This is a genomic window from Ruegeria sp. CDSB022 (assembly GCF_059611145.1).
In genome coordinates this window covers 1-55,940 of sequence record NZ_JBXWOZ010000013.1, presented here as the reverse complement: position 1 = coordinate 55,940, position 55,940 = coordinate 1, and the positions used below count along the sequence as shown (strand labels likewise).

Annotated in this window: 56 protein-coding genes, 1 tRNA gene and 1 riboswitch (1 of these 58 running past the window's edge); of the genes, 32 read left to right on the top strand and 25 right to left on the bottom strand. The window is 56.8% G+C overall.

Annotated features, from left to right (window positions below; translation table 11 throughout):
• On the top strand, window positions 1-540 hold the 3' portion of the coding sequence (locus AC2FIZ_RS16395) for a hypothetical protein (protein ID WP_142639393.1). Its footprint begins 183 nt before the window's first position; only the last 540 of its 723 coding nucleotides appear in the window; its start codon lies off the left edge, out of view; its stop codon occupies window positions 538-540.
• Window positions 541-560: 20 nt separating this feature from the next.
• Here AC2FIZ_RS16395 and AC2FIZ_RS16390 read toward each other — a convergent pair whose 3' ends face one another.
• Window positions 561-950: a DUF3307 domain-containing protein gene (locus AC2FIZ_RS16390; protein ID WP_416383939.1), complete on the bottom strand. Its 390-nt coding sequence runs from the start codon at window positions 948-950 to the stop codon at window positions 561-563.
• Between the two features lie 214 nt (window positions 951-1,164).
• On the opposite strand from AC2FIZ_RS16390, the gene AC2FIZ_RS16385 reads away from it, so the two are divergent.
• The gene (locus tag AC2FIZ_RS16385; protein WP_425595922.1) at window positions 1,165-4,161 is read left to right on the top strand and encodes an ABC transporter transmembrane domain-containing protein; all 2,997 of its coding nucleotides are present in this window, start codon (window positions 1,165-1,167) and stop codon (window positions 4,159-4,161) included.
• Here the strand turns inward: AC2FIZ_RS16385 and AC2FIZ_RS16380 are convergent.
• The 9 genes from AC2FIZ_RS16380 to AC2FIZ_RS16340 form a co-directional block, all read right to left on the bottom strand.
• A complete protein-coding gene (locus AC2FIZ_RS16380; protein WP_142639497.1) occupies window positions 4,158-4,451 on the bottom strand; it encodes an ArsR/SmtB family transcription factor in 294 nt (97 codons plus the stop codon). The genes AC2FIZ_RS16385 and AC2FIZ_RS16380 overlap by 4 nt on opposite strands.
• Before the next feature lie 109 nt (window positions 4,452-4,560).
• Window positions 4,561-5,793, bottom strand: coding sequence for a mandelate racemase/muconate lactonizing enzyme family protein (locus tag AC2FIZ_RS16375; protein ID WP_142639397.1), 1,233 nt, complete (start codon window positions 5,791-5,793; stop codon window positions 4,561-4,563).
• 24 nt (window positions 5,794-5,817) lie between these two features.
• Window positions 5,818-6,912, bottom strand: coding sequence for a zinc-binding dehydrogenase (locus AC2FIZ_RS16370; RefSeq protein WP_281995926.1), 1,095 nt, complete (start codon window positions 6,910-6,912; stop codon window positions 5,818-5,820).
• 82 nt (window positions 6,913-6,994) lie between these two features.
• Complete coding sequence (locus AC2FIZ_RS16365) at window positions 6,995-8,194, bottom strand: TCR/Tet family MFS transporter (RefSeq protein ID WP_142639399.1); 1,200 nt, start codon at window positions 8,192-8,194, stop codon at window positions 6,995-6,997.
• A 73-nt stretch (window positions 8,195-8,267) separates the two neighbouring features.
• On the bottom strand, window positions 8,268-8,993 hold the full coding sequence (locus AC2FIZ_RS16360; RefSeq protein ID WP_281973453.1) for an alpha/beta fold hydrolase: 726 nt from the start codon (window positions 8,991-8,993) through the stop codon (window positions 8,268-8,270).
• Between the two features lie 12 nt (window positions 8,994-9,005).
• Window positions 9,006-9,794 carry a 3-oxoadipate enol-lactonase gene (gene pcaD / locus AC2FIZ_RS16355; RefSeq protein WP_281973454.1) on the bottom strand — a complete coding sequence of 263 codons (789 nt, stop codon included), beginning with the start codon at window positions 9,792-9,794 and terminating at the stop codon, window positions 9,006-9,008.
• A 57-nt stretch (window positions 9,795-9,851) separates the two neighbouring features.
• Window positions 9,852-10,826, bottom strand: coding sequence for a threonine ammonia-lyase (locus AC2FIZ_RS16350; protein WP_281973455.1), 975 nt, complete (start codon window positions 10,824-10,826; stop codon window positions 9,852-9,854).
• Complete coding sequence (locus AC2FIZ_RS16345) at window positions 10,823-11,650, bottom strand: alpha/beta fold hydrolase (RefSeq protein WP_496791344.1); 828 nt, start codon at window positions 11,648-11,650, stop codon at window positions 10,823-10,825. The genes AC2FIZ_RS16350 and AC2FIZ_RS16345 overlap by 4 nt, the downstream gene beginning before the upstream one ends.
• Complete coding sequence (locus tag AC2FIZ_RS16340; protein ID WP_496791342.1) at window positions 11,650-12,336, bottom strand: haloacid dehalogenase type II; 687 nt, start codon at window positions 12,334-12,336, stop codon at window positions 11,650-11,652. The genes AC2FIZ_RS16345 and AC2FIZ_RS16340 overlap by 1 nt, the downstream gene beginning before the upstream one ends.
• Before the next feature lie 109 nt (window positions 12,337-12,445).
• On the opposite strand from AC2FIZ_RS16340, the gene AC2FIZ_RS16335 reads away from it, so the two are divergent.
• Window positions 12,446-12,874: an FKBP-type peptidyl-prolyl cis-trans isomerase gene (locus AC2FIZ_RS16335; protein WP_142639411.1), complete on the top strand. Its 429-nt coding sequence runs from the start codon at window positions 12,446-12,448 to the stop codon at window positions 12,872-12,874.
• 15 nt (window positions 12,875-12,889) lie between these two features.
• Here AC2FIZ_RS16335 and AC2FIZ_RS16330 read toward each other — a convergent pair whose 3' ends face one another.
• Genes AC2FIZ_RS16330 through fabA form a run of 4 tightly spaced genes read right to left on the bottom strand, consistent with a single transcriptional unit; the run spans window position 12,890 to window position 15,702 of the window.
• The gene (locus tag AC2FIZ_RS16330; protein WP_142639413.1) at window positions 12,890-13,075 is read right to left on the bottom strand and encodes a hypothetical protein; all 186 of its coding nucleotides are present in this window, start codon (window positions 13,073-13,075) and stop codon (window positions 12,890-12,892) included.
• 59 nt (window positions 13,076-13,134) lie between these two features.
• Window positions 13,135-13,926 (bottom strand): enoyl-ACP reductase FabI, encoded by a 792-nt coding sequence (locus AC2FIZ_RS16325; RefSeq protein WP_142639415.1) that lies wholly within the window; start codon window positions 13,924-13,926, stop codon window positions 13,135-13,137.
• Between the two features lie 5 nt (window positions 13,927-13,931).
• The gene (gene fabB, locus AC2FIZ_RS16320) at window positions 13,932-15,161 is read right to left on the bottom strand and encodes a beta-ketoacyl-ACP synthase I (RefSeq protein ID WP_281973459.1); all 1,230 of its coding nucleotides are present in this window, start codon (window positions 15,159-15,161) and stop codon (window positions 13,932-13,934) included.
• Window positions 15,162-15,192: 31 nt separating this feature from the next.
• Window positions 15,193-15,702 (bottom strand): bifunctional 3-hydroxydecanoyl-ACP dehydratase/trans-2-decenoyl-ACP isomerase, encoded by a 510-nt coding sequence (gene fabA / locus AC2FIZ_RS16315; RefSeq protein WP_142639419.1) that lies wholly within the window; start codon window positions 15,700-15,702, stop codon window positions 15,193-15,195.
• Window positions 15,703-15,889: 187 nt separating this feature from the next.
• Here fabA and irrA point away from each other — a divergent pair, with 187 nt between their 5' ends.
• Window positions 15,890-16,306, top strand: a complete 417-nt coding sequence (gene irrA / locus AC2FIZ_RS16310) for an iron response transcriptional regulator IrrA (RefSeq protein WP_142639421.1) — start codon at window positions 15,890-15,892, stop codon at window positions 16,304-16,306.
• Between the two features lie 2 nt (window positions 16,307-16,308).
• On the opposite strand, the gene AC2FIZ_RS16305 is transcribed toward irrA, so the two are convergent.
• A complete protein-coding gene (locus tag AC2FIZ_RS16305) occupies window positions 16,309-17,199 on the bottom strand; it encodes a LysR family transcriptional regulator (protein ID WP_496791341.1) in 891 nt (296 codons plus the stop codon).
• A gap of 86 nt (window positions 17,200-17,285) precedes the next feature.
• On the opposite strand from AC2FIZ_RS16305, the gene AC2FIZ_RS16300 reads away from it, so the two are divergent.
• Entirely contained in the window at window positions 17,286-18,083 is a 798-nt protein-coding gene (locus tag AC2FIZ_RS16300) for a phytanoyl-CoA dioxygenase family protein (protein ID WP_496791340.1), read from the top strand.
• A gap of 5 nt (window positions 18,084-18,088) precedes the next feature.
• Here the strand turns inward: AC2FIZ_RS16300 and AC2FIZ_RS16295 are convergent, their stop codons facing one another.
• Window positions 18,089-18,952, bottom strand: a complete 864-nt coding sequence (locus tag AC2FIZ_RS16295; RefSeq protein WP_282027610.1) for a hypothetical protein — start codon at window positions 18,950-18,952, stop codon at window positions 18,089-18,091.
• A 121-nt stretch (window positions 18,953-19,073) separates the two neighbouring features.
• On the opposite strand from AC2FIZ_RS16295, the gene miaB reads away from it, so the two are divergent.
• From miaB to AC2FIZ_RS16200, 19 genes are all read left to right on the top strand, one after another.
• Window positions 19,074-20,393, top strand: a complete 1,320-nt coding sequence (gene miaB / locus AC2FIZ_RS16290) for a tRNA (N6-isopentenyl adenosine(37)-C2)-methylthiotransferase MiaB (protein WP_281973461.1) — start codon at window positions 19,074-19,076, stop codon at window positions 20,391-20,393.
• 236 nt (window positions 20,394-20,629) lie between these two features.
• The gene (locus AC2FIZ_RS16285; RefSeq protein WP_496791339.1) at window positions 20,630-21,340 is read left to right on the top strand and encodes an outer membrane protein; all 711 of its coding nucleotides are present in this window, start codon (window positions 20,630-20,632) and stop codon (window positions 21,338-21,340) included.
• A 142-nt stretch (window positions 21,341-21,482) separates the two neighbouring features.
• Window positions 21,483-22,505, top strand: a complete 1,023-nt coding sequence (locus AC2FIZ_RS16280) for a PhoH family protein (RefSeq protein WP_142639428.1) — start codon at window positions 21,483-21,485, stop codon at window positions 22,503-22,505.
• A gap of 39 nt (window positions 22,506-22,544) precedes the next feature.
• The gene (gene ybeY, locus AC2FIZ_RS16275; protein ID WP_496791337.1) at window positions 22,545-23,039 is read left to right on the top strand and encodes an rRNA maturation RNase YbeY; all 495 of its coding nucleotides are present in this window, start codon (window positions 22,545-22,547) and stop codon (window positions 23,037-23,039) included.
• A gap of 35 nt (window positions 23,040-23,074) precedes the next feature.
• The gene (locus AC2FIZ_RS16270) at window positions 23,075-23,962 is read left to right on the top strand and encodes a hemolysin family protein (RefSeq protein ID WP_142639432.1); all 888 of its coding nucleotides are present in this window, start codon (window positions 23,075-23,077) and stop codon (window positions 23,960-23,962) included.
• Window positions 23,959-25,455, top strand: a complete 1,497-nt coding sequence (lnt, locus tag AC2FIZ_RS16265) for an apolipoprotein N-acyltransferase (RefSeq protein WP_281973464.1) — start codon at window positions 23,959-23,961, stop codon at window positions 25,453-25,455. The genes AC2FIZ_RS16270 and lnt overlap by 4 nt, the downstream gene beginning before the upstream one ends.
• Window positions 25,456-25,497: 42 nt before the next feature.
• A riboswitch (SAM-SAH riboswitch) is annotated at window positions 25,498-25,546 on the top strand.
• A 5-nt stretch (window positions 25,547-25,551) separates the two neighbouring features.
• Window positions 25,552-26,733 carry a methionine adenosyltransferase gene (gene metK, locus AC2FIZ_RS16260; protein ID WP_271951582.1) on the top strand — a complete coding sequence of 394 codons (1,182 nt, stop codon included), beginning with the start codon at window positions 25,552-25,554 and terminating at the stop codon, window positions 26,731-26,733.
• A gap of 129 nt (window positions 26,734-26,862) precedes the next feature.
• Complete coding sequence (gene trmB / locus AC2FIZ_RS16255) at window positions 26,863-27,573, top strand: tRNA (guanine(46)-N(7))-methyltransferase TrmB (RefSeq protein ID WP_185956732.1); 711 nt, start codon at window positions 26,863-26,865, stop codon at window positions 27,571-27,573.
• 69 nt (window positions 27,574-27,642) lie between these two features.
• On the top strand, window positions 27,643-28,995 hold the full coding sequence (gene aroA / locus AC2FIZ_RS16250) for a 3-phosphoshikimate 1-carboxyvinyltransferase (protein ID WP_142639441.1): 1,353 nt from the start codon (window positions 27,643-27,645) through the stop codon (window positions 28,993-28,995).
• A gap of 5 nt (window positions 28,996-29,000) precedes the next feature.
• On the top strand, window positions 29,001-29,618 hold the full coding sequence (locus tag AC2FIZ_RS16245; protein WP_142639443.1) for a (d)CMP kinase: 618 nt from the start codon (window positions 29,001-29,003) through the stop codon (window positions 29,616-29,618).
• Between the two features lie 101 nt (window positions 29,619-29,719).
• On the top strand, window positions 29,720-30,235 hold the full coding sequence (locus tag AC2FIZ_RS16240) for a hypothetical protein (RefSeq protein ID WP_271951586.1): 516 nt from the start codon (window positions 29,720-29,722) through the stop codon (window positions 30,233-30,235).
• A gap of 254 nt (window positions 30,236-30,489) precedes the next feature.
• Window positions 30,490-32,175, top strand: coding sequence for a tryptophan halogenase family protein (locus AC2FIZ_RS16235; protein WP_142639447.1), 1,686 nt, complete (start codon window positions 30,490-30,492; stop codon window positions 32,173-32,175).
• A 299-nt stretch (window positions 32,176-32,474) separates the two neighbouring features.
• On the top strand, window positions 32,475-34,151 hold the full coding sequence (gene rpsA, locus AC2FIZ_RS16230) for a 30S ribosomal protein S1 (RefSeq protein WP_142639449.1): 1,677 nt from the start codon (window positions 32,475-32,477) through the stop codon (window positions 34,149-34,151).
• A gap of 270 nt (window positions 34,152-34,421) precedes the next feature.
• Entirely contained in the window at window positions 34,422-34,706 is a 285-nt protein-coding gene (ihfB, locus tag AC2FIZ_RS16225) for an integration host factor subunit beta (RefSeq protein ID WP_271951590.1), read from the top strand.
• Window positions 34,707-34,712: 6 nt separating this feature from the next.
• Complete coding sequence (locus AC2FIZ_RS16220) at window positions 34,713-35,063, top strand: lipopolysaccharide assembly protein LapA domain-containing protein (RefSeq protein ID WP_271951622.1); 351 nt, start codon at window positions 34,713-34,715, stop codon at window positions 35,061-35,063.
• 8 nt (window positions 35,064-35,071) lie between these two features.
• Entirely contained in the window at window positions 35,072-35,722 is a 651-nt protein-coding gene (locus AC2FIZ_RS16215; RefSeq protein ID WP_281973468.1) for a phosphoribosylanthranilate isomerase, read from the top strand.
• Between the two features lie 92 nt (window positions 35,723-35,814).
• A complete protein-coding gene (gene trpB, locus AC2FIZ_RS16210) occupies window positions 35,815-37,062 on the top strand; it encodes a tryptophan synthase subunit beta (RefSeq protein ID WP_496791336.1) in 1,248 nt (415 codons plus the stop codon).
• Window positions 37,063-37,428: 366 nt separating this feature from the next.
• Window positions 37,429-37,503 (top strand) — tRNA-Asn (locus tag AC2FIZ_RS16205).
• Between the two features lie 401 nt (window positions 37,504-37,904).
• On the top strand, window positions 37,905-39,050 hold the full coding sequence (locus AC2FIZ_RS16200) for a slipin family protein (protein WP_496791335.1): 1,146 nt from the start codon (window positions 37,905-37,907) through the stop codon (window positions 39,048-39,050).
• A gap of 42 nt (window positions 39,051-39,092) precedes the next feature.
• Here the strand turns inward: AC2FIZ_RS16200 and AC2FIZ_RS16195 are convergent, their stop codons facing one another.
• From AC2FIZ_RS16195 to AC2FIZ_RS16165, 7 genes are all read right to left on the bottom strand, one after another.
• Complete coding sequence (locus tag AC2FIZ_RS16195; RefSeq protein ID WP_496791334.1) at window positions 39,093-39,467, bottom strand: DUF2237 family protein; 375 nt, start codon at window positions 39,465-39,467, stop codon at window positions 39,093-39,095.
• A 9-nt stretch (window positions 39,468-39,476) separates the two neighbouring features.
• Window positions 39,477-40,640, bottom strand: coding sequence for a serine hydrolase domain-containing protein (locus AC2FIZ_RS16190; RefSeq protein ID WP_496692952.1), 1,164 nt, complete (start codon window positions 40,638-40,640; stop codon window positions 39,477-39,479).
• Window positions 40,641-40,722: 82 nt separating this feature from the next.
• Window positions 40,723-41,403, bottom strand: a complete 681-nt coding sequence (gene pth / locus AC2FIZ_RS16185) for an aminoacyl-tRNA hydrolase (RefSeq protein WP_281973473.1) — start codon at window positions 41,401-41,403, stop codon at window positions 40,723-40,725.
• Between the two features lie 137 nt (window positions 41,404-41,540).
• Window positions 41,541-42,194, bottom strand: a complete 654-nt coding sequence (locus AC2FIZ_RS16180) for a 50S ribosomal protein L25/general stress protein Ctc (RefSeq protein ID WP_142639464.1) — start codon at window positions 42,192-42,194, stop codon at window positions 41,541-41,543.
• A 242-nt stretch (window positions 42,195-42,436) separates the two neighbouring features.
• Window positions 42,437-43,603 carry an alpha-hydroxy acid oxidase gene (locus tag AC2FIZ_RS16175; RefSeq protein WP_271951599.1) on the bottom strand — a complete coding sequence of 389 codons (1,167 nt, stop codon included), beginning with the start codon at window positions 43,601-43,603 and terminating at the stop codon, window positions 42,437-42,439.
• A 152-nt stretch (window positions 43,604-43,755) separates the two neighbouring features.
• A complete protein-coding gene (gene trpA, locus AC2FIZ_RS16170) occupies window positions 43,756-44,547 on the bottom strand; it encodes a tryptophan synthase subunit alpha (RefSeq protein WP_281995895.1) in 792 nt (263 codons plus the stop codon).
• Window positions 44,548-44,625: 78 nt separating this feature from the next.
• Window positions 44,626-45,111 (bottom strand): acyloxyacyl hydrolase, encoded by a 486-nt coding sequence (locus AC2FIZ_RS16165; protein ID WP_142639471.1) that lies wholly within the window; start codon window positions 45,109-45,111, stop codon window positions 44,626-44,628.
• A 194-nt stretch (window positions 45,112-45,305) separates the two neighbouring features.
• Here AC2FIZ_RS16165 and ychF point away from each other — a divergent pair, with 194 nt between their 5' ends.
• Window positions 45,306-46,403, top strand: coding sequence for a redox-regulated ATPase YchF (gene ychF / locus AC2FIZ_RS16160; RefSeq protein ID WP_281973475.1), 1,098 nt, complete (start codon window positions 45,306-45,308; stop codon window positions 46,401-46,403).
• Between the two features lie 11 nt (window positions 46,404-46,414).
• Window positions 46,415-46,918, top strand: coding sequence for a GNAT family N-acetyltransferase (locus AC2FIZ_RS16155; RefSeq protein WP_496791332.1), 504 nt, complete (start codon window positions 46,415-46,417; stop codon window positions 46,916-46,918).
• A 62-nt stretch (window positions 46,919-46,980) separates the two neighbouring features.
• On the opposite strand, the gene AC2FIZ_RS16150 is transcribed toward AC2FIZ_RS16155, so the two are convergent.
• Window positions 46,981-48,606 carry a GMC family oxidoreductase gene (locus AC2FIZ_RS16150; protein WP_496791353.1) on the bottom strand — a complete coding sequence of 542 codons (1,626 nt, stop codon included), beginning with the start codon at window positions 48,604-48,606 and terminating at the stop codon, window positions 46,981-46,983.
• Between the two features lie 103 nt (window positions 48,607-48,709).
• Between AC2FIZ_RS16150 and AC2FIZ_RS16145 the strand changes: the two genes are divergently transcribed.
• Window positions 48,710-49,588: a LysR substrate-binding domain-containing protein gene (locus AC2FIZ_RS16145; RefSeq protein ID WP_271951607.1), complete on the top strand. Its 879-nt coding sequence runs from the start codon at window positions 48,710-48,712 to the stop codon at window positions 49,586-49,588.
• Between the two features lie 4 nt (window positions 49,589-49,592).
• Here the strand turns inward: AC2FIZ_RS16145 and AC2FIZ_RS16140 are convergent, their stop codons facing one another.
• Window positions 49,593-50,162 (bottom strand): helix-turn-helix domain-containing protein, encoded by a 570-nt coding sequence (locus AC2FIZ_RS16140; RefSeq protein ID WP_185956736.1) that lies wholly within the window; start codon window positions 50,160-50,162, stop codon window positions 49,593-49,595.
• 180 nt (window positions 50,163-50,342) lie between these two features.
• Between AC2FIZ_RS16140 and glyA the strand changes: the two genes are divergently transcribed.
• The 5 genes from glyA to AC2FIZ_RS16115 all read left to right on the top strand — a co-directional run bounded on the left by glyA (window position 50,343) and on the right by AC2FIZ_RS16115 (window position 55,847).
• Window positions 50,343-51,596, top strand: coding sequence for a serine hydroxymethyltransferase (glyA, locus tag AC2FIZ_RS16135; RefSeq protein ID WP_496791331.1), 1,254 nt, complete (start codon window positions 50,343-50,345; stop codon window positions 51,594-51,596).
• 9 nt (window positions 51,597-51,605) lie between these two features.
• A complete protein-coding gene (gene lpdA / locus AC2FIZ_RS16130) occupies window positions 51,606-52,988 on the top strand; it encodes a dihydrolipoyl dehydrogenase (protein ID WP_282027609.1) in 1,383 nt (460 codons plus the stop codon).
• A 14-nt stretch (window positions 52,989-53,002) separates the two neighbouring features.
• A complete protein-coding gene (gene lipA / locus AC2FIZ_RS16125) occupies window positions 53,003-53,947 on the top strand; it encodes a lipoyl synthase (RefSeq protein WP_496791330.1) in 945 nt (314 codons plus the stop codon).
• 25 nt (window positions 53,948-53,972) lie between these two features.
• Entirely contained in the window at window positions 53,973-55,346 is a 1,374-nt protein-coding gene (locus tag AC2FIZ_RS16120) for an alanine/glycine:cation symporter family protein (protein ID WP_496690355.1), read from the top strand.
• A gap of 78 nt (window positions 55,347-55,424) precedes the next feature.
• Window positions 55,425-55,847 carry a universal stress protein gene (locus tag AC2FIZ_RS16115; RefSeq protein ID WP_142639489.1) on the top strand — a complete coding sequence of 141 codons (423 nt, stop codon included), beginning with the start codon at window positions 55,425-55,427 and terminating at the stop codon, window positions 55,845-55,847.
• Window positions 55,848-55,940: the final 93 nt, after the last annotated feature.

The window sequence follows — 55,940 nt, the reverse complement described above, 5'->3', positions numbered from 1 at the left end:
GTCAGTGACATCCAGCGTATAGTCACTGCAAATGAATACGTTCCGATACAGAATGGTTTCGGTGGGTTTGTCTATGCCGGGGGAACGATGGCCTTTACCGCCGGATACTGGGCTTTGTCTGCATTACAGCCCTCGGTTCTGGCTTATTGCGGTTGCGATATGATCTATTCCGGACAGGGTCGGACGCATTTCTACGGCAACGGAGCCGCAGATCCGTTGCGATCCGATGTGACCTTGCGACTGCTTGAGGCGAAGTCGGCGCGACTAGGATTGTTTGCTGCGGCGCAGGGCTGTCGCACAGTGCGATTGTTCGAAGGGCCAAGCCGACTGGTTTACCCCTCGGTCGACAGCGAAGATTTGTCTTCGGTCGAGATGCCTTCTACATCGGGGATGGCTGAGATCATACGGTCGGAGTCGGATCTTGGATATTTCGTGGAGTCTGGCCGGTACTGGGAAGTTGAGACCGAGTTCGACCCGCAGAAAATCGATGCCATAGACCAGCGGTGGCTATCGCTCTATCCATCGGCCACTCAGCTCTGAATTGCTGTGGTAATTCTGGTTCAGGCCGCGAATGTCGCCCAGGCCCAGACCATTGCCACATAGGTCAGATTATGCATGCACTGATCCAGCCCGGCTGCCCGCCAAAAGGCTGCCTGGGTTGGCATAAGCTGTTTTTTGTCGGAATAGCTGGCTTTGGCAAAGTCGATGTTGAAATGAACGATCCACTCTAGCCCGGCAATGATTACGATAAACGGCAGCGGGGTGCCGAATACCAAGAAAACCAACACCGACCCAATAACATGCACAGCGGCATGTTGGGCGCGTCCCCAGTGAAAATATTCGCCTCGGCCGGACAGCATCTTAGGCGTCTGGAGGTAAAAATCTGCAAACATATGTTTGATCTGCAATAAGCAGAGCATCAATAACACAGTGCCTAGAGTGGCAGGCAAATGAATCCTCCCGATATCGTCCTGAAGCAAACAGTAGGGGCTAATGTGAGGTTGCGCAAATGAACTTGTTCACATTCGGCAAATATCTGTTCAATTCGGAAACTATTTGCGTCTGCAGGCTTGATTGCGGTAAATTCAGACTGTTGAATTTACGAGAATTTCGTAAAGACCGGGTCAGTGATCCGCAGCAGGGGCAGGTTCCATAGAACGCACGATTTTCCGTTTTATCTGGAAATATTCAAAGCGCGACCAGCTGATTTTGCTGGCCGTAACCACGTCTTTGTTTCCGCTGCTATACCTGACGCTGGAACTGCCCAAGCGCATCATCAATGACGCGATCGGGGCTGCGACCCCTGTTGTTGATGTGCTGGGCTACAGCCTGTCGCAAACGAATTTTCTGATCATATTATGCATTGGGTTTCTGCTCGCCGTTCTGGCGCATGGTTTGATGAAAATGCGCATCAACACCATGAAAGGCGTCCTGAGCGAACGGATGCTGCGCCGATTCCGGTATCAGATGATCAGCCGCGCCTTGAGATTTCCGCAACCCTATTTCGAACGGGTCAGCCAAGGCGAAATGGTGTCGATGATCACCGCTGAAAGCGAGCCGATGGGTGGGCTGATGGGCGATGCGATCAGCCAGCCGGTATTGCAGGCGGGACAGATGATCACGATACTGTCCTTCCTGTTCCTACAGAGCTTTTGGTTCGGGCTTGCTGCCGTTTCCCTGATCCCGTTACAGGCCTGGTTGATCCCAAAGCTGCAGCGCCAGATCAATCTGTTGAACAAAAGCCGCATCCAGGAAGTGCGCGTGCTGGCTGCACAGATTGGTGAAAACGCAGCAGGTGCGTCAACGCTGCGGGCAAATGGCGGCTGGCGGTATCGCCGGGCCATGATCTCGGATCAGCTGGGCCGGTTGTTTGAAATCCGCTTCGATATCTACCAGAAAAAGTTCTTTATGAAGTTCATCAACAACTTCATTTCGCAGCTTACCCCATTCCTGTTCTATCTGGTTGGCGGCATTCTGGTCTTGCAGGGCTCGGTCTCGTTGGGGGCGTTGGTTGCGGCTTTGGCGGCTTACAAGGACCTCAGTTCGCCTTGGAAAGAGTTGCTCACATATTACAACCAGACACAGGATATGTCCCTGCGCTGGGATGTTGTGATCGAACGCTTTGCACCCTCTGGAATGCAGGACGAAAGCCTGTTCGAAGGCGAGCCCGACAAACATCCCAGGCTGGACGGGGATATTGTTCTGAAACATGCGTCTGTTCGTGACATGGACGGGAATCTGGTTCTGGACGACCTCGATCTGACATTCCCAGGCGGTAAAACCATCGGAATCGCTGCGCCCAGCGAAGAAGACCGGCGCGCGATTTCGGAATTGCTGACCCGAGAGATCCTGCCCAGTTCCGGCAGGGTAACGGTCGGGCAGGAAGATTTGTCAAAGCTGCATCAGGGAGTCATTGCTGCGCGGATCGGTTTTGCCTCATCGCGACCGGTTATGTTCCAGGGAACTTTGGGCGACAATGTGATGATGCCGATGCGTCTTCGTCCTCTGTCGACAGAATCAGACGACCCCGGCTTTGCTGAAACAAGACGAGCGGGCAACAGTACCGACCCGTTTAGAGTTGATTGGCTGGACCCGTCGCTGGCTGGTTTGAACACCGTGGAAGACCTGCGCGACTGGTGGTTACAACTGATCGACGGTCTAGGTTCGGGCGCTGCCCTGTTTCAGCGCGGTGCTGAACAGACATTCGAAGCCAACGAGCACCCCGAGTTGGTCAGAAAACTGGTTGAACTACGGCCCAAAGTTCAGGAGGCGGTGGTCAAGGCTGGGCTGCAACAGCAGGCTCTGATCTTTGACCGCAATGCATATAATGCCGCCTTGCCGGTCGCGGAAAACCTGCTTTTCGCGACACCCTGCGTTCCGGTCACTCAGGAAATACTGACCCGTCAGGGCGTGTTTTTGGGGCAGCTGCGCGAGCTGGGCTTGGACGAAACCCTGGTCGGCCTGACGCGCGATGTCATTGATATGTTGCGCCAGATCTTTGGGTTGGACGGCACGGACCACCCGTTGTTCCGCAAGCTTGGCTTGCAGGCCGAAGTCTACGAAGCTGCCGTCGAACTAGTAGAGCGCACCCGAAACGAAGGTGTCAGCGGTCTGGATGATGGGCAACTGGCCAACCTTCTGGCGGTTCCGTTTGTCATCTCGGCTGAACAGATTGGCCCCGCGTTTACGGATGAATTGAAAAACCGCATACTTGAATTGCGGCAAAGCCACTCCGAAAAACTGCTGCAACATCTGAATGATGTCTTCGTGCCGCTGAAGGAAACCGAGTTTGCCCCCGGTCTGACCGTGATGGAGAACGCTTTGTTCGGTAAGGTCAGCCAGATCGGCGGCGCGCGATCAGATGAGGTCCGTAAGCTGATCGTTGATGTCCTTTCTGAAAACGGAGCCCGACCTTTGGTGGTCGAGCTGATTTACGATGTACCGGTCTCGCTGGGCGGGCAGAACCTGCCTGCGGTTTTCGCCGAACCTTTGGCCTTTACGCGGGCTACGATCAAGAAACCCGACATTCTGATCCTGGATAATGCTTTGGCAAGCTATGACATGGAAACTCAGATTGCGGTCTATAAAAACCTGCGCGCCCTGTTGCCAAATGCGACGGTGATTTATCTGAACGATCAGTACGAAAACCCTGACGTATTCGACATGTTCATAGAAATAAGGCAAGGTCGTGTGGTTTCAGACGAAGGACCCGCCGACGTGGAAGAAGATAGCGCAGCATCAGCCGATTTGGCGCGCAAGCTTCGTGCGCTGGAACAGACGCCGCTGTTTTCCGGTCTTGACCGCAGGCAGCTGCGCCTTCTGGCATTTGGTGCGCGCTGGTTCCAGGCTCAACCGGGAGAGGTGGTGTTCCTGAAAGACGACCAGCCCACCGATGGGGCCTATGTCGTTTTGGAAGGCGAGGCAGGCCTGTATTTGCCGCAACCAGAAGGTCCCGATCAACTGATCGCAACGGTTGGCTCTGGCGCATTGGTCGGAGAGTTGGGGTTGATCCGAAAGGAACCCCGCGCCCTGAGCATGATTGCGGAAACCGACCTGTCTTGTCTGCGTATCGGTGAGGAAGAATTCCTGGCCGTGGTCGAAAACGATGCCGCAACCGCTTTCAAGCTGATGCAGGTGATCGCCGGCTATGTTTCGAACTAGGGGTTGGCTTCAGGTTTGCAGAACAGGTCGTATAGCAGCTGGATGACTTTCGCTGTATTTCCGTCCTGCAGGGAATAGTAGATGGTTTTGCCATCGCGCCGTGTCGACACCAGCTGTTCTTCTCGTAGGCGTGCCAACATCTGACTGACTGCGGCCTGCCGGATTTGCAGCAGTTTTTCCAGCTCACCAACCGATTTCTCGCCATCACCCAGATGGCACAAAATCATCAGGCGGCCTTCATGCGCCAGCGTCTTAAGGTACGCGGCGGCACGTGCTGCACTTTCCTGCATGCCGGGCGGAGTTTCGTCCGAATTCAGTGTTTCGTGGTCTTGAACTGTCACGTGCGTATTGGTTCCAAACTTGGCTTTGGCGCAATATGACTCAGAATTTCAGTACTTGTCACCCCTTTGCAGCAGGGGCACCGCCCTGAAAGGCGTTGCCGTTGGCATAGTCGCAAGGTTCTTCCTGCATCTGAAGGTGCAACCCATCGCCGGTATAGGGGTGTGAGCGGGCCAGATCTTCGTCCACTTCGATCCCCAACCCTGGCGCATTAGGTGCCACGACAAAGCCATTTTCAACGCGCAGTGAACCTTTGATCAAAGCGTCGTGATACGGCGTATCAATGGTTTCCAGCAACAGCAGATTTGGGATTGAGGCTGCCAGATGGATGTTGGCGGCCCATTCAACTGGACCAGCATAGAGATGCGGAGCCATTTGGGCGTTGAATATCTCGGCCATGGCTGCGACTTTCTTCATCTCCCATATCCCACCTGCACGCCCAAGGGCGGGTTGCAGGATTTCTGCCGCACCTGCGCGCAAAACTGCACCGAATTCGGCTTTGGTGGTCATGCGTTCCCCGGTTGCCACGGGTATTCGCACGTTGCGAGCGACGCGGGCCATGTCTTCGATCATGTCAGGTGGGGTAGGTTCTTCGAACCAAAGCGGTGAATAGGGTTCCAGCGCCTGACCCAGCCGGATTGCGCCTGCGGTGTTGAACTGACCGTGGGTGCCAAACAACAGGTCGGCCTTGTCGCCGACCGCTTCACGGATCGCTTTGCAAAAGGCAACTGACATCGAGATGTCGGACATAGCAGGCATATGCCCGCCACGGATCGTGTAGGGACCAGCGGGATCAAATTTTACTGCCGTGAAGCCGCGGCTCACCATTTCAGCTGCACATTCCGCGGCCTGGTCGGGCGAAGTCCAAAAGTCGGCCAGGTCATGCCGGGGCAGGGGGTAAAGGTAGGTGTAGGCCCGGATGCGTTGATTAACCAGCCCACCCAAAAGCGCATAAACCGGACGGTCGCGATCTTTACCCAGAATGTCCCAACACGCGATTTCTAGCCCTGAAAACGCACCCATTACGGTCAGGTCGGGGCGCTGGGTAAAACCGCTGGAATAGACGCGGCGGAACATAAGCTCGATGTTCTCGGGGTTCTCGCCGAGCATATGCCGTTCAAAGACATCCCGGATTACGTGACACATAGCTTCAGGTCCAATGGATGAAGCATAGCATTCGCCCCAACCGGTGACGCCTGTGTCGGTGGTAACCTTTACCAGTATCCAGTACCGGCCACCCCAACCCGGAGCAGGGGGGGCCGTGACAATGATATCGAGATCCTGCAGTTTCATAGGATATACTCCAGCCGGGGCTGCTTAGGCCCTGTCAAACATGATGACGTTTCGTTTGGCCGATCCGGTTTTGGTATCCGCAATCGCCTCGTTGATTTGCGACAAGGACCAGCGGCCCGAGATCAGTTCATCCAGCCTCAGCCGCCCCTGTTCATACAGGTCGATCATCCAGGGAATATCACGTTGGATCACCACATCCCCCATCTTTGACCCGATCAGCCCCTGACCAAGTGCGGCCAGGACAACAGGTTCATAGCTTGCCATGTCGCCGGAATGGGGCATCCCGATCATGATGGCCTTACCGCCTCGGCCAAGATAGCGAACGGCCTGGTCATAGGCCGGGATTGCACCGACTGTGATCAGCACGGCATCGGCCCCTCGACCGCCAAGTGCGCGGTAAGCTGCCTTCCATGGTGCGTCCAAAGTGGCCAGAACGCCGTGGGTTGCACCAAATTCCTTTGCAATGGCCAGTTTGTCCTCGGTCATGTCGACCGCAACGATACGCCGGGCACCCGCAATCCGTGCGCCTTGTATGGCGTTCAGGCCAACGCCTCCGGCCCCGATCACGACGACATCCTGACCCGGGCGCAGACCGGCGGCATTCACGGCAGCGCCCACACCGGTGATTACCCCGCAAGACAGCAGACTGGCCACATCCTTTGGCAGGGCCTCGGGAACTCTCACGATCTGCCGGTGGCTGACCACGACTTTTTCGGCAAAAGCCCCGCACGCCATTGCTTGCTCCAGCGGGCCCCCGTCAGCGGTGCGCAACGGACCTTTTACAGTGTCGTGGGGTGTTTCACATAAGGTTGGCTTGCCACCCGCGCAGGAGGGGCAGGAACCGCATGCACGGATCAGCGTCACCACGACGGAATCGCCAACCTCGAACCCTTCGGTCATGCCGCCCGTTGCGGTGATCACACCCGCGGCCTCATGGCCATAAACAGCGGGCAGGAATCCACCCCAGGCGCCGCTGGCGAAAGAAATGTCGGAATGGCAGATCGCAACCGCATCCAGGGTGACCTCGACTTCGCCGGCGGCGGGCGGGGCGATCAGCACGTCTTCTATGACCAGGGGTTTGTCGAATGCCCGACATACGGCCGCCTTGATGGATTGCATGATGTCCTCGTATTCGGTTTTAATCACGGTGGCGCGGTTCGGAATGACCTGCAAGGCCGAAACCGTCATCGTCATGTCGTTGTTATGCAGAAATGGGGCGAGATCTGTAAAAGAGGATAAGGCCGACAATCATAAGGCACATGGCCAGAAGAAACGGCGCGCCGGGAAAATAGATGGCGGAGCCGGGCTTTGCGAACCAGGCAAATACGCTGCTCATGACCAGAGGGGAAATCACCATGGAAAGCGCGTGCAGTGAAGTTAGCACGCCTTGAAGCTCTCCTTGTTGCGAATCTGGTGTTGCGCGCGAGGCCAGAGCCTGGATTGCCGGGGTTGCGACTGCGCCGATAGCCGTGATCGGGATCAGCATCAGCGCGATTATTCCATTAGTCAGAAAAGCCAGAAGCAGAAAGCTGACAATCTCGAACACCATCCCGAGAAGGATTGTTACGCGTTCGCCGAGAAAACGTGTGGCGGGGCGTATCAATCCGCCCTGAACCGCGGCCATTCCAATTCCATAAAGACCCAGCGACACACCAATCATCTGGGGTGACCATCCAAAACGCTCGGCGGTGAAATAGGCCCAAATGGCCGGATAGACGTAGATTGAGACTGAATAGAGGAAATAGACCCACAACATCGGACGGATTCCCGGCAGCGCCGCGATGGCACGCAATGAATTCACGGGGTTAGCGCGGCGCAGGCTGAACGGGCGCCGGTTCTTATCGGTCACCGTTTCAGGCATCACCATCAAACCGACGCCGAATGTTATGGCCGAAAGCGCTGCGGCAGCCCAGAAGGGCGCACGTGTTCCATATTCGCTCAGCAATCCGCCGATGACCGGACCCAAGACAAAGCCAACCCCGAATGCCGCCCCTAACAGACCGAAGTTCGCAGCTTTTTCGTGGGGTTTCGACACATCCGCCATGAACGCCGCGGCGGTGGAATGAGTTGCGGCTGTGATCCCGCCGACGATCCGACCGGCAAGTAATAGCCAAATACTGCCAGCAAGCGCCATGACCACATAGTCCAGCGACATAACAAACAGCGATACCAACAATACACCCCTGCGCCCGAAAGCGTCAGACAGGTTGCCCAGGATCGGTCCAAAGATAAATTGCATCGCTGCAAAAGCGGTGCTTAGGACGCCGCCCCAGATCGCCGCGCTGGCCAGCGTACCACCCTGAACATCAATAATGAGCTCGGGCATAATGGGCAGCACAAGGCCAATCCCCATTGCATCAATCATGACAGTGGCAAGAACAAACAGGAAAGGTAAGCGCATGGGAACCGACAAAGAAAGTTTCGGGCACCCTATCGGGGGTCAGGTTCAGAGGAAAGCCGCAAGATTTCGCAGATCAGTCAAGAGTATCAAAGCCCTGCGCGATGTCGTCCAATAGATCGGCCAGTTTTTCAGGGTGCGAAAAGAATGGCGAATGAGAGCTTTGGATGGAATGGCGCATTCCCTCGGGCATGCTGAGGCTCATGATGTGCTGGTATTCAGGCGGGATGGTATGGTCGTCGAGTGTTCGGATATATGCTTTGGGCATATCCTGAAAATGTGCTGTCAGGGTAAGCCGTGTCTCCTGAGGTGCAATGGCCTGCGGGCAAAGCCGAGCCAGCGCATAAAGCAGGACCTCTTCCGGGCAGTCGTGGTAAAACAAGGCCTTCACGCTATCGGGTTTGACCGTATAGGACAGCCCGTCAGTCGATTTTTCGACGGCATCAACTATTGTTTGCCGCGGTGATTTCCGGCGCATCTCGACCATCGACAATCCGTTCTCGGGGACGTAGGCGGACAGGAAAACAAGTCCGCGCATCGCATCCGGTCTCAATTCGGCGGCGGCACTAATGGGGTATCCCCCCCAAGAATGGCCGACGATGATCGTATCCGATCTGCTCGCAGCCAGAACGGCGTTCCGGCAACTGTCCAGGGTCACCTGGTCGATCGACGTCGGGTCAGATCCGTGGCTGGGCATATCAATTGCGCGGACCGAATGGCCGCGTGTTTCAAGTGCTGGGATCAAATCTCTCCAACACCAGGCACCATGGCATGAGCCATGGACCAACAGAAAATCCGCCAAAGCAATGCTCCTTCAGATATGACCGATGCCAGTCAAAAAGTCTTTTAGTAGGGCCGCGTATTCAATGGGTTGTTCGACGCAGGGCAGATGGCCCGCTTTGCGTATCAATTCGAAACGGGCACCGGGAATAAGATCAATGGTTTCTTTTACTAGATCCGGCGGGGTAGAGCCATCCTCACTGCCCGCAATGCCCAAAGTCGGCAAACGCAGGCCACTTGTTGGCGTGTAAAAATCGGTTCCGGAAATGGCGGCGCAACATCCCAGATAGCCTTCAACAGGTTGCCGCACCATCATGTTGCGCCATAGCAGGTGCTGGGGCGACGCGTGGAATGCCCGCGAGAACCAGCGCTCCATAGTTGCGTCGGCTAGCATTTCGATGCCGCCGATCCGGACGGCTTCCATACGGTCCGCCCAAATCGCGGGGGTGGCTATTTTGGCCGCTGTATTTGATAGAACCAGCCCGCGAATCAAATCCAGGCGTTTGACGGCCAGACCCTGCGCGATCATCCCGCCGATGGACAGACCGACAAAAACGCAATCTCGGACCTTTAGGTGATCCAGAAGGCCTTCGGCATCGCGGATCAGCGCCCCCATCGAATAGGGCGCCTGAGGCGCCGAGGACAGGCCATGCCCGCGTTTGTCGTATCGAATGACTCGCAGCCCATCAGGCAGGTATGGCAGCATCGCATCCCACAGGCGCAGATCGGTGCCCAGCGAGTTCGCGAATACGATCGGCGCGCCTTGTGGGGCGCCGTCGATCCGGTAATGAAGCTGTACATCCCCAAGGTCAGCTATCTGCATAAAAATCCTTTGTCTTTGCATGCTGAACTGACACGCTGCCGGAACCGACGGCGGTTGTCAGGTCAGGAACTCCATAGCTTTGGCAAAGACGTCCGGGTCCGCATTGCCACCCGATGCGACAATGATAACGGCGTCTCCTTGAATTTCGGACCTGCGAAACAACGCTGCGGCCAGGGAAACCGCACCGCCCGGTTCCAGCACGATCTTCAGGCGCAGAAAGGCCAAAGCCATGGCGCGCATCGCCTCTTCTTCGGTCACAGACAGGCCGGGACCGCACAGCCGTTGCAGGATCGGAAAGGTGATGTCGCCGGGTTGCGGGGTCAGAATGGCGTCGCAGATATTGCCAGATGTGGCCGCGTTGTTCTGTATTCGTCCCAGTGCCAACGAGCGTTTGACGTCGTCAAACCCTTCGGGCTCGCAGGGGCGAGCGCGCAGACCGGGTGCGTGCCCCTCGAGCGCAAGCGCAATACCCGAGGTCAGCCCCCCGCCGCCGCAACAGACCAGCACATCGGCCTGTTCCACACCCAGAGCAGCCGCCTGACGCGCGATTTCCAGCCCGGTTGTTCCTTGCCCGGCTATCACCAGCGGTTCATCATAGGGGCGGATCAGGGTCAAGCCACGCTTGGCCGCCACGGCCTCCCCGATTTCTTCGCGGCTTTCATTGGAGCGGTCATACAGAACCACCTCGGCCCCCAGAGCGCGCGTGTTGTCGATTTTGAGCTTTGGGGCATCCGAGGGCATGATGATAACAGCCGAAATACCATGCTGTGCGGCGGCATAAGCCACGCCCTGAGCATGATTGCCCGAGGAATAGGCGATCACACCTTTCTTTCGGTCTGCTTCACTGAGGCCCGAAATGGCCGACCACGCCCCGCGAAACTTGAAACTGCCGGTGTGCTGCAGGCATTCCGGTTTTACCAACACGCGGCGACCCGCGATTTCATCCAAAAACGGAGAGGTCAGGATTGGTGTTTCTCTGACGTGCCCTTGCAGACGCAGGGCTGCGGCTTCGATCATTTCAAGTGTGCTCATGCCGCGTCCAGTACTTTGCGAATAACGCCCAATGATTGAGGTTCGTCCAGAAACGGCACGTGTCCGCGATCGGGCACGGTAGCCGAGATCAACCCTGGATGCCGGTTCTGCATCTCGGCCAATGTCTGCGCGCTCAGAAGATCGGAATTTTCACCGCGAATGACACCCGTTGGGATGTCGTGCAGGGCCTCGAAGAACATCCACATATCCGGGATTGCCCCGGCTGCGGCCTGTTCCAGCAGCGCTGTGCGCAGGGCCGGATCATAGCGCAGGGTCAAACCCTCTGTCGTTTCCTGATTTTGAAATTCAGCCATCTGCCGCCATCTTTCCAGTGAAATCCCTGGAAACTGCGGGCCCAACACGTGCTGAAGCGCCTGCGCGGCCTCGTCATAGGTTTTCGAGACCGGTTGTTTGCCGACATATTCCATTATTTTGGCGATGCCCGATGGATTAAAGACCGGACCAACATCATTGAGCACAACAGCCGCCAGCCGCTTTGGGTTGGTGGTGGCCAAGGTCATCGCGATCAGGCCTCCACGTGAGGTCCCAATCACGGTCACCTGATCCAGGCCAAGATGATCCAGCAGATCGATCACGTCCTGAGATTCGCGTAACAGGCTATAGTTCCCGTGATCCGAGTCATGCTCGGATTGCCCGCGCCCGCGATAATCCATCGCGATCATCCGCCAATCGGTCATGTGTGGGGCAAGAAATGAGAAATCCCGGCTGTTTCGGGTAAGGCCAGCCAAACACAGGACCGGCCTGCCGCTGCCGGTGTCTTCGAAATAGAGGCGTTTGCCGTCGTTGGTCGAAAAAAAGGGCATCAGAGTCCTGCAAGTTCCGGAATGGATGTCAGGTCGGACAGTACATGCGTTGGCTGCCATGGCAACCGATCCATTGGTTCGTTCGCACGGTTGACCCAGGCGGTGACGAAACCATAGCCACTGGCCCCCGCCGCGTCCCAGCCATTTGAGCTGACGAACAAGACTTCGTCGCGCTGGCAGCCGAACCTCTGCGCGACCAGATCGTAAACCTTGACATGCGGTTTGAAGACGCCAACGCTTTCGACCGACAGAATATCATCCAGAACGCCGCTTATACCTGCGGATTGAACCGCACCATCCAGCATCGGCGGTGATCCGTTCGACAAGATCGCAGTCTGCATCCCGCCGGCCTTCAGGGTGGCCAGCATTTCGGGAACCTCGGGATAGGCCTGTAATTCCCAGTAGAGATCAAGCAGGCGCTGGCGTAGGGCAGGGTGCTGGTCCAGCCCCGTTGCCTCTAGTGCCCAATCCAGACCGTCCTGGGTGACGTCCCAGAAATCTGCATGTGCATCGGCCACCGCACGCAGCCAGGTGTATTGCAACTGTTTCAGGCGCCAGTGATTGGCCAGTTCCGGCCATTTCTGCTGCAGCGCCTCATTGCCAGGTTCCGATGCGGCTTGCCTTGCAGCGGCGGCCACATCGAACAACGTGCCGTATGCATCAAAAATGCAGGTTGTGATCGGCATCAATTCCCCTCCGTTCATTCGGTGCAGGTTTGCAAAAGTGCTAAGGGTTTACAATGTTGCTTCATTGCCTAGGTTTGACCGCTCAATTTTTTATCGGCCGGAGGCCAAAATGACAGCGATAAAACAGGGCGACACAGTTCGCATCCACTATACCGGTACGTTGCAGGACGGGAATGTCTTTGACAGTTCACAAGGGCGCGATCCGCTGGAATTCGAGGTGGGGTCCGGGCAGATTATTCCCGGATTGGACAGTGCTATGCCTGGTCTGGTGGCCGGGGACAAAAAACGTGTCGAGATCGCCTGCGTTGATGCTTATGGGCCGATCAATCCCGAAATGCGCCAGAGCATTCCACGCGAAGGTATTCCGGACGACATCCCGCTTGAACCCGGCACCCAGTTGCAGATGCAAACGCCCGAAGGGCACGCATTGCCGGTAACTGTTGTCGAGGCTGATGAGGTGACCGTCACGCTGGACGCGAACCATCCTCTGGCCGGAAGGGACCTGATTTTCGAAATCGAAGTGGTTTCGGTGAATTGAGTTTCGTGATCTGGATCAGCCTGAAAACAGGCTGGTCCATGATGCAAAGATCTCGCGTACATGCGGCTGAGTGAAGAATACAAACAGCATCAGCAGCATTGTTAGGGTCATCAAGGCGACGCGGCCCCTAAACCCCAGAAAACCCGGTTTTCGGCGGGAAACCCGCTTGCTGCTGGCGATGATTTGCTCTGCTTTGTTCATGCAACTATCCCTGCCTGCGAAAGATGGTCAAATCTTGGCACTGACAGGGAAAGAAATGGTCACATATGGTCCGGTTGAGGCATTCCCAGAACGTGGAAGCCACCATCAACACGAATAACTTCGCCCGAGGTGCAGGCCCCCGCATCCGAAGCCAGATAAACCGCGGTGCCGCCGACAGCCTCAAGCGTGGCATTGCTGCGCATCGGAGCGTTCTGGTCGCAGAACTTGAAGGTCTTGCGGGCCCCTCCGATGGCCGCACCGGCCAGTGTTTTCATCGGACCCGGAGAGATTGCGTTCACGCGGATTCCGTCAGGTCCAAGATCGTTGGCCAGATAACGGGTCGCTGATTCCAGCGCAGCTTTGGCCACACCCATTACGTTGTAGTTGGGCACAACCCGGTTAGACCCCTGATAAGTCAGCGTCAGGATCGTGCCGCCGTTTTCTTTCATCATCGGATAGGCGCGGCGGGCCACTTCGATCAGCGAATAGGCCGAAATATCCATCGAATTCTTGAAATTCGCCCGGCTGGTGTCCAGGAACCGGCCTGTGAGCTCGGACTTATCGGAATAGGCGACGGCGTGGACCACAAAATCTATGGTGGGCCAGCGCTGGGCAAGCTCGTCAAAAGCGCGATCCAACGACTCGTCATCGGTGACGTCCGCATCGACCATGAAATCGCTGCCAAGGCTCTGCGCCAGCGGTTCCAGCCGCTTTCCGAATGCCTCGCCCTGATAGGTGAATGCCAATTCGGCGCCCGCTTCGTGCATGGCCTTTGCGATGCCCCATGCGATCGAACGGTCATTCGCCACGCCCATAACGAGGCCGCGTTTGCCTTTCATTAGATCTGACATTCCATTCACCCGTTATACTTTGAAAGAACCATGGACCCGTTCGTCCCACCAAAGCCGAAGCTGTTGGTCATGACGCTGTCCAAACCTGCATTTTCAACTAGCTGAGTTGCAATTTCTCCGGGCTGGATGCCCTCGGCAAGCGTGTCGACGTTGATCGACGGCGTTATAAAATCATGTTCCAGCATCAAAAGGCAGAAAATAGCCTCCAGCGCGCCAGCCGCACCTTGTGCGTGACCTGTCATCGACTTGGTCGAGGAAATCGGCGGCACGCTTCCCTCGCCAAAAATACGGCGCACAGCTTCGACTTCGCCGACATCTCCGACCGGGGTCGAGGTGCCATGGGCATTGATGTAGTCGACCTTGCGGCCTTCGGGCAGGGTGTCCAGCGCCAGACGCATGGCGCGTTCGCCACCTTCGCCAGAGGGGGCTACCATGTCGTGACCGTCGGAGGTTGCTGCAAAACCCGTCACTTCAGCATAGATTTTGGCGCCGCGTGCCAATGCGTGTTCCAGATCTTCCAGCACGACAATACCGCCTCCGCCGGATATCACGAACCCGTCGCGGTCTTGGTCGAATGCACGAGAAGCTTTTTCGGGCGTATCGTTGTATTTCGACGACATGGCACCCATTGCATCGAACAGACAGGACAAGGTCCAGTCCAGCTCTTCCCCGCCGCCCGCGAACATTATATCTTGTTTGCCCATCATGATCTGCTCTGCGGCATTGCCGATGCAATGCAACGAGGTCGAACAGGCCGAAGTGATCGAGTAATTGATGCCCTTGATCTTGAAGGCGGTCGCAAGGTTGGCCGAAATGGTTGAGCACATGCATTTAGGAACTGCAAACGGGCCGATCCGCTTGGTCGCGCCGTTTTTCAGAACGGTCTGATGCGCAGTCAGCATGGCGCTGGTCGACGGTCCGCCCGATCCGGCGACAAGGCCGGTACGTGGGTTGGCAACCTGGTCTTCGGTCAATCCTGAATCGGCAATCGCCTGGCTCATCGCGATATGCGCATAGGCCGCTCCGGGACCCATAAAGCGCAGGGTGCGCTTGTCCACATGTTCGCTAACGTCGATTTTGAGCGACCCGGCGATCTGGCTGCGAAAGCCATGTTCGACCATCTGGTCATTGGCCACGATGCCGGACTTGCCGGCCTTGAGTGAGGTCAGAACCTCTTCGGCATTGTTCCCGATGGAAGAGACAACTCCCAAGCCGGTGACAACTACTCGACGCATGTGCGTGCTCCTTATTTGGGGCCGGTCAGGCTCAGGCTTCGGACAGAACTACTTTCATGTCCTTGACATCGTAAATCATCTCACCGTCGGCTTCGACGATACCATCTGCGACACCCATAGTCAGGCGGCGGGTCTGGATTGCTTTCTTGAAGTCGATTTTATAGGTCAGCATCTTGCGGTCCGGGCGTACCATACCTGTCAGCTTGACCTCGCCCACTCCAACGGCCATGCCGCGCCCTTGCCAGCCGCGCCAGCCCAGGTTGAATCCGGTCAGCTGCCACAAACCGTCCAGGCCCAAGCAGCCGGGCATGATCGGGTTGCCGGGGAAATGGCAATCAAAGAACCAAAGGTCGGGCGTAATGTCGAATTCAGCGAGAATATGACCTTTGCCATGGGCGCCACCATCGGCCGAAATCTCGGTGATCCGATCCATCATCAACATCGGCGGGGCGGGCAACTGTGCGTTCCCGGGGCCGAATAGTTCGCCGCGGGCGCATTTCAGCAGATCGTCCTTGTCAAAGCTGCTTGGGAATTGGGCCATTCTGCGCCTCTCCTGCCAGGGGTCTTTCCATCTAATTTGGTCTCGTCTAGCACCCGTATGCAAGGTCCTGCAAGAGCAGTGGCCTACATCATGTTGTGTTTACATTATTCTCTGCGAATGAAATTCATTTGAAATTACCTGACTACAGCACTTATATATACCTCAGCAACAAATTGGTATTGGACTGATGACAGCAGATTGCCAGAGCATAGCCACAGGTTGGTTGGTTCACGCCGGATTGCGTCCGACGCGTCAGCGCGTAGCTTTGGCAGAGCTGCTGGTCGGTGATGGCCGCCATCGCCACGTCACCGCCGAAAGCCTGTTTGAATCGGCCAAACAGAACGGAGATGCTGTTTCTCTGGCGACGGTTTACAACACGTTGCGCGCCTTTTGCGATGCCGGGGTTCTGCAAGAAATTACCGTTGACGGATCGAAAAGCTATTTCGACACCAACACGCATGATCATCCGCATTTCTATTGGGAAGATGAGGGCCGGCTCAGCGATGCTCCGTCCGAACAGCTGGTCATCCAGCGACTGCCCGACGCGCCTGAAGGGGTTGAGATCGCGTCAGTCGACGTTGTGATCCGTCTGCGTAAAAAGTAAACTTACGTCATCAGTCCGGTCAGGATGTGCTGTGCCTTTTCGCTATGCGGATCCAAAGGGCCTGTTCCATGCCGTGCCACAACAACGGGTTCTGTTGCGATTTCATCTGACACAGGTATGCTGACCAACGGCATCCCGTCATAGCTGGTCTTGGCAGGAATGTTGGCATAGCTGATGGCAACGCCTTCGCCATGCGCCGCGAGGCTGCGTTGGATCTCGGGCGACGCGGCCCGATGTGCGACATTGGGGTTCTGCCCAAGTTGACGGAAGAGACTCAGGAAATGCTGCGCAGATAGTCCCTCGTTCGATAGGATCAGGGGGTAGGCCACTACATCCTGCAATGATACCTGCGCCCGATTGGCCAAGGGGTGGCCTTTTGTCATAACCGCGATTGGTCGATTGGTGAACAAGGTGGTCGTGGAAAAGGCCGCATCCAGTGTCAGGCCATAAGTCAAGGCAAGGTCGATCTCACCATTGACGAGGCCGGAAATCAGGCCCTGAAATTCGTCTACGCGATATGTGATATCAACTTCGGGCATGTTCTGTCGCAGGCTATGCAAAGCCTTTGCCAGCAGGAAAGGCGCGAGGTCGTCGAAACAGCCCAGACGCAGGCGCGTGGTTGCGGTACCGTCTGTTCCAGAATTTTCCAAACGTGCGGCACGTGTCAGCAGGGCCTCGGCGTTTTCAATAAAGCTACGTCCCTGCGGTGTCAGCGCCATAGCCGCTCCGCGCTTTCGGATAAACAGCGGATAGCCCAACTGGTCTTCGACCCGGGTTAGCGCATTCGACAGGGCTGGCTGCGAAACATTTAGATGCAACGCTGCAGCAGACAGGCTGCCATGCCGTCCGATGGCGCAGACATATTCATATTGGCGTAGGGTAACGTATAACATAAGGTTAACTATACATTTCAAAGATATTATTTGAATAGATGAAAGTTTCATGAGCAAATTCAGGTTAAATTCGAATGGAGGCACAGATGGCTCACCCCCTGGTTACGCAAGAGATGATTGACACATACCAACAGGACGGCGTGGTTCTGATCAAAGGTTTGTTTGCCGACTACGTGGATACGCTGCGTGACGGCATCGCGGCCAATATGGCTGAACCCGGACCATATGCGTCGGACAACCAAAAACAGGGCGAAACCGGTCTGTTCTTTGATGATTACTGCAACTGGTCGCGTATCGAACAGTTCCAGAACGTGATCCACAATTCACCGGCAGCCGAGGTCGCAGCGGATCTGATGCAGTCGCAAACCGTACAAATGTTCCATGACCATGTTCTGGTGAAAGAACCAGGCACGTCGATGGCAACGCCGTGGCACCAGGATGGGCCATACTATTTCGTCGAGGGCAGTCAGACGATCAGTTTCTGGTCGCCATTGGACCCGGTGACACAGGCCACCCTTCGTTGTGTGGCAGGTTCACATAGATGGGAGAAAGAGGTTCTGCCCACGCGTTGGGTCTCGGAAGAAGGGTTTTTCGCGGATGAAGGCCAGTACATCCCCATTCCCGACCCCGATGCCGAAGCTATGAGGGTGGTTGAATTCGAAATGGAACCCGGTGACGCGGTTGCCTTCAACTACCGTACGCTGCATGGCGCGCGTGGAAACCAGTCTGACAGCCGCCGCCGTGCTTTTTCCTTGCGGTTGGTTGGGGAGGATGCGCGATATGTGGAACGTCCGGGGCGCACCTCGCCTCCGTTTCCGGGCCACGACATGCAGCCCGGGCAGCGTTTGCGGGAAGATTGGTTCCCGGTTCTGCTGCGACGCTGATCTGCCTAGAACCACTGCCCCGATTCGATGAGCCCCAGTTCCAACAGCTGCTGGGATGACCACTGGAACCGAGCCGAGTTGCGCCAGCGGAAACTGGGGATGTCGAAGGTCGACCCCGCGTTGCTTTTAAGCGCCTTGGCTGCGCGGAAAGAACAGATCGCCGCCGTCAGATTGTGGTGCCAGGGGCAGGAATAGGTGTTGTACTCGGGCTCATTGAACGTGTGGTCGGGCAGTAACAACAGATCATTTCGCGATTTGAACAGCCCGATTCTGTCGATGCGGCGGCGTTCATAGGGGATGTGATCTTCGAACCGCCAGCGCAAACCGCCGGATATGTCCAGCTGTCTTTCCAGCGGGTGTCCTTCAGCGTTGTGTCGGGCATGTGCGTAATACCCGGTGCGGTCCAGCATGGCCTGATCCGGGGCAACCCCGTTTGGAAAGGCGCCAAGGTCATCAGCATACAGGTCGATCACATGGGTTAGCATGGCGTTCCGGCGTTCTTCGGTGTGAAAGGCAAGTAACTCGCCGATCGTGCGCGTTTCGCAGAAGGGGAAGAACAGGTATTCAGCGTTATAGCAGTAATACATCCAAAGGTCAGGAGCGGCCTGGATGACCTGATTAACCGTGTCAAAGACGACGGTTCTCGGTGCGCAGGTCAGTGTCACTCTGTGGATACGCTCGGTCAGTTTAGGATCCAGCGTAAAGGCTTCGGGCATGAACACGATCAGTGACTTGAAGCCAAGGTTCAGATGGTGCCAGATGGTACCGTCGATCTCGACATCGTCTTCGGCGAAGATCATCGCAACCGGACCTTTGGCCAACGCGGCCTTGCCGGATTGAAGGAAAGAAGTGAGACTGTCGTACTGCATTGCCTGTCCGGCCCCGTCCATCTGGAGTTTTCGGCCAAAATCGGGTAATCGCGCTGGCATTGCAAGCGGCGTTCGTTGGGTATAGATGACGCCGATCCCGCGAACGCAAAGGCCCAACCCCATGTCAGAACCCAAAAAGCTGTACATCAAGACCTATGGTTGCCAGATGAACGTCTATGACAGCGAGCGTATGGCCGAGACCCTGGGGGGGCAGGGCTATGTCGAAACCCAGAGCCCGGATGACGCGGATATGATTCTGCTGAACACCTGTCACATCCGGGAAAAAGCAGCCGAAAAGGTCTATTCCGAGCTGGGGCGTTTCAAAGGGTTGAAAGCCGAAAAACCCGATCTCAAGATCGGGGTCGCGGGCTGCGTCGCGCAGGCCGAGGGCGAAGAAATCATGCGCCGTCAGCCCCTGGTCGATCTGGTGGTTGGCCCGCAAAGCTATCACCGTCTGCCTGAGATGGAAGCCAAGACGCGCGAAGGCGCCAAGGCACTGGACACGGATTTCCCCGAAGAGGACAAGTTCGAAAAGCTCAAGAATCGTCCCAAAGCCAAACGTGGCCCCACCGCTTTTCTGACCGTTCAGGAAGGCTGCGATAAATTCTGTGCCTTTTGTGTCGTGCCCTATACCCGAGGCGCCGAAGTCAGCCGTCCGGTGGACCGTATCATCCGCGAGGCACAGGATCTGGTCGAACGTGGCGTGCGCGAGATCACTCTGCTGGGTCAGAACGTCAACGCCTATCACGGGGCTGGGCCGAACGGCGACATGACGCTGGCGGGACTGATTTGGGAGTTGAACAAGGTCGACGGGCTAGAGCGCATCCGCTTTACCACGTCGCACCCGAACGACATGGCCGACGACCTGATCGAGGCGCACGGCACCTGCGAAAAACTGATGCCCTATCTTCATTTACCGGTCCAGTCGGGTTCGGATCGCATTCTGAAGCGGATGAACCGCAGTCACACAGCCGAAAGCTATTTGCGTCTGATTGAGCGTATCCGCGCTGCGCGTCCGGATATTGTCATGTCTGGTGATTTCATCGTTGGGTTCCCTGAAGAAACCGACGAAGATTTTCAGGCCACCATGGATTTGGTCGAGCAAGTCAAATACGGCTATGCCTATTCGTTCAAGTATTCGACGCGCCCGGGAACGCCCGCAGCCGAGCGGTCTCAGGTTGATCCTGGGGTGGCGGATGACCGCCTACAGCGGCTGCAGGGATTGATCACGCGTCATCAGCGCGAAATTCAGGATGCCATGGTTGGACGCAAAGTCCGCGTTCTGTTCGAAAAAACCGGCCGGTTGCCGGGACAGATGGTGGGAAAATCTGAATATCTTCATTCGGTTCACGTCTCTGATGCGGATGTGGAAATCGGCGCGTTGCGGGACGTTTTGATCATCGGATCAGGTGCGAATTCTCTGGCGGGGCAGTTGCTCTGACCCGTCCTTTATCTGTGATGCGGATACCATCGCTGGTATTTGTTTCCAAGATTTACCCTTGATTTATCACTTGGAATTATGTTCCGAGAAAAGTCAGGTTTTTTCGGGGCCTAGGCTAACGCCTCCTGAAACGGCATATCAGTGCTGATCCTGGTGTCGGATCGGGATGACGGAGGGTGCGAGTGAAAAATTTGAGATTTAGTGCAGGGTCTAATATCAGGGTTGCCCTTCCCGCAATGGCCGCGTTGTTTCTGGTACTCAATTCCGCTGCCGCAGGGAATCTGGATCCGGATTTATCTGAACCGCCGGTAATATCGTCAGCACGTTATGGCAGCGATGTTAGCGCCTTCTATCTGGGCTTGACAGCCGGCTATTCGACCAGCGGCTCGGACCGCTTTGGCCTGACGACGACTACAGATACGTTTGCTGTCGGCGAATTGGACCTCACCGGCAGTTACGGTGGTATTCGGGGCGGTTGGCGCGGTCTTCTGCCCGCAAAAGGCGGGCGTGACTACGTCTATGGGGTCGAGTTGGGCTATGATTTCGGATCTCTGGACGATGAAGTGTCGACGCAGATCGGAACCTCAGTCGTCAATGGCGGTTCAGAGATTTCGGATGTCATCTCAATTCGCTTCCGGAACGGTCTGACAAACCCAAGTGGCAGAGTGTTATACTTTATTTCCGTTGGTTACGTGCATGGCGATATAACCACGACCAGTTCGATTACATCCGGGGCAACAACCCAGTCCTTTCAGGATAAAGACAGTCGAAAAGGGTTCTCGGCCAGCATTGGCGCCGAGCACAAATTGAATGAGAACTGGTCGATCACTGGGGAATATGAATACGTCCGGTTCGATTCTGAAACCGTCGAATTTGACAACGGGTTTACGACCAAATCGACGCCCCGTTACCGTGGTTTGCGGTTTGGCCTGAACTATCAGTTCTAGGTTTGCCTGTATGGAACGTTCGCGGTGCCTCCAACTTGATCGGCGGTTTTACCATTCTGTACGGAAAATTTGAATCTCTGGCTTGCGCCCACCAAGAAATGTTGTCTACGCTTGGGGTGAAACGCCCAGACAGGAGAGCGGATTGGCCATTGGTGCCCTGAACCCACCGCAAAATGAAACGCCCCAGCGGGAAGCGTTTGTTGAATTTCCAGACAATCGGTTATTGATAGATCTTTGCGGCGAATATGACCGCAACCTGACCGAAATCGAACAGAAGCTGACCGTGCAGATCGTGCGCCGTGGCAACCAACTGGTTGTCATGGGTGACGACGAATCCCAAAAACAGGCGATCGAAGTTCTGCAAGCGCTGTATACCCGCCTGGAAGGTGGTCGTGACGTAGAAGCAGCGGATGTAGACCGCGAACTTCGCATGGGCGGGTCGGAGACAGGAACCGGCAGCCGAGATGGCGATCAGCTTGAGATGTTCAAGGGTGGTTCGGTTGAGATCAAAACTCGCAAAAAGCTGGTCGAGCCGCGTACTGACGCCCAGAAGGTCTATGTTCAGTCCTTGTTCAACAATGAGCTGGCCTTTGGCATAGGTCCGGCGGGCACAGGTAAGACCTATCTGGCCGTGGCCGTTGGCGTATCGATGTTTATCGGCGGGCATGTCGACCGCATCATCCTCAGTCGTCCCGCCGTCGAAGCGGGCGAAAAGCTAGGATATCTACCTGGCGACATGAAGGACAAGGTCGATCCCTATATGCAGCCGCTCTATGATGCGCTGAATGATTTTTTGCCCGGGAAACAACTGGCCAAGCTGATCGAGGAAAAGCGCATCGAGATTGCACCTCTGGCGTTCATGCGTGGCCGTACGCTCGCGAACGCCTTCGTTGTGCTGGATGAGGCGCAGAACGCCACGACCATGCAGATGAAAATGTTCCTGACCCGTTTGGGCGAAGGCAGCCGCATGGTCATAACAGGCGACCGGTCACAGGTTGACCTGCCGCGCGGGGTTCAGTCGGGATTGGCGGATGCAGAACGGCTGTTGAGCACGATACCAAATATCAGCTTCAACTATTTCACCTCCAAGGATGTTGTCCGGCACCCACTTGTCGCCGCGATCATCGAGGCGTATGAGGCCGATACGGGCCGTGAAACGGGTTGATCTTCTGGGTCCCGGTATCGGGATTTTGGACATGGTGGCATGAACCTGGAACTATCGGTTGAAGACCCGCGCTGGGACGGGCTCGAATTTTTGGCAGAGCGCGCCGCAAGGGCGGTTTTGGATCATTGCGATCTTGATGCGGACCTGTGTGAGGTTAGCCTGCTGGGATGCGACGATGCACGGATCGCCCAGTTGAACACGGAATTCCGCGAAAAGGCGTCACCGACCAATGTGCTTAGCTGGCCAGCCGAAGATTTGGCTGCGGACTCCGCCGGGCAGACTCCGATACTCCCTGAACCCGATTTCTCAGGGGAAATTGCTCTGGGCGATATCGCGATTTCTTATGATACTTGTGCTCGCGAGGCGGCGGAGGCAGGGAAAAACATGGATGATCATGTCACACATCTGATCGTTCACGGCCTGTTGCATTTGCTGGGTTATGATCACATTCGTGATCTCGACGCCACGCTGATGGAGGGTGTTGAGGTGGAGATACTTGGCAAACTGGGTATTGATGACCCATATAATGCTTAAAGCGGGCCTTTCGGCTTATCATTTGGAATGGGAAAATGGGCGAAACAGACGGCAGTTCTATGGCGGCGCAGGGCGCGCAACCGAAGGACGGCAACGAAAATGTCACTGAGAGACCAGGACTTTTCTCTCGAATAGTGGATGCGTTCTCAACGCAGAGTGAAGACTCGGCTTCTGAGGTCAATGGGCAAGAGGTCGATCCGGCTCAACCTCGCGGCATGATTAACCTGCGCCGGATGCGGGTCGAGGATGTGGCGATTCCCACGGTCGAGATCGTGTCAGTACCGTCGACGATATCTAAAGATGAGCTGGCCCAGGTTTTCCGGGAAAGCGGTCTGTCCAGGATACCTGTATATGAAGGAACGCTGGATACGCCTTTGGGCTTTATCCACCTGAAAGATTTCGCTTTGACGCACGGGTTCAACGGCGGCTCGACTGAGTTTGATCTGGTGTCGATGTTGCGGACATTGCTGTTCGTGCCGCCATCGATGCCGATCGGTGTGCTGATGACCAAAATGCAAACCGAGCGCCGCCACATGGCATTGGTGATCGACGAATATGGTGGTGTCGACGGGTTGCTGACGATCGAAGACCTGATCGAACAGGTTGTTGGTGAGATCGCGGACGAACATGACGCGGATGAAAGCCAACTTTGGGTTCAGGAAAAACCTGGATGTTATGTGGTACAGGCGCGGATACCCCTTGAAGATTTCGAAGCCGAGATCGGGCGATCCCTAACCAGCCACGAGGATGTCGATGAGGAAGAGATCGACACGCTTGGCGGGTTGGTCTTCATGTTGTCCGGACGGGTTCCAGCACGAGGAGAGGTTGTTCTGCATCCGGAAGGGCCTGAATTTGAGGTGATTGATGCGGATCCGCGGCGCATCAAACGGCTGCGTGTCATGCTGCCGGATATCGTTGCATGAACCTGATACGGGCTTGGCCCATTTGGCTTAGATTTGTCCTTTCTGGTTTGTTGGGAGGGCTGGCTGCATTTGGTCTGGCTCCCTTTGGGTATTGGGTGGCTTCTGTATTGGCGTTGGTGTTGGTCGCACCGATATTTCAGAGCACCGAGACACGTGCGCGTGCGGCGTGGATCGGTTGGGCGTTTGGGACCGGGTATTTCGCCCATGCACTCAGCTGGATTGTCGAGCCGTTTCTGGTGGACGCCGATCGTCACGCTTGGATGGCTCCGTTTGCTTTGGTCTTCATGGCTGGTGGTTTGGCGCTGTTCTGGGGGCTGGCATTCTGGGTTGCTCGCAGGCCCGGCACGCGCGGGGTTTCACAGGCGTTGTTTCTCGCCTTGGCAATCTCCTTGGCGGAATGTGCCCGCGGTTATGTTCTGACCGGGTTCCCCTGGGCCGGGCTGGCGCAGGTCTGGGTCGAGACCCCTGTTGCGCAGCTACTGTCACTTTTTGGGCCTTACGGGCTTGGGGCGCTGACCTTGGTGTCGACGCTGCCACTAGGGGCGGCTTTGGCGCTGCGTTCCGGAGTATTCGTGCCCTTGGGCATCAGCGTGGCATCGGTCGCATTGGCTTTGGGCTATGCGGGGACGCGGCCCGCTGTGGTCGAAACGGGACATATCGTTCGCTTGGTTCAGCCCAATGCGTTGCAACATCAGAAATGGGATCCAGAGTTTGCACCTCTGTTCTTCGCACGTCAGATCGAGTTTACTGCCGCCGAACCACAGCCTGACCTGATCGTTTGGCCTGAAACCTCGGTTCCCGCCTGGCTGGGCAGCGCGCAGCCGTATCTGGATGCCATCGCCGAGGCGGCGCGAGGCACGCCGGTTGTTCTGGGAATTCAACGAGGCGACGGGCCGCGTATCTACAACTCGATGATCTACCTTGATGTGGATGGGGCTCAGCAGGGGCTGTACGACAAACATCATCTGGCGCCTTTTGGCGAATATGTTCCGTTTGGCGACGTGATGGCGTGGTTCGGGATCTATGGCATGGCTGCAACCACCGGACATGGGTTCAGCGCCGGGTCGGGGGCGGCGCTGCTGGATGCAGGCCCATTGGGTAAAGCGCTGCCGTTGATCTGCTACGAAGCTGTGTTCACCCAGGATGTCCTATCCGCGCCGGGGCGCGCTGATTTCCTTCTGCAAATCACCAATGATGCGTGGTTCGGAACGCGCTCGGGACCGTATCAGCACCTGGCTCAGGCACAGATGCGCGCCATCGAGCAGGGGCTGCCCATGATGCGTTCGGCCAATACCGGCGTCTCCGCCATGATTGACCCGCTGGGCCGGATCACCGAGGCCCTGCCGCTTGGGCAGGCGGGCTATATTGATGCCGGACTTCCGGCGCCTCAGTCGGCGACAGCATATTCCCGAATGGGGGATAATCCTGTCTTTGCCGTGTTATTGGTGCTGTTTAGCCTGTTATGGTACGGGCTGCGGCGGCGAAACCTATGATTTCGCATTGACCCTCGGTTTCGGGGGGCTTATCCCCTCTTGTGCCCATCACAACGGCTTCCTGGCGTGACGGGGTAATCTTAATGGAGCACTTGTATGTCCCGACAGAACTATACCTTTACTTCGGAATCCGTTTCCGAAGGGCATCCGGATAAGGTTTGTGACCGTATTTCCGACGCCGTACTAGACGCATTTCTGAACGAAGAACCCGAGGCACGCGTTGCGTGCGAGACCTTTGCGACAACGGATCGCGTGGTGATCGGCGGCGAAGTGGGGCTGTCTGATCAGGACAAGCTGCATGACTATATGGGCCGCATCGACGAGATCGCCCGCGCCTGTATCAAGGATATCGGCTATGAGCAGGATAAGTTCCACCACGAGACGGTAGAAGTTACGAACCTGCTGCATGAGCAATCTGCACATATTGCGCAGGGCGTAGATGCGTCGGGTGACAAGGACGAAGGTGCTGGTGATCAGGGCATCATGTTCGGCTATGCTACCACCGAGACACCCGCGCTTATGCCTGCGCCGATCCAGTATTCCCACGCAATCCTGCGCCGTCTGGCCGAGGTGCGCAAGAACGGGACCGAGCCTGCGCTGGGCCCGGATGCGAAATCGCAGCTGTCAGTGATCTACCAGGATGGCAAGCCGGTTGGCGTCAGCTCGATCGTTCTGTCGACCCAGCATCTGGATGAGACGCTGAGCTCGGCCGATATTCGCTCCATTGTTGAGCCGTATATCACCGAAACTCTGCCCGAGGGTTGGCTGACCGATCAGACCGATTGGCACGTCAACCCAACCGGCAAGTTCGTCATTGGCGGTCCGGACGGAGATGCGGGTCTGACCGGTCGTAAGATCATCGTGGACACTTATGGTGGTGCAGCGCCACATGGTGGCGGAGCGTTTTCGGGTAAAGACCCGACCAAGGTGGACCGTTCGGCGGCTTATGCCGCGCGCTATCTGGCCAAGAATGTCGTAGCCGCGGGAATGGCCGAGCGTTGCACGATCCAGCTGAGCTATGCCATTGGCGTTTCCCGGCCTCTGTCGATCTATGCGGATACGCATGGCACGGGGCAGATCGCGGATGATCGGATTGAAAAAGCCGTCGGCCAGGTGATGGACCTGACCCCACGCGGCATCCGTCAGCATCTGGAGCTGAACAAGCCGATCTATCAGCGCACAGCAGCCTATGGCCATTTTGGCCGCCAGCCGGAAGCGGATGGAGGTTTCAGCTGGGAGCGCACAGATCTAGCAGACGCGTTGAAAGCGGCGGTTTGATCTGACTGTTATCAATTGGTGCGCCCTTGCGGGCGCGCCTATTTCTTGGGAAATGGATGAGAGGCGGCGGCTATTCTGCTCTGCCGCCGCCCCTTGCCTCTGAGCCGTCCCCGCAGTATGGGCACCGCCATGAGCACCCAGACCCCCCAACGCCCCCGCAGAAACTTTTATGGCCGCTTCAAAGGCAAGACCCTGAAGCAAAGCCAAAAGACGTATCTAAGCGAAGACCTCGATGCGCTGTCTCCGGGTGCTGTGGACTGGGAAAGCAATCCTGAACGCAGTCCGCTGGATCTGAAGGCCCTGTTCGGTGGCAAGGATGTCTGGCTTGAGATCGGCTTTGGCGGCGGCGAGCATCTGGTGCATCAGGCGGCCAGCAATCCCGATATCGGTATCATTGGGGCAGAACCCTATATCAACGGTGTCGCCATGCTGTTGGGTAAGATTCGCAAGGCTGGGGTCGAGAATCTGGCGGTGCATCCCGGCGATGCGCGCGATCTTTTTGATGTCTTGCCCGAAGCCAGCATATCACGCGCCTTTCTTCTGTACCCCGATCCCTGGCCCAAAACCCGGCATCACCGCCGTCGGTTCGTGACCCCAGAGCATCTGGAGCCGTTGGCGCGGTCGTTGAAACCGGGCGCGATCTTTCGTGTTGCCACAGATATTCCCGACTATGTCCGCCAAACGTTGGAAGAGGTGCCGGGCGCTGGTTTCGAATGGTTGGCGGAGCGCCCCACCGATTGGCGTGAGCCCTGGGAAGACTGGATTTCCACGCGCTATGAGCAGAAGGCCCTGCGCGAAGGGCGGACACCGCATTACCTGACCTTCCGCCGCAACGACTGATTGCGGCTGGACCAAGCGGCCCCAATTCGCTAATCGGCTTGGGAACTGATAGCGAAAACAGGAGCCCCCATGTCCGGACACGGCACGCCCATCCCGATGACCTCGCACCCTTGCGGTCCGCTGACCGGAACGGCCGAGGTGCCTGGTGACAAGTCGATCTCGCACCGATCGCTGATCCTGGGCGCGATGGCCGTGGGTGAAACCCGGATCACCGGTCTGTTGGAGGGTGAGGACGTTCTGGACACCGCAAAGGCGATGCGTGCCTTTGGGGCTGAGGTGACAGATCACGGGGGTGGCGAATGGTCAGTCCATGGTGTGGGCGTCGGTGGCTTTGCCGAACCCGATCAGGTTATTGACTGCGGCAACTCGGGCACCGGCGTTCGGTTGATCATGGGTGCGATGGCGACCTCTGCGATTTCCGCGACATTCACGGGGGATGCCAGCCTCAACAAACGCCCTATGGCGCGGGTAACCGATCCTCTGGCGTTGTTTGGTGCGCAATCTGTGGGACGCACCGGGGGGCGCCTACCTATGACGATTGTGGGTGCAGCAGACCCTGTCCCAGTAAAGTACGAGGTTCCTGTTCCCTCCGCACAGGTGAAATCTGCCGTTTTGTTGGCAGGTCTGAACGCACCGGGCAAGACCGTGGTGATTGAGGCCGAAGCGACCCGGGACCATTCCGAGCGGATGCTGGCCGGATTCGGGGCTGAAATCACGGTCGAGGATACCGATGAGGGGCGAGTGATCACCCTGACCGGTCGCCCTGAGTTGAAACCGCAGATCATCGTTGTGCCCCGTGATCCCTCCAGCGCGGCCTTTCCGGTCTGTGCTGCGCTGATCACGCCCGGATCTGATGTTCTGGTTCCGGGCATCGGCCTGAACCCGACCCGCGCGGGTCTGTTTACCACTCTGCGTGAGATGGGTGCTGACTTGACCTATGAAAATGAGCGCGAAGAGGGTGGTGAACCGGTCGCGGATCTACGTGCCCGGTATTCCCCCGATATGAAAGGAATCTCGGTTCCTCCGGAACGAGCGGCCTCGATGATTGACGAATACCCGGTTCTATCTGTGGTCGCGGCAAATGCCACAGGCACCACAATGATGGGTGGCGTAAAAGAACTGCGCGTCAAGGAAAGCGACCGTATTGATGCGATGGCCCGCGGCCTGCGCGTTAATGGCGTCACCGTCGATGAGGGCGATGATTGGTGGTCTGTGGATGGTTTGGGAATTGGCAATGTTCCCGGCGGCGGCACCTGTGAGAGCTTTCTGGATCACCGGATCGCGATGTCCTTTATGGTTATGGGTATGGGGGCGAAAAATCCGGTCGGAGTCGACGATGGCGGCCCGATCGCAACGTCTTTCCCGATCTTCGAACCGTTGATGGCTGGCCTTGGTGCGCGGCTGCAGCGAAACAACCGGTAAATGCGATGGCAGTTGCCAGTTTCACCATAGCAATCGATGGCCCGGCAGCAGCGGGGAAGGGCACGATTTCCAATGCCGTTGCCGCCCATTTCGGGTTTGCGCATCTCGATACCGGCCTGCTTTACCGTGCGGTTGGCCGCAGAACGCTGGAAGGTGCCGACCCGGTTAGTGCCGCGCAAACGCTGACTGCCGAGGACCTGGATCAGGGTGATCTGCGCACGGCTGAAATCGCGCAAGCGGCCTCGAAAGTTGCAGTTATCCCCGAGGTGCGGGCTGCATTGGTCGATTTTCAGCGCGCCTTTGCGCGCCGCGCGGGCGGTGCAGTGTTGGACGGTCGTGACATCGGAACCGTTATTTGCCCGCGGGCCGAGGTTAAACTGTTTGTCACCGCCAGCGCCGAAGTGCGCGCTGAGAGACGGTTTCTGGAACTGGACGCCAAGGGCCATGAGGTTACACGCTCACAGGTGTTGGCCGATGTGCGTGAGCGGGACGCTCGGGATGCCGAACGCAGCACGGCACCTATGAAGCCAGCTGAGGATGCGGTCATACTGGATACCTCGGACCTGAGCATTGACGCAGCTCTCGCCCGCGCGATTGAGGTCATCGAACCAGTTCTGCCCTAGGGCCGTTTGTCAGAGCAAACACAACTTTGTTCACTAAGCTTTGTTTGGCCAGCGCCCGAGGCGTCGATTACCTTTGTATCGACATCTGCCGGAGGTAATCGATGTTCCGCCTGATTTTGATTTTTACCTTTCTCGCCAGTGCGCTTTCAGCGCAAGAGGCAGAACCGCCAATGACCTACGAGCGTTTGGGCAAGATATTGTTTGCGCTTGACCCCGAGACAGAGCCTCTTGGGCCAGGCTTTCAGCTTACCATCGCGGAGGTTCCCGTTCTGGTGATTACCGACGTCAATGCGGACCGGATGCGGGCCATGGTGTCGATCCAAAGTGTCGAAGATCTGAGTGCTCAGGACATGCAACGGATGATGCAGGCGAATTTCGACAGTACCCTGGATGCGCGATATGCGATTGCCAATGGCACCTTGTGGGCTGCGTTCATCCACCCCTTGTCGCGGCTAGAAAGGGATCAGTTGATCTCGGGGCTGGCCCAGACGGTGAACATCGCCAACACCTACGGCACCTTGTATTCCAGCGGAGTTGCGGAATTTGGCGGCGGCGATAGCAATGATCTTCAGCGCGCTCTGATCGAAGAGCTTCTGAAAAAAGGCGAGGATATCTGACGCAGGGCCGGTACTTGCGCATTTCCTTTCTCGCAGCATCCACCATCCTAAAGAAAGTCGCGCAGTGGCGAGCGGCCTGTGTTGCCGGGTCTGATGACCCGGCATGTATGCAGGTTCGGCCGTCATAGTGCCTAGCTGGATGCAGGAAAGCTGTTATAGTTTCTCTCAGGCAAAAAGGGAAAGCTGCTTTACAAGCCCCAAAATCAAAAAGGGCAGGCGGCTAAAAAACCCCAAAACCAACAGGGACAGAAAATATGAATAATCGTTTGCGCAAGATCACCATTGTGGGTGGCGGCACGGCAGGTTGGATGACCGCGCTGATCCTGGAAATGGTGTTTTCACGCACGTCAGCACCCAAGGATCGCCCGCGTATCTGCCTGATCGAAAGCCCCAATATCTCGACTGTGGGCGTCGGCGAGGCCACGGTTCCACGGATGCCGGTCACGCTGCGCCAGGCCGGCATTTCAGAGCGGGATTTCTTCCGTGAGACCAACGCCTCGTTCAAGCTGGGCGTGAAGTTTTGTAATTGGAACAAGGACGCCAAGGGCAATCGCATTGATTACGTGAACCCTTTTGCGCATGGCCAGTTGTTAGAGGGGTTAGAGCCCGCAGAATACTTCCTGCGCTTTGGCAATGGCGATAGGGATTTCACGCAGTCCATCTCGCCCCATGATGATCTGGCGCGCCTGTGCAAAGGTGGGCGGCCACTGGGTCAGCCAGAGTTTGAGCAGCGGTTCGGCTATGCCTATCATCTGGATGCTGTGAAGTTTGCAGGCATGTTGACCAGGGTTTGCACCAAGCGCGGCGTTGAGCACATCCAGGACGAGGTGAAATCGGTCGAGCTGGATGAGCAGGGCAATGTCAGTCATCTGATGCTGGAAAAGAAAGGCCGCCATGACATTGAGATGGTCGTGGATTGCACCGGGTTTCGCGGCTTGATTATCAACAAGGCGCTGGGCGAGCCATTCATGGATTATTCTGACTATCTGCCCAACGACCGCGCCATGGCGTTGCAGATCGAGCACCCGGATCCAGAAAAAATTGAAAGCGTCACACGGTCCACCGCACTTGGTGCGGGGTGGACCTGGCGGGTGCCGCTCTTTAACCGTGTGGGCACGGGCTATGTCTACTCATCCGCGCATCGCACGGATGAACAGGCGGCGGATGAATACCTCGAATGGCTGGGCGATAGCGGCAAAGGTGCGACGCCGCGTGTGATCCCGATGCGTATCGGACGAGTGCGCAATGCCTGGGTCAAGAATTGTGTGGCGATCGGACTGGCCGGAGGGTTCATCGAACCGCTGGAAAGTACAGCGATCCACATGATTGATCATGCGGTGCGCTGGTTCGCCGAGCATCTGCCCACGCGGGACATCGAACCGTCGCTGCGGGCGAGATATAACAAGCAAATGGACAAGCTCTATGACGAGGTTCTGGATTTCATTTGTCTGCACTACCGCTTGGGCAACCGCACGGATGATCAATATTGGATCGACGCGCGGACCGAAATGAAGATACCGGATCGGCTGGCCGAGAACCTTGAGCTGTGGCAGCACCGCCTGCCTTTGGAACGAGATATCGAGTTTGCAACGCTTTTCGATTTCCGCGTCTATCAAACGGTTCTTTTGGGTAAGCAGGTCTATGATACGGGCTATGGTGCCGGCATCCGCGATCGCTTGCGGCCGTTGAAGAAACCGATCTGGTTCCAGTGGTGGAAAGGCGCGAAAGTGGATCTTGCGCAGATACTCAGATCAATGCCTGATCACAAAACCCTGCTGCGCGATATCCGGGGCGAGCTAGAGCGCCCAGCCTTTGGAAAGGCCGCAGCAGCGAAGCCAACAGTCGCGATGCCGGGCGCGGCCCCGGTACCTTTGGCGGTCCAGAACATGCCGAATTTTGCCGAAATCCAAAGCGGCTCAAAAGATCTGCAACTGTTTTAGGCGCTCTGTCCTTTCGGAGCTGAAGAAGAATACAAATCGACCCGACCTCAGCCATGCAAGGCTGGGGTTTGCGTGTTATTTTGTGATACGCACGGTAAAACTTGCAGCGCCTGTGCGAACCCGTTATAGAGCGCGCGTCGACAAGGCGATTTGAGCCATAAAACAATGAGACGAGCAGGGTCGGACCAACCGGCCCTCTTTGTTTTGCGGTATATGTCAGGTCGTCTGACCAATCCACGAAGACCGGCGGAGACAACCGCTCGGCCAGCAAAAACGTATGTAAAGGAAAACACTGCCAGATGGCTGATACAACCATGGAGGAATTCGAAGCCCTCCTGAATGAAAGCTTCGAAATGGACACGCCCGAAGAGGGTTCTGTTGTCAAAGGTAAGGTTCTGGCGATCGAAGCCGGCCAAGCCATCATCGACGTCGGCTACAAAATGGAAGGCCGCGTTGATCTGAAAGAATTCGCAAATCCTGGCGAAGCCCCTGAAATCACTGTTGGTGACGAGGTTGAAGTTTACCTGCGCGCCGCAGAAAACGCCCGTGGCGAAGCTGTCATCTCACGTGAGATGGCCCGCCGTGAAGAGGCATGGGACCGTCTGGAAAAAGCATATGCCGACGACCAGCGCGTCGAAGGTGCAATCTTTGGTCGCGTCAAAGGTGGCTTCACCGTCGATCTGGGTGGTGCAGTTGCGTTCCTGCCCGGCTCGCAGGTTGACGTGCGCCCCGTACGCGACGCTGGCCCTCTGATGGGTCTGAAGCAGCCGTTCCAGATTCTGAAAATGGACCGTCGCCGTGGCAACATCGTTGTTTCGCGCCGCGCAATCCTGGAAGAATCGCGTGCCGAACAGCGCGCCGAGGTTATCGGCAACCTGACCGAAGGTCAGACCGTCGAAGGCGTCGTCAAGAACATCACCGAATACGGTGCGTTTGTTGACCTGGGCGGCGTTGACGGCCTGCTGCACGTCACCGACATGGCATGGCGCCGTGTGAACCACCCGTCCGAGATCCTGACGATCGGCGAGACCATCAACGTTCAGGTCATCAAGATCAACAAAGAGACCCACCGCATCAGCCTGGGCATGAAGCAGCTGCAGGAAGATCCGTGGGATCTGGTTGCAGCCAAGTATCCGCTGAGCTCGGTTCATCAGGGTCGCGTCACCAACATCACCGACTACGGCGCGTTCGTCGAGCTGGAAGCCGGTGTCGAAGGTCTGGTGCACGTGTCCGAGATGTCCTGGACCAAGAAAAACGTCCACCCCGGCAAGATCGTTTCGACCAGCCAGGAAGTCGACGTCATGGTTCTGGAAATCGATGGCGCCAAGCGTCGCGTGTCTCTGGGCCTGAAGCAGACTCAGCGCAACCCGTGGGAAGTGTTTGCAGAAACACACCCCGAGGGCACCGAAGTCGAAGGCGAAGTCAAGAACATCACCGAATTCGGTCTGTTCATTGGCCTCGAAGGCGACATCGACGGCATGGTTCACCTCAGCGATCTGTCCTGGGACGAGCGTGGCGAGGATGCCATCCAGAACTACCACAAGAACGACGTGGTACAGGCCGTTGTGTCTGAAGTGGATGTCGAGAAAGAGCGTATCTCGCTGTCGATCAAAGCCCTAGGCGGTGACAAGTTCGCCGAAGCCGTGGGCGGCGTGAAGCGTGGCTCGATCATCACCGTTGAGGTCACCGCGATCGAAGATGGCGGCATCGAGGTCGAGTACGAAGGTATGAAGTCGTTCATCCGTCGTTCCGACCTGAGCCGTGACCGTGCCGAACAGCGCCCAGAGCGTTTCTCGGTCGGTAACAAGGTCGACGTCCGCGTCACCAATGTCGACAGCAAGACCCGTCGTCTGGGTCTGTCGATCAAGGCACGTGAGATCGCCGAAGAGAAAGAGGCCGTGGAACAGTACGGTTCTTCCGACTCGGGCGCATCGCTGGGCGATATCCTGGGTGCAGCGCTGAAGTCGGGCGACTAAGTCCGAGCCTCAGTCAAGCCGAATTTACGGCCCCGTGTGAAAGCGCGGGGCCGTTTTTGTTGCGAATCAACATGTTCGCATTTTCAGGCTAATTGGGTCTTAGGTTCATACATTTGTCAGGCAAATTACATGAACTGGCAAAAAATCGCGTTACTTAACTGTAATTTTCAACCTTTGCCCGCAGAGTTTACGTTCCCCCGAACCCAGTTTTTTCCTATACTGTTCAGAATAATAGGCATGGTTAACCGGTCGCCTGGGAGGGTAACGCACATGATCCGTTCAGAACTGATTCAGAAAATCGCCGACGAGAACCCGCATCTTTATCAGCGTGACGTCGAGCGAATCGTGAATACCGTGTTCGAAGAAGTAACGAATGCGATGGCGCGAGGGGATCGGGTTGAACTGAGAGGCTTCGGGGCGTTTTCAGTGAAACAGCGCGATGCCCGTGTGGGTCGTAACCCGCGCACCGGCGAAACTGTGCAGGTCGAAGAAAAATGTGTTCCGTTTTTCAAAACTGGCAAGTTGCTAAGGGACCGGTTGAACGGTAAAGCCTAGGCCATGATGCGCTACCTTCGATATGCTTTTCTCGCGGTCCTCGGGATCGTCTTGATTTCAGTCTCTCTGGCCAACCGCGAAGCGGTTGAGCTGACGCTTATTCCCTCGGCTATAGCCGATTTGCTTGGCTTCAATTTCAGCGCCTCGTTGCCGCTGTTCGTGGTGGTTCTGGGTGGCATCGTCGCTGGCCTGGTCATTGGCTTTCTTTGGGAATGGCTGCGCGAGCACAAGCACCGCCGCGATGCTACCGCCAGCAAAGGTGAAGTGCGCAAGCTTGAGCGTGAGGTCAAGAAGCTCAAGAAAGCGCAGAACGAAGGACAGGACGAAGTTCTCGCCCTGTTGGATGAGGCCAGCTGAGGCCCGGAATGTCGGATGTATCGGTTAAAATCTGCGGCCTGACTGCACCAGATCACGTGCGCGCAGCAGCTGATGCGGGTGCACGGTATCTTGGTTTCAACTTCTTTCCGAAATCGCCTCGATATGTTTCGCCTCAACAGGCAGCAGCTTTGTTCGAGCATGTCCCCGTTGGGGTTGCAAAGGTCGCCTTGGTTGTGAACGCCACGGATGAGTTGTTGGACAGTATCACCGCAGTCGCCCCTTTTGACATGTTGCAGCTGCATGGCTCAGAATCTGTCGAGCGGGTGCAGGAAATCAAGGCGCGCTATGGGTTGCCTGTTATCAAGGTGGTTGGTGTTGCAGATGCCGAAGACCTGGCCGCCATTGATACTTATTGCGATGTTGCCGATCAGTTGCTGATAGATGCCAAGGCGCCAAGGAGCTCGGTTCTGCCGGGTGGAAACGGGCTGGCGTTTGACTGGCGTTTACTGGCTGGGCGCAAATACTGGCGCAAGCCCTGGATGCTGGCCGGTGGGTTGAACCCCGGAAATGTGGCCGAGGCCATCCGTATGACGGGCGCGCGTCAGGTCGATGTCGCCTCGGGCGTGGAAAGTGCACCGGGCATCAAGGATGCCGCGATGGTTCGTGCGTTTGTAGACGCTGCAATTCGGGCCGGCTGAGGTATCACATCTAAGGATTCCCATGTGCGTTTTGCCATGGCAAATCCCGCCGCTACCTCCTATGAACAACGGGTACGACGATGGAGACACCCATGGCCAACGATCTTTTCAATTCCTTCATGTCCGGCCCAGACGAGCAGGGCCGTTTCGGCATTTTCGGCGGGCGTTTTGTCAGCGAAACGCTGATGCCGCTGATCCTGGCGCTGGAAGAGGAATATGAAAAGGCCAAGGACGATGCCACATTTTGGGCCGAGATGGACGATCTGTGGACCAACTATGTGGGACGCCCCTCGCCATTATATTATGCAGAGCGCCTGACCGAGCATCTGGGTGGCGCCAAAATCTATCTGAAGCGCGATGAGCTGAACCACACCGGCGCGCACAAGATCAATAACGTATTGGGTCAGATCATTCTGGCGCGGCGCATGGGCAAGACCCGGATCATTGCCGAGACCGGCGCCGGACAGCATGGCGTGGCCACAGCCACCGTTTGCGCCAAGTTCGGTTTGAAATGCGTGGTCTATATGGGCGCGCATGATGTGCAGCGACAGGCCCCGAACGTGTTCCGCATGCGCCTGCTGGGGGCCGAAGTGATCCCTGTGACGTCAGGTCGTGGCACATTGAAAGACGCGATGAACGATGCGTTACGTGACTGGGTGACCAACGTGCGCGATACGTTCTATTGCATCGGTACTGTTGCTGGCCCGCACCCGTATCCGGCGATGGTGCGCGACTTTCAGTCGATCATCGGCAAGGAAGCCAAGGAACAGATGCACAAGGCTGAGGGCCGTTTACCCGACACGCTCATCGCCGCCATCGGTGGTGGATCGAACGCAATGGGTCTGTTCTACCCGTTCCTGGATGATAAATCCGTCAACATCATCGGAGTCGAAGCCGGTGGTAAGGGCGTGAACGACAAGATGGAACATTGCGCTTCGCTGACCGGCGGCCGCCCCGGTGTTCTGCATGGCAACCGCACCTATCTGCTGCAGGATGATGACGGGCAAATCCTCGAAGGATACTCGATCTCGGCTGGTCTGGATTACCCGGGCATTGGCCCTGAACATTCATGGCTGAATGATATCGGCCGCGCGCAATATGTGTCGATCACCGACAAAGAGGCGCTTGAGGCGTTCCAGCTTTGCTGTGCAACCGAAGGCATCATCCCGGCGCTTGAACCTAGCCATGCGCTGGCTCATGTGATGAAGATCGCGCCGGATCTGCCCAAGGATCACCTGATCTGCATGAATATGTGTGGACGTGGTGACAAGGATGTTCAGACCGTGGCGAAATATCTGAACTTCGACATGTCGGATACCGAAGGTCGCAGCGCCGATTGACCAGGCGGTAAAATTTGAAATTTCTGACAAAAGCTGTGTGCCTTTGAACGGTGTGCAGCTTTGGTTTCCAGCCTGCGGCTTTTCGAATGTTGCGCAGCTGGGTAATTTTGTTGCGCACACGCCACAGGTGCATTTCCACCTCTCAGAATATCATTGAGCGAATCCTGCCCCTTCGCCTAAACCCGCCGTTACCGGTCAAAACGGGCCGGACCCTAGCGAGCAGAGGTGATCACTCTCTCGGTGCGGACGGCGCTGCCGAAACCGTATGCCAGGGCCGAAACCGGGGATTGGTACATGCTTTGTAGCTCAGGTGGAAGAGCGGCAGATGGCAAGTCTGTGAGCGAAGGTTCGACTCCTTCCAAAGCTCCAAATGTAGCTCATTCTGGTTAGAGCAATCGACTGTTAATCGATGTGTAGCGGGTTCGAGTCCCGCCATTTGAACAAACGCTGTTAGGTCAGCACCGGCCTTCAACGCCGGTCCGTGAAAACGGTCCAAATCATTAAGGTCCGGGTGTTCCCCAGCAGGGGTGGCACCGCGCTACGTCAGGCTTTGGCCGGGCGGGGCAGGGGTCTTCGCTGCTCTGGTCTTGGGCCGGAGGGCAGATGACGGTGTCGCCGGATTGGCGCCCCGCCTGATCCCTTGGGAACAGGCGGCGCATTGGTCCCGCGCCCCTCTCTCTGACCCTCTCGCAAAAGGGCACGGCGCGGGGGATGCCCGGTCTTTCACAGCCTTTATCCGAAGGCTTCACACCTGTCACCCAATCGGGGTGCAACCCACTGAAAACATGAAAAGGAGTTCGCTTTTGCGACGACGATAGAGCGAGACGAAAAGGAGAAATGAAATGACACTATTCCAAGATCTGATCGACCGGCTGACCGGTCATCAACGGCTGACCCTGACCGAGACCCAGCGGATGCTGGTTTTGCGCAAGGGGGTAATTGACACCATCCTCGGCCCCGGGAAACACCGGCTGCCACGCAGGGATGTGCTGACCGAGCTGCACGATCTGGAGGCTCTCTTTTTCGTGTCGCCCTATGAGCGGGCGCTGATGCAGAACCGGCCCGAACTGGCGGAGGCGCACCTGACCGAGTTTCGGGCAGGGCCCGACGAGGTTCTGGTTCTGCTTCGGGATGGCGTGCCCGCTCGAGTGCTGATTCCCGAAGTACGGGCGCTAGTTTGGAAGGATGCCGGCCCCTGGGCCGTTGAGCAACACGCGCTAACCGAGTCCATGGTTGTGCTCAAAGCGGTCGCGCAGCGGCTGGTTCGGGTGGGGCTGCAGATCCACTTGACGCGGGTCGAGATTGCCGAAGGGCATGTCGGTTTGCTGACCGTGGATGGCGTGCTGGTGGATCGGCTGAACCCCGGCGCCCATGCCTTCTGGAAGGTGGGCCGGAACGTCGAGGTCAAGCAGATCGACCTGCGGCAACGAACCCATGAGGTAACGGGTCAAGAGATACTGACCAAGGACCGGGTGACCATCCGGGTCAACCTCAGCGCCGATTACCGGGTCGTCGATCCGGTCAAGGCGATAGGGGCGGTGAAGGATTTTGATCAGGCCCTGCACCGGGCCCTGCAACTGGCGTTCCGGAAGACCCTTGGGTCGATGACGCTTGACCGGCTACTTGCCGAGAAGGTGGGCGTTGACACCGAGGCTGCAGATCGGGTGCGGACACAAATGGCCGGGATCGGCATCGAAGTGGGTGAGATCGCGTTGAAAGACGTCATCCTGCCCGGCGAGATGCGCGAAATCCTGACCGCCGTAGTCGCTGCCGAGAAACAGGCCGAGGCCAACGTCATCCGGCGGAGGGAAGAAACCAACGCCACGCGGTCTTTGCTGAACACCGCGAAAGTGATGGCGGAAAACCCGGTGATGCTGCGACTGAAAGAGCTGGAAGCGCTGGAAACCATCGCCGGCAAGGTCGAGCGGCTGACGGTTCATAACGGAACCGAGGGTCTGATGTCTGACCTTGTGAAATTGCGGGATTGATCCCGAATAAGGGCTGGTCCGGGTGATCCCGGGCCGGTCTGCCTAGTCCTGAACCGCGTGTTGGTTGAGAATGCGCAGAGGCACGATGTCCAGCGCCCGTTGATGTGTCGCCTCAAGATGAACCTTGGGCGCGCATCCTTCGTCATGGGCTTGCAGGAAGCGACCCGCACATAGACACCAGCTGTCACCGGCACGCAGCCCGGGAAATCTAAACTCGGGGCGCGGCGTGCTGAGGTCATTGCCGACATATTTCGAATAGGCCAGAAACTCGACCGTCATTACCGCGCAAACCGTGTGGCTGCCCTGATCCTCGGGGCAGGTATTGCAGGCGCCATCGCGAAAGAACCCGGTCAGCGGATCGCGGGAGCAAGGGGCGAGCACGCCCCCCAGAACATTTATGCTTTCCTGTTTCTGCATAAGAGCATCTTACAGGCTTTGCGCAATCTTGCGGAACATTTCTATGTTGATCTCATTCACGCCAGGGTCTCGAAACTTGCGATCGGCCCCGGTGGACACGATCAGCACCCCGCGCGGCTGGTCGAAATAGATATACTGACCATAGACGCCGCGGGCCATGAACTCGCCCTCATGCGCGCCCACGGGAATCCACCACTGATATCCATAGCCGATCTTGCCCGATGCGGTCGGGGCACTGGGCAGGACCGAAGCGGCGATCCATTCAGCCGGTACTAGTTGCTGCCCATCATGAACCCCGTTTTGCAGGATCATCTGACCGAAACGCGCATAGTCGCGGGTGGTGAAATTCAAGCCCCCCAGAACAAAGGCAACTCCGGCCCCGTCAGTCACGTAATAGCCATCCCGCTCCAGCCCAAGTGGCTGTACAATGCGCTCTGTAAGCAGTTCGGCCACGCTGCGACCGGTTGCTCCTCGGACCACCATACCGATAACATGGGTGTCGATTGACACGTATTTCCAGGTTTCTCCGGGTGTTGCGAAACTGTCCTGCAGCGAGGCGGCAAAATCGTCCAGTTCTCGGCCTAAGGCGACCACTCGACCCATCCGGTTGATGTCAGAATTGTAATCCAGATAATCCTCGTTGAAGGTCACACCGCTGGCCATGTTCAGCACGTTGCGGATCGTCGTACCATCATAGGCCGTGCCTTTTAGTTTGGGCACGTATTGCACGACCGGATCGTCCAATGAGGCGATTGCGCCTTCGTCCAGCAATATGCCGAACAATGCAGAAAGATAGCTTTTGGCAACCGACCACGAAATGCGTCGATCGTCTGGTGTGGTGCCCAGATAATATTCCTCAAACCGGATCTGCCCGCCCTGCATCACAAGCAAGGATGTGACCGACCGGTCTTCGATCCATTGATCCGTGCCTGCTGGCAGGTCAAACCCGGGCCCGTAAGGCAATTCCCATGTGGCCCCATCCCCGCGCGGCAAGTTGACGGTTTTGAAAGCTGCATCCATATGCGAGAAATTGTGAACGATCTTTTCGGGGGAAAACAATGAGTTCACCGCCATCAAGCGTTGAATTTCCTCGCGTTTCCAGAACCCGACAACGGCGGCTGCCAGCACAAGCATCAGCGCGATACGCAGCACCCATTTAAACAAAGCTCTCATTTGTCGCCTCCCATGATTGCCGGTATTGGAGCCTGCCCGGGAAAATTCCGCAATCCGGACGTAGGGGCAACGGCAAAGGGCGCTATTTGAACTTGTCCATCAGCTTCTGCATGGCTGACCTGCTGTCCTCGGCGGGTTCGGTAATGGTCTGAGCCGTTGGTTTTGGGTGCTCGGACGGTGACTTGGACGAACGCGGCGGTGCCGTTCGCAGGGCAACGGCGTTCATGAACTTACCGCCATCGCCATTGGCCAGGTGCCTTGCGCCATCTGCAACGCCGCGCAGGACATCTTCCAACCAGTCGCTGTCAGCCTTTGCGAAATCGCCCAAGACATATGGCGAAACCAATTCTTTCCGCCCGGGATGACCGATCCCAAGGCGCACCCGATCATAGGCTGGGCTGATATGTTCGTGGATCGACCGAAGCCCGTTGTGACCGGCATGGCCTCCGCCTGCCTTGACGCGGACCTTACCCGGCGCCAGATCCAATTCATCATGTAGGACAGTGACGTCGGTCGAATCCAACTTGTAAAACCGCATGGCCTCGCCCACCGATTGACCGGACCGGTTCATGAAGGTCTGAGGCTTGATAAGCAAAACCTTTTCTTGACCAAGCCGCCCTTCGGCGATTTCGGCCTGAAATTTGGATTTCCAAGGACCAAAGCCGCAATCCTCGGCGATCCGGTCAACGGCCATAAAGCCAATATTGTGCCGGTTTCGAGCATATTTTGATCCGGGATTTCCCAGGCCGACAAACAGCTTCATCGTCATGTCCTTGTCTCAAGCGCGATATCGCAACTGGTTGATGGCACGGATCGGGGCCGATTTTCCAGCCCAACGGGCAAAAGAAAACGGGACCCCAATGGGGCCCCGTCACAAAAACCGAAACTTTGGGTCCGGCCTTATTCTTCTTCGCTTCCGACGACTTCGACTTCATCGGGTGCGACATCACCCTCTTCGCCCTCTTCGTCATCGCTTGTGGCCAGGCCGGTTGGGGCCGAGATGTTGGCGATCACAAAGTCACGGTCGATGGTCGGCTTGGTGCCAGCAGGCAGATCGACCGACGAGATGGTGACAACGTCGTTGATGTTCAGACCGGTCAGATCAACGGTGATCTTCTCAGGAATCTCACCAGCGGTACACATCAGCTCGACCTCAGGACGGACAACGGTCAGAACGCCGCCTTTCTTGATGCCGGGGGCCTCTTCCTCGTTGATGAAATCAACCGGAATAAACAGTGCGATCTTGGTGGTCCGACGCAGGCGCATCAGGTCCAGGTGGGTCGGCAGGTCTTTGACAACGTCACGCTGAACGTCGCGGCAGATGACGCGAACGTCTTCCTGGCCTTCAACCTTCAGGTTCCACAATGTCGACTTGAACCGGCCCGCCTTCAGGCGCTTGAACAGTTCGTTGAACGGGATCTGGATCGGCAGCGGCTCTTTGTCGCCACCAAAAACAATGCCCGGAACCATGCCGTCGCGGCGTGCCTGACGAGCGGCGCCCTTGCCTGTCCCCGTCCGTTCCAGAGCTACGAGATCAGGAATCTCTCCAGCCATGATATTTCTCCAATGTTAGGGCGGGTATCCTCCAAGGCTGTATACCCGCGTGAAGCCGCGTCCTTAGCTTGATTCATTGAGTTTGGAAAGGGGTTTTTGCAGCTCGTCTATTTTGCGAGGCTCTGTCTCGCACTCCGATGTATTTTCGGCCAGATGGAGCAGGGAATCCTTTCTTCAACTGGCTCTAAATATATCGGGCGAGGCGGCCTAAGGGCGACTGGGGTAGAGCCCCATGCGCGCGATCAATCTGTCCAGCTCCCTCCGAAGTCTTTCGGGACAAGCAAATTGTGCCGGCCCAGATCGCTCACATTGCGTTCACCGCAAAGCGCCATGGTCGTATCAAGTTCTTTCTGAATGATCTCAAGTGCCGTGGTCACGCCTTTCTGGCCCATTGCGCCAAGACCGTAAACAAAGGCGCGCCCGATAAAGGTGCCCTTCGCGCCAAGTGCCAGTGCTTTCAGAACGTCCTGGCCAGACCGAATGCCACTGTCCAGATGCACTTCGATGTCGTTTCCGACAGCGTCCATAATCTCGGGCAGGACACGAATGGAACTGAGCGCCCCGTCCAACTGGCGTCCGCCGTGGTTTGAAACCACGATGGCATCGGCGCCCAGCTTGGCGGCCATCTTGGCATCCTCGGAATCCAGGATACCCTTGAGGATCACCTTGCCGCCCCATTGGTCCATCAGCTTTTCAACTTTGCCCCAATCCAGGCTGGGGTCGAATTGTTCCGCCGTCCATGTGCCCAGCGATCTTGTATCAGTGATATTATCAACATGGCCAACAATATTGCCGAAGTTCCGCCGTTTGGCGCCTAACATTTCGATGCCCCAGGCCCATTTTGTCATCAGATTGGCGATGGTCTTGGGCGTCAGCTTTGGCGGCGCGGACAGACCATTCTTTAGGTCCTTGTGGCGCTGCCCGAGTATTTGCAAGTCCAGGGTGATCACAAGGGCCGAACATTTTGCATCCTTGGCGCGTTGGATCAGTCGAGAGACATAGTCCTGGTCCTTCATGGTGTAGAGTTGGAACCAGAAGGGCGCAGTGGTGTTCTCGGCCACCTCCTCGATAGAATTGATTGACATCGTGGACAGGGTAAAGGGGACGCCAAAAGCCTCGGCTGCTTTGGCGGCTTTGATCTCACCATCCGCGTGCTGCATGCCGGTCAGACCAACGGGGGCAAGGGCAACAGGCATGGTAACATCCTGTCCGATCATCTGCGACGCCGTCGTGCGCCCGGTCATATCAACCGCTACTCGCTGGCGCAGGCGGATATCTTCGAAATCCGAGCTGTTGTCGCGAAAGGTCTGCTCGGTCCAGCTGCCGCTTTCGGCATAGTCAAAGAACATGCGCGGGACGCGTCGTTCATAGATGTGTTTGAGGTCTTGGATATTGGTGATGACGGGCATGAGATGCGGCTTTCGAAAGATTGGTCCTTTTTCTTTACCAATTTTTCGAAAGCCTCGCAACGCCACGTTTCTGTGCGCAACGTTAGGTGCAATAGAAAAACCGCAGCCGGGTTGCGCCGACTGCGGTCAAGATTGCGAAACCGGTCGTTGGATCAGGCCGAATGTGCCCCATCTGCCAGCGATTTGACAAAATCCAGAACTTCACCAACCGACTTCCCGGCGGCGATCTGGCTGACAATGGCCGAGCCGACCACTGCGCCATCGGCAACAGTTGCGATTGCCCGCGATTTTTCCGGGGTATTGATTCCAAAGCCCACGATCACTGGCAAATCCGTGGCGGATTTGATCCGAGAGACCTCGGGGCCTACATTCGTGGCCTGGGCTTCGGCTGCGCCTGTGATCCCCGTGATCGAGACGTAATACACAAATCCCGAAGTGTTCTGAAGAACGCGCGGAAGCCGTTTGTCATCCGTTGTCGGCGTGGCGAGGCGGATAAAATTCAATCCAGCCGCCTGTGCAGGCAGACAAAGTTCGTCATCTTCTTCGGGGGGCAGGTCAACGACGATCAGGCCGTCGATGCCAGCCTCAGTAGCGTCCGCCAGAAACCTTTCCACACCGCGGCTGTAGATGGGATTGTAATACCCCATTAGCACAATAGGCGTTGTATCATCCGATTCCCGAAAAGCACGTGCAAGATCCAGTGTGCGTTGCAGGGTCATCCCGCCCTCTAGGGCGCGTTGTCCTGCTGCCTGGATGGTCGGACCATCCGCCATCGGGTCGGTGAACGGCAGCCCAAGTTCGATCACGTCGACACCGGCACCGGGCAAGCCCCTGACGATCTCAAGCGAGGTGTCGAAATCGGGGTCACCGGCCATGATGTAGGATACGAAGGCCTTTTTGCCCTCGGCCTTGAGGGCGGCGAACTTGGCGTCGATACGGGTCATCTGCGGTCCTTGCATACGGATTTGAACCTGATGTGCAGAAACTTTGCCCGGAAATCAATCCCGCTGGGCCAGATTGCTTCAGAACCCGTAGTGATAACGCATAAACACTGAGTTGACGCCGGGATTGAAACTGTCCGTGCTCGCGTTCGAATTATGGGTGATGGCCAGCGAGAGCTTGTTTCCGTTTTCCAGGGCATATCCAATTCCGAAAAGGCTGCGGATCTGGAAATTTCCGCCGAGATCATTGTCATCATTTGAGGCGTTGTAGTAGCCAGGCATCACGCTGGCCTCTGCGAACCACCGATCAGAGATCGTATAGAGACCGACCAAACCGGCGCCAATATGCGTGTCGGCATCTGCATCCACCGTCAGAGCCACACCCCAGCCAGCACTGAGGCGCGTGGCTTCGTGAAACGGGCTGTGCTGGTATTCCAGTGACACGACCGCCTGATCATTGCTGCTGGTGTGGGTGAAATCCGCATATCCTGCTCCCAATACGATGGACTGCCCGTGTGCCATGGTCGTGGTGGCCAGCAAAGTGCTCATTAAGAAAAGTGTTTTCATCTCGGTACTTCTTGGTTTTCTCAACTCCCTGTCAGTTGGTGACGTGGCAGTGGCAGAATCAAGTATTCGAAGTACACGTTTGATTAACAGATAAGTGATGTTGCAACTGGGACTCGACCTGTTGCCGCCGTCCGGGTTGCGCATTTGCCCGGACGTGAATAGAAGACGCCGTCGTATCGCTTCAGGAGGCCGAGATGGGCTTTAAAATGGGAATCGTGGGTTTGCCGAATGTGGGCAAGTCGACTCTCTTCAATGCGCTGACCAAGACAGCGGCTGCTCAGGCGGCGAATTTCCCGTTCTGCACCATTGAACCCAATGTGGGTGATGTGGCGGTGCCCGATGACCGGCTGGACAAGCTGGCGGCGATTGCAAGTTCAAAGCAGATCATCCCGACGCGAATGACGTTTGTGGATATCGCGGGCCTGGTAAAGGGCGCGTCAAAGGGCGAGGGGTTGGGCAACCAGTTTCTGGCCAACATCCGTGAGACTGACGCCATCGCTCATGTGTTGCGCTGCTTCGAAGATGATGATGTGACCCATGTCGATGGCCGCGTCGATCCCGTGGCGGATGCCGATACGATTGAGACCGAACTGATGCTGGCCGATCTGGAAAGCATCGAAAAGCGCCGTGCCAATCTGGTGCGCAAGCTGAAGGGCAACGACAAAGAGGCACAGCAACAGGAACGTTTGCTTGCCGAAGCGCAGGCCATGCTGGAAGACGGCAAACCCGCGCGTCTGGTCGAAGTTAGCGACGAAGACGACAAGGCGTGGAAAATGCTGCAACTGCTAACCACCAAACCGGTTCTCTATGTCTGCAACGTCTCGGAAGAAGAGGCCGCCGAGGGCAATGAATATTCAGCCCGTGTGGCTGAAATGGCCGCAGCGCAAGGCAACTCGCACGTCATTATCAGTGCCAAGATCGAAGAAGAGATTAGCCTGCTGGAAGAGGACGAAGCGCAGATGTTCCTCGAGGAAATGGGGCTGGAAGAGCCCGGTCTCGACCGTCTGATCCGCGCAGGCTACGACCTGCTGAAGCTGGAAACCTATTTCACCGTCGGCCCGAAAGAAGCCCGTGCCTGGACCATCCGCACCGGCACCGCCGCGCCGCAGGCTGCTGGCGTCATCCATGGCGATTTCGAAAAGGGTTTCATCCGTGCTGAAACGATCGCCTATGACGACTATGTTTCGGCAAACGGAGAGCAAGGCGCCAAAGAGGCAGGCAAGATGCGCGCCGAAGGCAAGGGCTATGTCGTCAAGGATGGCGATGTGATGCACTTCTTGTTTAATACCTAAGCGCCTTGGCATTGCGAACTGCAGAAAAGTCAGATGCGTCCAGTATCGCTGCCATCTCGATTGAAGTATGGATCGGAACCTACCTCAAACATGGTGTCAGTGGGATTTTTGCAGATTTCGCCTTGTCGGAATTCACAACAAGCAAAGTATTAGAACAGATTCAAAACCCGTATGAATTCATTCTGGTGTCCGACAATAATCAGGGGATTGACGGGTTCATCCGTGTTTCCCCTGCACGCATCGCCCCTGTTTCCGGGTGGTGGGGCATGGAGATATCGACATTCTACGTCCAGCCGCGCCATCACGGAAAAGGTATCGGAAGGCGTCTTTTGGCAGCCGCGCTGGAACATTGCCGGGATCAGGGGGCAGATGTGGTCTGGCTGATGACCAATGCTGAAAACACCTCGGCCATCAAGTTCTATCTGGCCAAGGGTTTTGAGTTCATTGGAGAGACCCACTTTCAGATCGACGATCAGAAGTATTTGAACAACGTCTATGCGTTGCACTTTTCCTGATCAGGGAATGAGGCCCCTTTCCAGACCAAATATTCTGTAAGACGGTCTTCTTTCCCTCTGCTTCAAGCGCTCATCTGCTTTGCGGCATCTTCCAGAATGAGGTCCGCACCGCGTGCGGCCAGCATCATCACCGGGGCGTTGGTGTTGCCTGAGGTGATGCTGGGGAATGAGGATGCGTCGACCACCCGAAGCCCTGCGACCCCATGGACGCGTAGCCGGGAATCCAGCACTGAATCCTGTTCCGATGTCCCCATGCGGCATGTGCAGCTTGGGTGAAAGATGGTTCCGGCGTTGGCGCGGAAATTTTCCAACAGCTGGTCGTCATTCATCCGCGTAACATCTGGTTCTATCCGGGTCCGCGTAACACTGCGGATCGTCTCAGTCTGCGCCAGCTTCTGTAACACCCGACCCGCTTTGATAGCCATGTCGCAGTCATGGTTTGTGGAGAGAGAGTTTGGTTGGATGGCGGGTGCATCCATGGGATCTGCCGAACGGATGTTGATCTCCCCTCTGCTTGTCGGCCTGCAGGGCTGGGCGCACAGAAGAAAGCCTGCTTCGGTATCAATGCCCGGTTGTCCTTTGGTGTCGGTCTTATAGGACATCGGATTGCAATAGATTTGCATATCAGCAAATTCGGCGGTTTCGTCCGAACGCACAAAGCCGCTGACCTGGTTGACGGGGACGCTGAGTGGCCCGCTGCGGGTCAACAGATAACGAATACCGGACAACATCTGTCCCAACCGATTGCCAAGCGTATTATTCAATGTCGGCTCGGTCGCATGAAAGAAATGGGATATGCCAAGATGATCCTGCAATCCCTGTCCAACCTGCGACAGGTTATGGCGCACTTTGATGCCGTGCCTTTTCAACAGGTTCGCAGGCCCGATCCCCGAAAGCTGCAAGAGCTGTGGCGAGTTTACGGCTCCCGCAGACAGGATGACTTCACGGATCGCGAAGGACGTAACCACCTGACCCCCAACGTGATAGCGGACACCGGTGGCTTTGCCCTGATCCAGAATGACGTTCTGCACCAGAGCATTGGATACTACCCGCAGATTGCTGCGTTTCAGCGCAGGGCGCAGGAACGCGGCTGCTGATGACCAGCGGCGGCCGTTTTTGACGGTGCTGCGCAGGTTCATCATCCCTTCGGCGTCCTGACCGTTCAGATTGTCCGAAACATGCCAGCCCATCTGCCGTGAGGCCTCCAGAAAGTGGCGCGAAAACGGGTGCATGCCCTCACTGACATCACTGACCACAAGGGGTCCGTCCGTTGACGAAGGTGTTTGGCCTCTTTCGACATGGGTCTCGATCGCCTCATATGTCTGGCGAACCGTTTCCCAGTTCCAACCCTCTGCGCCTGCCTTGGCCCAGTCATCAAAATCATGCGAGAGGCCTCGCAAATATGCCATGGCGTTGATCGAGCTTGATCCGCCAATAACCCGCCCGCGCGGCCAATAGGCCTGACGGTTGTTCAACCCGGGATCAGCCTGGGCAGAGTAACACCAGTTCACCTTGGGATCGTTGAAGGTTTTGCCGTATCCCAGCGGTACATTGATCCAGAAACGGCGATCGGTTCCACCGGCTTCTATCAGCAACACTTTATGGCTGCCACACGCGCTCAGCTTGTTTGCCAGCACGCAGCCGGCAGATCCGGCGCCCACGATGATATAGTCGAAGGTCTGCGTCATCTCGAACCGTTTTGGGTAATAGGCCCCATGATTTGCACGCAAAGATTGTCAATTCAAACAATGTATATTACCCATTAGGCATAATTTTCATTGAAGGTAAGAAATGGCGAAATTGCCCCATGTCACCTGGTTGCGGGCTTTTGAAGTTGCCGCGCGTCACAACAGTTTCTCTGCGGCAGCAGAAGAGCTGGGGCTGACATCAGCCGCCGTCAGTCAGCAGATACGGTTGTTAGAGAAGCACCTAAACGTATCCCTGTTCGAACGCTTGCCGCGCGGGGTTGCCCTGACCGAAATCGGGCGGGCCTATGCGATGCCGGTTCAAAAGACGTTTTCCGAGTTAAGAGACGCAACCAGCGGCCTTTTCACCAATTCCCGCAGGCGGGTGGTCAAAATACGGGCCTCCATCTCATGTGCGGGGCTGGTAATCGCACCAAGACTGTTTGAGTTTGAAAACCTGCACCCCGACATCAAAGTGGACCTCTCCACCTTCGTCTGGGCGAACCGGTTTGGAGAGGAAGAAAGCGATATTGATATCCGGTTCGGCTATGGTGACTGGGATGACGGGATCGTCTCGCATCTGGGCCATGAATGTGCGGTGCCGGTCTGCCATCCCGATTATGCGGCATCTTTTGGCGCAGATCTGAGCATTCAAAATCTGGCCCAGGGCCGGGTCGTCGCAATCAAAGGGTCCGAGAATGACTGGATGAGATTGTCCGATCAATACACGCTCAATTTGGGCGCGCCCTCCAGAACGCTTCGAATGGATTCGTCACTTTTGGCTTTGCAGGCCGTCACGGCGGGGCAGGGCGCGGCCATGGTATTAGAGAGCTTTGCCCATGAGTACATTAAGCAGGGTTTGCTGGTGGCACCCTTTGATTACCGTCTACCCATTCAGCCTTCGCACTATCTGGTTAAACGCAAAGGCGCTGAAGACCGCATCGAGGTACAGGTTTTCGCAAGTTGGGTGACGTCACTCTATTAGCGGGCTATTCCAGCGATACCCAAAGCACACGGGCATCTTCGGTACTGGTTGAAATACAGCCGTGCCCCATTCCACTGTCATAATAGAGCGAGTCCCCGGCTTTCATCGGCAGCGGTCGGTAGTGTTCCGACACAAAAGTCAGCTCTCCGCTGAGGACAAACATGAACTCTTCTCCAGAATGGCGAATCCAGTTTTCAAATTCGGAAATGTCGCGCGCCTTGATTGTCGCGATATAGGGCAGCATCCGTTTGCTGGTCAGCTCTGAACACAGCAATTCATGGATATATGTGGAGGTGTCCTTGATCTCACCGTCGCCCTTGGGCGTATAATCGCGACGGCCTGATATACCCGATTGACCGGACTGTAGAAACAGCTGCGGTGTGCTGAGGTCAAGCGCCTGTGTGAGCCGCCGAACAATATCAAAGCTGGGCTTTGTCTGGTTGTTTTCGATTTTTGACAGGGTTGATCGACCGATCCCGGCAGCACGACCGGCTTCTTCCAAAGTCCAGCCTTTTGCACGGCGCGCGTCGCGGATCGAGCGGCCCAGAGCCATACCCTCGTCCTGTTCGTCCATTCCGGAAACATCCGTTAAATTCTCTTCTGCCACGTGAAATCCCCCTGTTTTATCGATGCTTGCATAATTTCCAATCAAAATCAAATTCACCATTGTAAGAAAAATGTTGCCTTAAGGATGAAAATTCCACTATAGGAAACAAAGTTTCGCGAATTGGATTCGGAACCTTGGGAGGAGACCATGTTTAAAACGTCGCTGGCTGAGGCCGATCCGGTAATCTCTGCGTCGATTTCCCGTGAGGGTGCCCGTCAGGCGGATCAGATCGAACTGATCGCATCTGAAAACATCGTCTCGCAGGCGGTGATTGATGCGCAGGGGTCTGTGCTGACCAACAAATACGCCGAAGGGTATCCCGGTCGCCGGTATTACGGTGGCTGCGAATATGTCGACGAGGTCGAATCAGAAGCTATCGAGCGGTTGAAGAAACTGTTTGGGTGCGAATACGCAAACGTTCAACCTCATTCCGGCGCTCAGGCGAATGGAGCGGTCAAGCTGGCGCTGCTTAGCCCCGGTGACACGATATTGGGAATGTCGCTGGATGCTGGCGGGCACCTGACCCACGGCGCGAAACCCGCGCAATCGGGCAAATGGTTCCGTCCGGTGCAATACGGTCTGAACGATGCCGGGCTGATTGATTATGATCAGGTCGAGGCATTGGCAGAAGCTGAGAAGCCCAAGCTGATCATCGCGGGCGCATCGGCCTATTCGCAAAAAATCGACTTTGCGCGCTTTCGGGCAATCGCTGACAAGGTTGGGGCCTGGCTGCTGGCAGATATGGCGCATATCGCGGGGCTGGTGGCGACTGGGCTGCATCCGTCGCCTATTGGGCACGCTCATGTGGTGACGTCGACCACTCATAAGACCCTACGTGGACCACGCGGTGGGATCATCCTGACCAATGATGAAACACTCGCCAAAAAGATCAACTCGGCAGTGTTTCCGGGTCTGCAAGGTGGCCCGCTGATGCATGTGATCGCGGGCAAGGCTGTAGCCTTTGGTGAAGCTTTGAAGCCTGAGTTCAAAACCTACATGCAGCGCGTAGTCGACAGCGCGGCGGCTTTGGCGAATGTGATGATGGCGCGAGGCTGTGACATCGTTTCCGGCGGAACTGAGAACCATCTGATGTTGGTCGATCTGCGCCCCATCGGCGTGACTGGCAAAGATGCCGAGGCCGCGCTTGAGCGTGCAGGTTTTACTTGCAACAAAAACAGTGTTCCCGGCGATCCGCAAAAGCCAACGATTACCAGTGGTATTCGTCTGGGCACCGCTGCCGGATGCAGCCGTGGATTTGGCCCCGAAGAGTTTACGACGATCGGTCATCTGATTGGCAACGTGCTGGACGCTTTGGTTCAGTCGTCTGAGGGGGATGCGACCGTCGAAAAAGAAACTCGTGAAAAAGTCCGCGCCCTGTGCGCGAGCCATCCGATCTACTGAGGTTAAATCATGAGCACCTATGACCTGATCGTTATTGGCGGTGGCCCCGGCGGATATGTAGCGGCCATTCGTGCCGCTCAGCTGGGCATGAATGTCGCTTGCGTCGAGGGGCGGGGTGCTCTTGGCGGAACCTGTCTGAATGTGGGGTGCATACCCTCCAAAGCGTTGCTGACCTCCTCGGCCAAATATGCCGAGATCAGCCATCTCTCCTCCCATGGCATTGAGGTCGAGGGGGCCAGCATCGACATCGGCGCGATGATGGGGCGCAAGGACAAGATCGTTGGTGATCTGACCAAAGGGATCGGATTCCTGTTCAAAAAGAACGGTATCGACCTGATCGAAGGTTGGGCCAGTATTCCGGCTGCAGGACAGGTTCAGGTCGGCGACACGATCCATGAGGCAAAGAACATCCTGATCGCCACCGGGTCCGAGCCGACCTCGCTGCCGGGGATCGAGATTGACGAGCAAGATATCCTCAGCTCGACCGGGGCGATTGCGCTGGACACCGTGCCGGATCATCTGGTGGTGATCGGTGCCGGTGTCATCGGTCTGGAACTGGGTCAGGTCTGGGCGCGTCTGGGTGCCAAAGTCACGGTGGTTGAATATCTCGACCGTGTTCTGCCCGGCATTGATGGAGAGATCGCCAAGCTGGCACAGCGCGCCCTGTCAAAGCGCGGGTTGAAATTCCAACTGGGCAGGGCGCTGAAATCGGTCGGGAAAACCGACGCCGGCCTGTCCCTGATCGTGGACCGAGTTGGCAAGGACAAGGAAGAAGTGATCGAGGCCGACAAGGTCCTGATCGCCGTAGGCCGCCGCCCTGTGACGCGCGGACTGGGGTTGGAAGATCTGGGCGTTGCCATCAACCAACGCGGTTTTATCGAGGTCGATGGAGCGTTCCAGACCTCGGTGCCCGGTATCTATGCGATTGGCGATTGTGTGCCAGGGCCAATGCTGGCGCATAAGGCCGAAGAAGATGGCGTCGCCTGTGTTGAAATACTGGCCGGTCAGGCTGGACATGTGGATTACAACACTGTTCCGGGCGTGGTTTATACCGACCCCGAAGTTGCCTCGGTCGGATTGACCGAAGAAGCGCTTAAAGAAGCGGGGACAGAATATTCCGTGGGCAAGTTCGCCTTCATGGCCAATTCTCGGGCGCGTTCGATCGGTGAAACGGATGGTGCGGTCAAGGTTCTGGCTGGCGATGACGGTCAAATCCTGGGCGCGCATATCTGCGGCGCGCATGGCGGCGACCTGGTTGCCGAGCTGGTTCTGGCAATGACCAAATGCGCTACCGTTTCCGAAGTTGCCGCAACCTGTCATGCGCACCCTGCCATGGGCGAGGCGGTCAAAGAGGCCTGCCTTGACGCCCTGGGCCGTGCGATTCACGCTTAACGAGGATCAGCCAGATGACCATCCAGCTTCGCCCTCGCCACCCGGAAAAAGCCAAAAAGGCTGACAGTGTCATTCCGCGTAAACCGAAATGGATTCGGAAGAAACGGGTTGAAAGCGCAGAATTTTACGAAACCCGCCGCCTGATGCGTGACCATAATCTGGCGACCGTTTGCGAAGAGGCGGCTTGCCCAAATATCGGCGAATGCTGGTCCAAGCGCCACGCCACCATGATGATCATGGGCGAGGTCTGTACCCGCGGCTGTTCCTTCTGCAACGTTGCCACTGGCCGCCCCGACGCTCTGGACCAGTTCGAACCCGGCCGTGTGGCCGTTGCGGTGAAAAAGCTGGGCCTGCGTCATGTCGTGATCACCTCGGTTGACCGGGATGATCTGGCTGATGGCGGCGCTGATCATATTGCCCAAACCATCCGTGCTGTGCGCCACCAGAATCCCGGCACAACGGTAGAAGTTCTGACCCCCGACTTTCTGGGCAAAGGGGACGCGGCCGATCTGGTATTTGCGGCCGCCCCCGACGTATTCAATCACAATCTCGAAACGGTTCCGCATCTGTATCCCACGGTGCGTCCGGGCGCGCGGTATTACACTTCGCTGCGTCTGTTGGACGATGCCAAGCGCACCAACCCCGAGATCTTTACCAAATCCGGCCTGATGGTCGGGCTGGGTGAAAGCCTTGTCGATGTGCGGCAGGTGATGGATGACCTGCGCGCAGCGAATGTCGATTTTCTGACAGTGGGGCAATACCTACAGCCGACCGCAAAACATCACCCGATTGACCGGTTCTGGACACCGGAAGAATTCGCCCAGCTTGAGCAGATCGCACGCTCAAAGGGCTTTCTGCACGTGTCAGCCACGCCGCTGACCCGTTCGTCGTTCCACGCGGACGAAGACTTTGCCGCCCTCAAGCAAGCTCGCCAAAGGGCGATTGCTGCCGGGGCATAATCCAAACGCGCTAGGGAGGAATACCATGGAAGCGTTAAATTCAATCGTAGGGGCCATCAATGGCGTCGTGTGGGGGCCGCTGATGCTGGTCCTCATTCTTGGCGTTGGCTTCTTCCTGCAGGTGGGGCTGAAATTCATGCCGATCCTGCGTATCGGCACGGGCTTTAAGCTGCTGTTCGCCGGGCGAGAAAGTCAGGGCGATGGGCAGATCAGCCCGTTTAACGCTCTGATGACGTCGCTGTCGGCGACAATCGGTACGGGTAACATCGCCGGTGTGGCTACTGCTGTCTTCCTGGGCGGTCCGGGCGCTTTGTTCTGGATGTGGATGACCGCCCTGGTGGGCATGGCCACCAAATATGCCGAGGCTGTTCTGGCGGTGAAATACCGTGAGAAGGACGAGCTGGGCAACTTTGTCGGTGGTCCGATGTACTACATCAAGAACGGTCTGGGTGCGAAATGGGCCTGGCTGGGTGTTGCATTTGCCCTGTTCGGCGCAGTTGCAGCCTTTGGTATCGGCAACGGTGTGCAAGCCAATGGTGTTGCACAGGTTCTCGAAGCCAATTTCGGCCTGAATACCTCGGTCACCGGTGTGGTGCTGATGGTTCTGACCGCCGCTGTAATCCTGGGTGGTATCACGCGTATCGGTGCCGTTGCCGGTAAACTGGTTCCGTTCATGGCTATTGCCTATATCATCGCGGGTCTGCTCGTTCTGCTGATCAATATCGGTGAAATCGGCAATGCTGTGTCGTTGGTCTTCACCTACGCCTTCACACCCTCGGCCGCCGAAGGTGGTTTTGCGGGCGCAGCCGTTTGGGCCGCCATCCGCTTTGGTGTGGCGCGCGGTGTCTTCTCAAACGAAGCTGGTCTGGGTTCCGCCCCGATCGCGCATGCCGCAGCCGAGACCAAAGGTCCGGTAAACCAGGGCCTGATCGCGATGCTGGGTACGTTCATCGATACCATCATCGTCTGCTCGATCACCGGTTTGGCAATCATTGCCTCGGGTGCGTGGACCACGGGTGAATCCGGTGCCGCGTTGACTTCGGCTGCGTTCGAAATGTCGTTGCCGGGCATTGGTGGCTACTTGATCGCCATCGCGCTGTCGATCTTCGCCTTCACCACCATCCTCGGCTGGTCATTCTACGGAGAGAAATGCGTCGAATTCCTGCTGGGTGTCAAATCCCTGATGCCGTACCGCATTCTGTGGATTATCATGATCTACTTCGGCGCAACCGCGGATCTGGGCTTTATCTGGCTGCTTGCAGATACGCTGAACGCCATGATGGCTATCCCGAACCTAATCGCCTTGGCATTGCTGAGCCCAATCGTCTTCAAATTGACGAAAGAGTTCTTTGCCTCCGGTGGTAAGTCCGAAGAGCCGGGCGGCACGCCTGCCGAATAATCCGGGCACTGAAAACCTACGGGGGGCCATTCCGGCCCCCCGACTTGAAACAGAATTCCTATCTCGAGGAGAGGCGTGATGGCCACGAAAATCCTGCTGCCGATTGATCACTCTGACGACCGTTCCTGGAAACAGGCATTGCCGGTCGCATTGGAACAGGCGAAATTCTACGGTGCCGAACTGCATGCGGTCGCCGTCATCCCCGAGATCATCCAGCTGCCGAACCTGCCCGCCAATTATGGCGCCGGTGCCAAAGAGCATGTGCGCAACGCGGTTCAGGCCATCTTGGACAATGGTGACGCCGCGGGCGTTGCTGTCCATGTCCAAGAGGGCAGCGTCTACCGCGAAATTCTGAAGCTCGCTCACAAAGAGGGCTTCGACATGATCGTCATGGCGTCGACCAAGGGCGATTTCCCGAATTATGAAATTGGTCCGAACCTGGCACGCGTGGTGCGCAATGCGCATTGCACCGTCATGGTAGTTCGTGACCAGTCCCGCTGATCGAAAGGTACCTGAAATGACGGATATTAAGCGCACGCCTTTGCATGGTTTGCATGTTGAGTTGGGTGGGAAGTTGGTTGATTTTGCGGGCTG

What these genes read in the sequence shown, in the direction of transcription:
- AC2FIZ_RS16340 (WP_496791342.1), bottom strand. Translation starts at nt 12,336, where the DNA reads ATGCCGATCACAACCTGCATTTTTGATGCATACGGCACGTTGTTCGAT.
- AC2FIZ_RS16190 (WP_496692952.1), bottom strand. Translation starts at nt 40,640, where the DNA reads ATGAGAGCTTTGTTTAAATGGGTGCTGCGTATCGCGCTGATGCTTGTG.
- AC2FIZ_RS16150 (WP_496791353.1), bottom strand. Translation starts at nt 48,606, where the DNA reads ATGACGCAGACCTTCGACTATATCATCGTGGGCGCCGGATCTGCCGGC.
- AC2FIZ_RS16235 (WP_142639447.1), top strand. Translation starts at nt 30,490, where the DNA reads ATGAATAATCGTTTGCGCAAGATCACCATTGTGGGTGGCGGCACGGCA.
- ybeY (WP_496791337.1), top strand. Translation starts at nt 22,545, where the DNA reads ATGAACCTGGAACTATCGGTTGAAGACCCGCGCTGGGACGGGCTCGAA.
- AC2FIZ_RS16245 (WP_142639443.1), top strand. Translation starts at nt 29,001, where the DNA reads ATGGCAGTTGCCAGTTTCACCATAGCAATCGATGGCCCGGCAGCAGCG.
- AC2FIZ_RS16195 (WP_496791334.1), bottom strand. Translation starts at nt 39,467, where the DNA reads ATGCAGAAACAGGAAAGCATAAATGTTCTGGGGGGCGTGCTCGCCCCT.
- AC2FIZ_RS16215 (WP_281973468.1), top strand. Translation starts at nt 35,072, where the DNA reads ATGTCGGATGTATCGGTTAAAATCTGCGGCCTGACTGCACCAGATCAC.
- AC2FIZ_RS16115 (WP_142639489.1), top strand. Translation starts at nt 55,425, where the DNA reads ATGGCCACGAAAATCCTGCTGCCGATTGATCACTCTGACGACCGTTCC.
- AC2FIZ_RS16145 (WP_271951607.1), top strand. Translation starts at nt 48,710, where the DNA reads ATGGCGAAATTGCCCCATGTCACCTGGTTGCGGGCTTTTGAAGTTGCC.
- ychF (WP_281973475.1), top strand. Translation starts at nt 45,306, where the DNA reads ATGGGCTTTAAAATGGGAATCGTGGGTTTGCCGAATGTGGGCAAGTCG.
- AC2FIZ_RS16220 (WP_271951622.1), top strand. Translation starts at nt 34,713, where the DNA reads ATGCGCTACCTTCGATATGCTTTTCTCGCGGTCCTCGGGATCGTCTTG.
- metK (WP_271951582.1), top strand. Translation starts at nt 25,552, where the DNA reads ATGTCCCGACAGAACTATACCTTTACTTCGGAATCCGTTTCCGAAGGG.
- AC2FIZ_RS16270 (WP_142639432.1), top strand. Translation starts at nt 23,075, where the DNA reads ATGGGCGAAACAGACGGCAGTTCTATGGCGGCGCAGGGCGCGCAACCG.
- AC2FIZ_RS16165 (WP_142639471.1), bottom strand. Translation starts at nt 45,111, where the DNA reads ATGAAAACACTTTTCTTAATGAGCACTTTGCTGGCCACCACGACCATG.
- lnt (WP_281973464.1), top strand. Translation starts at nt 23,959, where the DNA reads ATGAACCTGATACGGGCTTGGCCCATTTGGCTTAGATTTGTCCTTTCT.
- AC2FIZ_RS16295 (WP_282027610.1), bottom strand. Translation starts at nt 18,952, where the DNA reads ATGCAGTACGACAGTCTCACTTCTTTCCTTCAATCCGGCAAGGCCGCG.
- pth (WP_281973473.1), bottom strand. Translation starts at nt 41,403, where the DNA reads ATGAAGCTGTTTGTCGGCCTGGGAAATCCCGGATCAAAATATGCTCGA.
- fabA (WP_142639419.1), bottom strand. Translation starts at nt 15,702, where the DNA reads ATGGCCCAATTCCCAAGCAGCTTTGACAAGGACGATCTGCTGAAATGC.
- irrA (WP_142639421.1), top strand. Translation starts at nt 15,890, where the DNA reads ATGACAGCAGATTGCCAGAGCATAGCCACAGGTTGGTTGGTTCACGCC.
- AC2FIZ_RS16325 (WP_142639415.1), bottom strand. Translation starts at nt 13,926, where the DNA reads ATGTCAGATCTAATGAAAGGCAAACGCGGCCTCGTTATGGGCGTGGCG.
- glyA (WP_496791331.1), top strand. Translation starts at nt 50,343, where the DNA reads ATGTTTAAAACGTCGCTGGCTGAGGCCGATCCGGTAATCTCTGCGTCG.
- trmB (WP_185956732.1), top strand. Translation starts at nt 26,863, where the DNA reads ATGAGCACCCAGACCCCCCAACGCCCCCGCAGAAACTTTTATGGCCGC.
- lpdA (WP_282027609.1), top strand. Translation starts at nt 51,606, where the DNA reads ATGAGCACCTATGACCTGATCGTTATTGGCGGTGGCCCCGGCGGATAT.
- AC2FIZ_RS16335 (WP_142639411.1), top strand. Translation starts at nt 12,446, where the DNA reads ATGACAGCGATAAAACAGGGCGACACAGTTCGCATCCACTATACCGGT.
- AC2FIZ_RS16375 (WP_142639397.1), bottom strand. Translation starts at nt 5,793, where the DNA reads ATGAAACTGCAGGATCTCGATATCATTGTCACGGCCCCCCCTGCTCCG.
- AC2FIZ_RS16300 (WP_496791340.1), top strand. Translation starts at nt 17,286, where the DNA reads ATGGCTCACCCCCTGGTTACGCAAGAGATGATTGACACATACCAACAG.
- AC2FIZ_RS16350 (WP_281973455.1), bottom strand. Translation starts at nt 10,826, where the DNA reads ATGAGCACACTTGAAATGATCGAAGCCGCAGCCCTGCGTCTGCAAGGG.
- AC2FIZ_RS16345 (WP_496791344.1), bottom strand. Translation starts at nt 11,650, where the DNA reads ATGCCCTTTTTTTCGACCAACGACGGCAAACGCCTCTATTTCGAAGAC.
- AC2FIZ_RS16330 (WP_142639413.1), bottom strand. Translation starts at nt 13,075, where the DNA reads ATGAACAAAGCAGAGCAAATCATCGCCAGCAGCAAGCGGGTTTCCCGC.
- AC2FIZ_RS16305 (WP_496791341.1), bottom strand. Translation starts at nt 17,199, where the DNA reads ATGTTATACGTTACCCTACGCCAATATGAATATGTCTGCGCCATCGGA.
- aroA (WP_142639441.1), top strand. Translation starts at nt 27,643, where the DNA reads ATGTCCGGACACGGCACGCCCATCCCGATGACCTCGCACCCTTGCGGT.
- AC2FIZ_RS16140 (WP_185956736.1), bottom strand. Translation starts at nt 50,162, where the DNA reads ATGGACGAACAGGACGAGGGTATGGCTCTGGGCCGCTCGATCCGCGAC.
- lipA (WP_496791330.1), top strand. Translation starts at nt 53,003, where the DNA reads ATGACCATCCAGCTTCGCCCTCGCCACCCGGAAAAAGCCAAAAAGGCT.
- trpA (WP_281995895.1), bottom strand. Translation starts at nt 44,547, where the DNA reads ATGACCCGTATCGACGCCAAGTTCGCCGCCCTCAAGGCCGAGGGCAAA.
- AC2FIZ_RS16285 (WP_496791339.1), top strand. Translation starts at nt 20,630, where the DNA reads ATGGCCGCGTTGTTTCTGGTACTCAATTCCGCTGCCGCAGGGAATCTG.
- fabB (WP_281973459.1), bottom strand. Translation starts at nt 15,161, where the DNA reads ATGCGTCGAGTAGTTGTCACCGGCTTGGGAGTTGTCTCTTCCATCGGG.
- AC2FIZ_RS16120 (WP_496690355.1), top strand. Translation starts at nt 53,973, where the DNA reads ATGGAAGCGTTAAATTCAATCGTAGGGGCCATCAATGGCGTCGTGTGG.
- trpB (WP_496791336.1), top strand. Translation starts at nt 35,815, where the DNA reads ATGGCCAACGATCTTTTCAATTCCTTCATGTCCGGCCCAGACGAGCAG.
- rpsA (WP_142639449.1), top strand. Translation starts at nt 32,475, where the DNA reads ATGGCTGATACAACCATGGAGGAATTCGAAGCCCTCCTGAATGAAAGC.
- AC2FIZ_RS16240 (WP_271951586.1), top strand. Translation starts at nt 29,720, where the DNA reads ATGTTCCGCCTGATTTTGATTTTTACCTTTCTCGCCAGTGCGCTTTCA.
- miaB (WP_281973461.1), top strand. Translation starts at nt 19,074, where the DNA reads ATGTCAGAACCCAAAAAGCTGTACATCAAGACCTATGGTTGCCAGATG.
- AC2FIZ_RS16370 (WP_281995926.1), bottom strand. Translation starts at nt 6,912, where the DNA reads ATGCAATCCATCAAGGCGGCCGTATGTCGGGCATTCGACAAACCCCTG.
- ihfB (WP_271951590.1), top strand. Translation starts at nt 34,422, where the DNA reads ATGATCCGTTCAGAACTGATTCAGAAAATCGCCGACGAGAACCCGCAT.
- AC2FIZ_RS16380 (WP_142639497.1), bottom strand. Translation starts at nt 4,451, where the DNA reads ATGCAGGAAAGTGCAGCACGTGCCGCCGCGTACCTTAAGACGCTGGCG.
- AC2FIZ_RS16180 (WP_142639464.1), bottom strand. Translation starts at nt 42,194, where the DNA reads ATGGCTGGAGAGATTCCTGATCTCGTAGCTCTGGAACGGACGGGGACA.
- AC2FIZ_RS16175 (WP_271951599.1), bottom strand. Translation starts at nt 43,603, where the DNA reads ATGCCCGTCATCACCAATATCCAAGACCTCAAACACATCTATGAACGA.
- AC2FIZ_RS16365 (WP_142639399.1), bottom strand. Translation starts at nt 8,194, where the DNA reads ATGCGCTTACCTTTCCTGTTTGTTCTTGCCACTGTCATGATTGATGCA.
- AC2FIZ_RS16200 (WP_496791335.1), top strand. Translation starts at nt 37,905, where the DNA reads ATGACACTATTCCAAGATCTGATCGACCGGCTGACCGGTCATCAACGG.
- pcaD (WP_281973454.1), bottom strand. Translation starts at nt 9,794, where the DNA reads ATGCAGATAGCTGACCTTGGGGATGTACAGCTTCATTACCGGATCGAC.